The following is a 40,637-nucleotide window of genomic DNA, read 5'->3' on the forward strand; positions in this document are numbered from 1 at the left end:
CGACCACCGACAGCAGGCCGAGCCTCCACGGCCCGTAGTTCGTGGCGAGCACCCAGATGTCGGGCGTGATGAGCGTGAGCGCGCCGGCTGCCGCCGTCACCGCGATGAGTTGGCTGAGGCGCAGCGCGAGCGTCAGCGGACGGTTGGCTCGCACGAGCCCGAGCAGCACCCCGACGTTGCCGCCGAGCACGCGCGCCGCGAACTGCACCGGGTTCTCGTCGTCGCGCCCCTCGACGTCCTCGGCCCGCTGGCGGGCACGGCGGTCGATGTCGTCGCTCGTGTCGTCGCCGTCGAAGTGGAGCAGCTCCTCGACGAGACGCACGCACGCGGCGCGCACCTTCGTCGCCACCTGCCCGACACCGAGGGCCGGCACGACGACGAGCCCGACGCCATGGACGGGCGACAGCTGCGTCTGCACGACACGGCGCCCGTCTTTGAGCGGCAGATCGGTGAGGACGAGCACGAGATCCCAGTTCTCGTCGAGCATCCGATCACGTGCCGTCTCGATGAGGTCGAGGGGCGTGACGGGCGGTTCGGCGAGACGATCTTCGACGACGACGAGGTTCCACTCGACCTGCGGGTACTTCGCCGCGAGCGCCTCCGTCACGTCGGACGCGAGCGTCGCGCTCGTCAGCGCTGCGGGTGAGACGACGAGCCCGACGTCGAGGACAGGGCGATCCGACGGGTCCGACGGCGCGGTGTCCGGTCCGGAAACGTCTCCCCCGGAGGCCATCCCGGCCGGGCGTTCTCCCGCCGATCGGAGGGGCAACTCGTGTGTCGCGTCGTCATCATGCACGTACCCATGATGCGCCATCAGCGCGCCGCGCTCATCCTTGCCGCCGGGACGCCGGGGTGCGACGTGCCGCCCTGCCGCCTCGGCGCGCGCCACATCACGCCACGACGATCGGGTACGCGCTCGACGTGGCGATCGACGATTCTGCCGACCGCATGACGGAATACGTGCGCCGCGCATGTCATTGAACCGAGCATGAAGGCAATGACGTACTCCCGCTACGGCGATGACAGTGTTCTCGAACTGCGCGACCTCGACACCCCGCGCGTCGGCCCCGGTGAGGTGCTCGTGCGCGTCAAGGCGGCGAGCGTCAACCCCGTCGACTGGAAGGTCATGTCGGGCGGGCTCGACCCGCTCATGATGACGGTCTTCCCCGCCGTTCCGGGCTGGGACGTCGCGGGCGTCGTCGAGGCCGTCGGGCTCGACACGCCCGAGTTCCACGTCGGCGACGAGATCATGGCGTACGCCCGCAAGGACGTCGTGGCCGGTGGCACGTTCGCCGAACTCGTCTCCGTGCCGGTGCGTACCGCGGCCCGCAAGCCCGCGTCGATGACGTTCGAGGAGGCCGCCTCGCTGCCCCTCGCCGGGCTGACGGCGTACCAGACGCTGACGCGTCTCAACCTCAACGCCAACGACACGCTGCTCGTGCACGGTGCGTCCGGCGGCGTCGGGTCGTACGCGGTGCAGATCGCGAAGCACATCGGGGCGCGTGTCATCGGCACCGCGTCCGAGCGCAACCACGAGTACGTGCGCGGCCTCGGGGCGGACGACGTCGTCGAATACGGTGACGGCCTGGTCGAGCGTGTGCGCGCCATCGCACCCGACGGCGTGACGGTGAGCGCCGACTACGTCGGTGACGTCGAGGAGCAGACGATGCAGCTGCTCACCCCGGCCGGGCGGCACGTGTCGGTCGCCGACCCGAGCGTCGCGCTCAATGGCGGGCTCTATGCGTGGGTGCGCCCGAGCGCCGAGGATCTCGCGAAGCTCGCGCAACTCGTCGACGACGGCGCGCTGCGCGTCGACATCGCCGCGACCTACCCGCTCGAGCGGCTCGCCGATGCCTTCGCCCAGAGCCGCGAGGGCCACACGCGCGGCAAGATCGTCGTCACCCCCTGACGCATCTCGTCCAGCCGACGAGTTCCGCCGACCGTGTGGCGGGCTCGTCGGCTCGATGGTGAACCTGCTGATGTCGCACCCCGAATTCCCGGCCACTTCGCACCCCCTACCGCCTGGTAGCGGCCTAGCGTTGAAGCATGAGAACTCGGGGGATCGTCAGCATCACGTTCATCGCCGGCCTCGCAGCCCTGACGGCGTGTTCGTGGGACGACGGGTCTAACCCGGCGTCGTCCACGGCGACAGCGTCCACCTCGGCGTCGACCACGCCGTCATCGACCTCGTCGCAACCCACCACGTCGACGGCGGCGTCCTCGAGCGCGCCGACTTCCACGCCGGCCCCGACGTCGAGCACCGCCGCCCCCACGACGCCTGCGTCGTCGACGGTGGCGCCGCAGCCGACATCCCCGTCGGCGACGCGCAGTTCGCCGACGTACAGCGCGACCTCCGAGCGCCCGCCTGCGCCGGGTGATCCCACGCCGAGCACCGTGAGTGGTGTGACGTTCGGGCGCAAGCAAGTTCTCACGCCGGGCAGCCCGGTCATCGCCGATGGCATCGGCAAGGTCAAGCCGTCGACGTTCGCCATCACGTCGCACCACACGATGTACGTGACGGACGTCGTGTGGAGCAGCTGGGGCGACCAGGTGGCACGTGCCACGGGCATCGCCGAGAACGGCGAGAACTCCGATTCGATGGTCGACCTGCCGCGGCAGAAGGCGTACATCACGGCCAAGCTCGGCACGTGCCGCGGGCGGCCCGCGTACACGAAGGTGGCGTGGAACTTCACGTCGTTCGAGAAGAACGAGACGAACCTGCAGGGGTGGTACAACATCTGCGACCTCGCGTCGAACTGAGTGCCGGCGCCGCATGGAAGACCGCGCGGCTTGGACGACCGAGCTGACTGCTCGCCCCGGTGGAATGTCGGACTCGGTGTCGAGATCCTCGCCCCGCAGGGGTGCGGAGAGCTCGAACACACCGTTGATGTCGCCACGGCCGCGTGCCCTGCACGCGCGCGGGTCCCGGACGTCGAGGACCGCAGACTCACCCTCCGACGAGGTTCGCGGCTGCGTGTTTGTCGTCGGCGTCGCACCTTCGTAGACTCGTGACGATGGTGGAGGACGAGCCGTTCTGGCATGACGACGAGCACGATGACCTGCTGGCTGAGGAAGAAGCCAACCGGTCTCGTCGTCGCGCGTTCATCGGGGTGGTGACGGCGTCGATCATCGGTGCCGGCGCGTTGGTCGGTGCCACCATGTTCGCGAAGAACTACGGCAGCAACAGCGACTCCGAGCTCCCGGCCTCGGTGGCGTCGAGCGCATCGGCCACGCCGTCGAATTCATCGTCTGTTTCGTCGAGTTCATCGAGCTCGAGTTCGTCGTCCTCCTCGAGCACGTCGACGACCTCGTCGAACCGGCCGACCGCGGAGGCCACGACGGTGGCACCGACCACGGCGCCCACTCGCACCGCGCCGACGACGCGCGCGCCCCGCACGACGACGACGCGCGCGCCCCGCACGACGACGACGCGCGCGCCTCGCACGACGACGAAGCCGAAGACGACCTCGTCCAAACCGAAGCCGACGTCGACGAAGCCGACGACGAAGTCGACGACCACGGCGCCGTCGACCACCACGACGATGAAACCCACCACGACGTCCGCACCGCCGCCGACGACGCAGGCCCCGACGACGCCTACGCCCACGCAGCCCCCGGCGACGACGCCGCCTGCTCCCGAGCCGACCAATACGCTCGGCACCGGAGGCCCCGAGGCTCCGAAGACGGCCGCCGCGAGCGGGTCAGCACCCTGATCTCAAATCTGGAAGCACGCTGAGCTGTCGTCAGCAACCTCCTCATTCGCTCAACAACCGGCCGGTGTCGTCGCGGGCGTTGAGGATGAGGATCTGGATGCCGTCGATGACGCCGTAGGCGACCATGAACACGCTGAGCATCGTGCAGCCGGGCACGAAGATGCCACTGCTGAACACCGCGAGGTGGATGCCGCCGCGGCGTGAGTCACCGGCGTAGAACCGGCCAAGGCCCGCCCAGCCACCGACGATCTGCAGGAGCCCCGCTGTCGTCTTCTTGCGCGGTGAATGCTGCGGCACGGATGCGGGCTGCGTCGGCCATGCGCGGGGTTGCCATGGGCCGGGTTGCCAACTTCCCTGATGCCACCCCGCCGCGGTCCACTCCCCAGGAGCCCACGGCCCAGCCGACCAGGCTTGCGGGGGGACGGTTCCGGGCGTCCACGGCCCTGAGGCCCATGCGTCCGACGACCATGCGCCCGAAGGCCAGGCGCCGGGCATTGGCTGATCGTGGTTCCACCCGCTGTCGTGGTGGCCCCGAGCGTCAGGCGCGAAGCTCTGAGTCGGGGGCATGTGGGGTGCGTCGATGGGCGGGCCGTAGCTGTCGACGCGCGGGTGAGCTGGTGGGAGCGGGTACGGCAACGAGGTGGGCTGCGGTTCGGGTGCGGGAAACATGACGTCAGTCTTGCGACGCCACGACCGGCCGCGCGCTCGTCATCCACAGCCGTCACCGTCCACAGGCGACGCTGCGGCTGGAACAGTTGCACAGCGCCCGTCATCTTCGCCGACAACGCCCGAGGCGCCCCACCCTGTTCGGGTGAGGCGCCTCTGCGGTGGCTGGTGTTCGTCAGTCGCGCAGGGCGCTGATGACGCTCGTGATGAGCATGAGCAGGCCCGCGATGATGCACAAGGTCAATCCCCACCCTGTTCCGGCACTGAACTGAACACTCGCCCCGGCCTGATTCTTGATCTCGTCGAGCTGGTCGCTCAGGTCAAAGAAATCGTAGATGGCGACGCCAGCGGCTAGGGCGCTGAGCGCTGCGCCGGCCCACATGGCAGGCTTGGGGATCTTACCGATAGCGCGAAGCACGCCGAGGATGAGCACGATGACGGCCGGGATCATGACAAACCACCCGTCGGAGACGTCGACGTTCTCCTGGGCCCTGGCTGAGTCCGGGATATTGCTGGATTTGGATCCGATGCCGTTCCATGATGCGTGGAAATCCCCGAATGCTGCTGCGTCAATCTTGAACCACACCCAGGCGCCGAATACACCGATGATGGCGAGGAGCGAGGCGGCAACGAGGCCCCAGCCGAGCGTCTTGCCGATGCCGGGGCGGGGCTTGTCGGCCGTCGCGCCGTTCTGGGGCGCGTACTGGTTCTGCGTCACCGTCTGGCCCTGGTTGTACTGCTGGCCGGGGTTGTAGGCGGCGCCCTGCTGGTTGGTGTTGGCGTATCCAGCCTGCGCGCCGGAAGCGTAGCCCTGCGGCGAGGAGTTGTAGCCGCCGTTCTGCTGGGCGGGCTGACCCTGGCCGTTCTGGCCGTAGGGCGCGCCCTGCGGAGCCGAGTTCCACTGGCCGCCCTGGCCGTTGGGCGTGGAGTTCTGCGGCGCGGAGCCGTAACCCGAGCCGTACTGGCCCGAGGGGTTCGAGCCCTGCTGCCCGCCCGACGTCTGGTAGGTGCCGCCCTGCGGATCGGAGCCGGGAACCGGCGGGTACTGGCCGGGGCCGCCGGCGGCCTGGCCGTACCCGTTCGAGCCCTGCGCGTTCGAGGCGTTGTGCGGCATCGCGCGGGTCTCGCCCTCGTTGGCAGCGAACTGTCCGCCGAGCCCGCCTGCCTGGTGCTGACCCTGCTGACCCTGGCTCTGCCAGGTCGACTGGCCCTCGCCGGCCTGCTCGCGCGAACCGGCCGACGCCATCTGCGTCGGCTGCTCGTTCAGGTCGTCGTTCGAGTTGGACATCGCGGTTTTCCTCCCGTGCCACGGACGTTTGATCAACACATTAGAGGAACCTGGGAGTTCATCGGTTCCAACTGGCGGGTAACGCTGTGTCGTGGGCGTGTCGGTCGCCCGTCAAGGCTGTGGGCATCGAGAGCGTCCAATGTGCGTTTCGATGGGCTCGGTGCGCTTGAGGCGCCCTCCCGCGGTCGTTGGCATGGATCGTCCGCAGGCTTGCCGAGCGAGCACACAGACCCGTCCGGCGAGCGCGCGCCTCCGCCGGGCCCTTCGAGTGGCGGCGATGACGGCGCCAGCTCAGCGTTCGTGGGCCTCGTCGATGCGTTCGAGGATGGCGGCGGCGAGGGGTTCGGGGTGGAGGTCGCTGATCCAGTGGCCGGTGTTCTCGAGTTCGACGAGGCGGTAGGGGGCGTCGACGTAGGCGTGGGTGAGGTGGGCGGCAGTGCGGCCGAAGGCGAAGTCGTCCGCGCCCCAGACGTACGTCGTCGGGATGGTGCAAGGGCCGAGGTCGGCGGCGTCGCGGGGGCGGTAGGCGCGGTAGTAGTTGAGGGCGGCATCGAGGGCGCCGGGTTCGGCGAGGAGGCGGGCGTGTTCGTCGAACGTCGCGCGGGGCAGGTCGTGGCAGCCTTCGCGTAGCTGGCGCCAGTCGTCGGCCATGAGGTGTTCGGCAGCGTCGGGTTCGCGGAACGTCTTGATGTACTGCATGGCATCGCGCTGGGATTCGTCGGTGGCGATGGCGTCGAGCATGGCCTTGGGGTGGGCGGTGCTGACGGCGGTGTACGTCGCGAAACGTTCGGGGTGGCGGATGGCGGCGAACCACCCGATCGTGCCGCCCCAGTCGTGCCCGACGAGGTGCGCGCGCTCGATGTCGAGGGCGTCGAGCAGGCCGATGACGTCGGCAACGAGTTCGTCGATCGCGTAGTTCTCAGCGCCCTGGGGGCGTGCGGCGGACGAGTATCCGCGCAGGTTCGGGGCGATGACGCGGTGGCCGGCGTCGGCGAGTTGCGCTGCGACGGAACGCCATTGGGCGTTCGACTCGGGGAAGCCATGCAGCAGCATCACCGGCGCGCCGTCATCGGGGCCAGCGGTGGCGACGTCGAACGTCAGGTCGGCGACGGTGACGGCGCGGGCATGGCCCCAGGGGGCGGTTGGCGGGGTCGAAGCACTCATGGTTCGACGCTACTCGTCGGGTGGTGGCTCAGTTCAGCTTGCGGCCGTAGGGGTCGCGCACGGAGCCGGTCAGCATGAGGATGGCGTCGATGAACGCCCAGATGCTGACACCGACAAGGATCGGGAAGCCGACGAGGATGAGCGTGCCGAACAGGCCGATGAGGCCGAGGGCGAGTTGGATGCCGCCGGTTCGCGTGTCGCCGATGTAGAAGAGGCCGACGCCGAAGTAGCCGAAGAAGAGCTGCAGCAGGCCGGCGGCGATCTTGGACTTGTCGGAGAGCGGTTCGCCCGTCATCGGGTCGATCAGGCCCGACGCGTAGGGCATCTGGCCGGGTGCGACGCTGGGCTGCACGGGGCCCTGCCACGACCCGTAGGCCTGGGGGTGTTGGCCTGGGAACCGCTGGGCGGTCGGCCCCTGCCATGCACCGTTGCCCTGCTGGCCGTATCCCGGCGCGCCGCTCGGGCCTTGACCGTAGCCGCCCTGCCACGACGGTCCCTGGCCGTACCCGGGCGAACCCTGACCGGAGGGCGCGCTCGACGGGTACGGCGAGTACGGGTACGGCTGGTCGGCGCCCGCGGCCCATCCGCCGTGAGTCGCGCCGGCCGAGTCGATGTAGGGCGCGTCGGCCCGGTAGCCGTCGTCGCCGGCCGGGGAGCTGCCGTGGTGGCCGTTTCCCGCCGCTGCGTAGCCGTCAGGGCGCGCCCCAAAAGGCCCTGATGCGTGGGGCATGGCCCGCGTGTCGTCGTGACGATGGGTGCCGCCGTAACCCGGGTCGTTGCTCATGGCCCAACTCTGGCACGTCGGGGCGGGTGCAGGTGCTTGGCGGCGTCAACGCACCTCGAACGTCACGTCATCGGGCAGACCGCTCACGCTGACATCCCCCGCCGCGTCGACGGCGAGGCAGAACGTCTCCGCCGCGAAGCGCAAACCCTCGAGTCGTGTCGCTCCGAAAGGTGCGCCCGTCGCCGGACGAACCGTCAGACGGCGAGCCGACACGTCGACCTCCAGCCCAAGAACGGCGATGATGATGGCGGCGGCAGAGGCAGCCGACCAGGCCTGAGGACGGCAGGAGGCCGGGTAGGGCGGTCGTTCAGTGGCGGAAAGTTCGGTGTCGGCGCCGCGATGGCGTTTGTCATCTTCCTCATCATCGTCGTTCTCACGTGGTTGCAGCGGCGCATCATGGATGAGGACAAGCCACTATTCCGTCGCCGTCGCCGCCTGAATGGAGGGCTCTGACGTCCACCCCGGCCAGTTCGGCGATCACCGAGACGGCGACGCCCCATGCGACAAGGCGCCGCAAATTGCCGGCCCGCACGATCGTCATGTAGGTCGTGTTGACCATCACCGCGCGCATTTACCTGTACCCGTTCGTCATTCAGGTAGCGACGTTGTTCAAGACGGACGCGGAGGCGAGCGCGCACCCGCTGGCCCTCATCCCGAGCCCGATCTGCTTCCTGCAGTGGAAGACGATCTTTGGTTCGGGTGACAATTCGCTGCCGATCACGCGGTGGCCCGGCAACTCGATGCTCGTGACGGTGTGTGTCACGGCGGGGCGAGTCTTCTTCGACTCGCTGGCCGGGTATGCGTTGTCACGGCTGCACTTAGGGGCCGCAAGGCAGTGTTCAGCGCGTTGCTCGCCGTGATGTCCGTGCCTGGTGTGGCGCTGCTCATCCCGAAGTTCCCCATGGTGAAATACCTCGGCATCTACGACACGTAAAGCGTGATGGCCTTGCCGCTCATGGTCGACGCCGCCAGCGTGTTCCTCAGGAAGCAGTTTTTCGACACGGTGCCCGTCAGCATCGAGGAGGCGGCTCGGATGGACGGTGCGCCGACGTTGCAGACGTTCTGGTAAGTGGTGTTGCCGATGGCGCGCCCGGCGCTCATCACTCTGACGATCCTGTCGTTCCAGGGGTCGTGGGACGAGTTCGGTCACGTCCACGTGACGACGAGCTCACCCGAGCACAAGACGCTCGTCACCGGCCTGGCCGACCTGACGGCCGGTGGGTTGGGGGCGGGTACGCAGTACCCGTTGAAGATGGCTACGGCCCTCATCACGACCATCCCCGTCGCCGTGCTGTTCTTCGCGTTCAGAAGCACCTCATGCGCGGCGAACGATGGAGCGGTGAAGGGTCGACTCTGCCCTGACTGCTCACAACGGCAGGTCCCGATGCCCCGGGGGCGGGCGTTGTTGATTGGGGGAGCGGCCGGGTCGGACGACGACACGTGGAAGAATCAGTCACGCGACCAGCAGAACGCCCGATGATGCACCTTCAGCAGCATCACCCATACCTGCTGTATCCTCAACAGGACTCGTCATAGTCTTATATCCCAGCTGCGCTAACAATAGCCGACTGATAGCAAAGGACGACAACCGTGGCACTAAAGAAATCTGATCTTTACAGATCGCTATGGAAATCGTGCGATGAGCTGCGCGGCGGCATGGACGCCAGTCAGTACAAGGATTACATCCTGACGCTACTGTTCCTGAAATACGTCTCCGATAAGGCCAAGGTAGACAAGAACAGCCTCATCGAGGTGCCCGCGGGCGGATCGTTCGACGACATGCTCGCCGCCAAGGGCGACGCTGAGATCGGCGACAAATTCAACAAGATCATCGGCAAGCTCGCCGAAACCAACGACCTGCGCAACGTCATCGACCAGGCCGACTTCAACGCTCCCGAAAAGCTCGGCAATGGCAAGGAGATGGTCGACCGGCTGTCCAAGCTGGTGACGATCTTCGCCGACCTCGACTTCCGCGGTTCGCGCGCCGAGGGCGACGACCTACTCGGTGACGCCTACGAGTACCTGATGCGCCACTTCGCCACCGAGTCGGGCAAGAGCAAGGGGCAGTTCTACACGCCAGCTGAGGTGTCGCGCATCCTCGCCAAGGTTGTCGGTATCAACAAGGAGACCAAGCAGGACGAGACCGTCTACGACCCGGCCTGTGGTTCGGGCTCACTGCTGCTCAAGGCCGCGGCTGAAGCACCGCGCGGCATGACTATCTACGGCCAAGAGAAGGACAACGCCACGTGGGCGCTGTCCAAGATGAACATGATTCTGCACGGCAACGAGATTGCCGACATCCAGAAGGGTGACACACTCACCAGCCCGCAGTTCACGCACGGCAATCAACTCGACACCTTCGACTACATCGTCATGAACCCGCCGTTCTCGGTGAAGTCATGGCGCAACGGGCTTGATCTTGAGTACGGACGATTTGAGTACGGCACTCCCCCAGAAAAGAACGGTGACTACGCCTTCCTCCTACACGCCCTTACCTCGCTGAAGTCACGTGGCAAGGCGGCGATCATCCTGCCGCACGGCGTCTTGTTCCGCGGTAACGCCGAGGCCACCATCCGCACCAAGCTCCTCAAACAGGGCTTCATCAAGGGCATTATTGGACTGCCGGCCAACCTGTTCTACGGCACTGGTATCCCTGCGTGCATCGTCGTGCTCGACAAGGAGAACGCCCAGGCCCGATCCGGCGTGTTCATGATCGACGCGTCCAAGGGCTTCATCAAGGACGGCAACAAGAACCGCCTGCGCGACCGTGACATCCACAAGATCGTCGATGTGTTCAACAAACAGACCGAGATCGACCGATTCTCGCGCATGGTTCCGATGGCCGAGATCGCCGATCCCAAGAACTACTACAACCTCAACATCCCGCGCTACATCGACTCGTCCGAACCCGAAGACCTGCAGGACCTGAACGCTCACATCCACGGCGGCATCCCGAACCACGACCTCGACCTGCTCAGCGCCTACTGGGACGCCTTCCCATCGCTGCGCGACCAGCTGTTTGTCGCCAACCGTCCCGGCTACTCCGACCTCAAGCTTGAGGTCGCCCAAGTGCAGCAGACCATCCTCGACTCGGCCGAGTTCAAGAACTTCAAGGACAAGGCGCGCGGCCACGTCGTGCAGTGGTTCGAGGCACACCGCGACGCGCTCGACACCATCGACGCCGTCACGGTGCCGAACGACCTGATCACCACTCTCGGCGATGACCTGCTCAAGCGGTTCAAGCCGGTGGCGCTGCTCGACGAGTACGCCGTGTACCAGCAACTCATGAGCTACTGGCACGACACGATGCACGACGACGTGTCACTGATCATGAGCGACGGGTGGCTCGACGCCGCCAAGCCGCGGCTGGCGATCACCGACAAGGAGCGGAAGCTCGCCGAGGAGCCTGACCTGACCATCGGCACCGGCAAGAACGCCAAGAAGTACAAGATGGATCTCGTGCCGCCAACACTGATCGTGGCGCGCTACTTCGCCGACGACCAGGTGAGGGTCGACACACTCAACGCCGACCTCGAATCGGTATCGGTCGCCGCAACCGAGCACGCCGAGGAACATGGCATCGACGACGCGTTGCTGGCCGAAGCCACCAACGACAAAGGCGCGTACACCAAGCAGCTCCTCACCGCCGTCGCGAAGGACGCGAAGGCCTCCCACGATGCCGAGACGCTGGCCTGCGCCAACGCAGCGCTGAAGCTCGTCAACGCCGAAGCTGCGGCTAAGAAGGCAGCCAAGGACGCCCAGGTGGCGCTCGACGTCGCCACACTTCAGAAGTACGGCGGCCTCGCCGAGACAGATGTCAAGAGACTGGTGCTCGACGACAAGTGGCAGAAGACGATCGTTCGCCGCGTGGCTGGTGAGGCTGATGCCCTCACGATCGATCTTGTTGCGCGTATTCAGCAGCTCGGTGAGCGGTACGCGGAGACTGTCGGAGATCTGGATGCCGAACTTGACAAGCTCGAAGCGAGAGTTGCGATTCATCTAAGTGCGATGGGGATTGTTCAGTGAGCACTCAAGTCGTCGAGTGGGGTGAGACTGCTCTCCTCGATCTCGTAGCCATCACTAGCGGTCAGGTCGATCCTCGAATTGCACCTTACAGAGGCCTTCCACTTATTGCACCTGATCACCTCGAGGCTAGGACTGGACGGCTAATCAAGAAGGAATCGGCTGGCGCGCAGGGTGCGATCAGTGGCAAATACCTCGTGAAGCCAGGGGATGTGATCTACAGCAAGATCCGACCGTACCTTCAGAAGGCATACAGGTGTGACTTTAAGGCACTCTGCAGCGCCGACATGTACCCACTCACCCCTCGCCGTGGGACAGACTCGTCTTTTATTATGCACACAATTCTCGGGCGCGACTTCACGAACTTTGCGGTAAGCGTCTCTGCCCGAAGCGGTATACCAAAGATTAATCGCGAGGAACTCGCTGAGTATCGGATGAAAGTTCCTGGCGAAGCGGAGCAGCGGGCGATCGGTCAGACGCTTGACGACGCCGACGCTCTGATCGCCACTCTCGAGCGCCTCATCGCCAAGAAGCAGGCGATCAAGCAGGGCATGATGCAGCAGCTCCTGACTGGCCGCACGCGCCTTCCCGGGTTCGCTGGAAAATGGACCCCTGTGCGACTTCGGGATGTGGGTTCCACCTATGGCGGTCTCATAGGTAAGGGCAAGAATGACTTCGGGACCGGCTCTGCCGTATTTGTGACGTTTATGGAAGTCATGGCTGGCGTTCGTCTGGTCGGTAACCGACTCGCGCGCGTCAACGTCGGAACTGCCGAGCGCCAGAACCGTGTCCTGCGCGGAGATGTGCTGTTTAACGGCTCGTCTGAGACGCCTGAAGAGGTCGCCCTGGCGGCGGTCGTCGACTTTGACACATCGCCCCAGACTTACCTCAACAGCTTCTGTTTCGGCTACCGCCTCAAAGATCGAGAGCACATTGATCCGACGTACCTTGCCTACTTCTTTCGATCGAGCCAAGGCCGAGATATTGTCTCGGTGCTTGCTCAGGGCGCCACTCGTTACAACATCGCCAAGACGAAGTTGATGCAAGTGGCACCGGTTTTGCCACCAATCGACGAACAACGGGCCATCGTCAATGTCCTCCGTGATTCAGAGATCGAGGTCGACGCGTTGGATCTTCGGCTGCAGAAGGCGCGTGCCATCAAGACCGGCATGATGCAACAACTCCTGACCGGCCGCGTTCGCCTACCTGTGGAGACCGTGTCATGAACATCGAGTGGGCGATCAAACAGCTTGACGAATTTATAACGATGACCGTCATGCGCAACGGAAGTAGTTCTGGCGGCGGCGTCACATACATTACTTCCCAGAGCTATACCGCGTCATCAGACGTTGACATTACGAAGCGGGCCCCAGTCGTTGAGAAGATATTTGACCGTGTGATCCCGAGCTGGCGCACCGACATCGACAACTCGAAGAAGAACCGATGGACACGCCACCGTGAGGCAGCGATCCGCGCCCGTGAAGAGCTGGTCCGCGCCGAGGAAATAAAGCAGAATCTCGGAGAGAATGCTCCCGAGCTGTCAGCCGCCGAGTTGCACCCGTGGATCTGGAGCGGAGCATCATCTCTCTGGCAGTCAGGTCACTACCGTGAGGCCGTCGAGGGCGCCATCAAGAAGTTGAACGCCGAGACACAGAACAAAGTGGGACGCCGCGACGTGAGCGAGGCCGACCTGTTCAAGCAGGCGTTCTCGATGGACGACGCCAAGCCCGGCAAGGCGCGGCTCCGCCGAATGAAAGATGACGGCAGTGACACATACAAGTCTGTCCAGCGGGGCGCGATGACCTTCGCGGAAGGCGTGTTTGCGGGCATCCGTAATCCACTGACGCATGAGTCCGACCAGGAACTGTCAGAGCAAGAAGCGCTGGAGTATCTGGCTGCTTTGAGTGTTCTGGCACGGTGGGTCGACCAGTCCCAGACGGAGGCACCAGCATGAGTGACGTCGGCCAGATCGAGCGCAAGACGCAGGACCGCGTCGTCAAGCTGTTCGCCGAGCAACTCGGCTACGAATACGGCGGCAACTGGGAGTACCGCCAGGGCAACTCGAACATCGAGGAGGTTCTACTCACTCAGAACCTCAAGGCGCGCGGCTACTCCGACCTCCTGATCTCTCGGGCCATCGACCAACTCAAGAAGGCCACAGCGGTCAGCGCCGGCCATGACCTCTACGAAGCCAACCGCGAGGTCTACGAACTGCTGCGTTATGGCGTTAAGGTGAAGCCGAGCGTCAGCGACCCAACGGTTACGGTCTGGCTGATCGACTGGAACGATCCGAACGCCAATCACTTCGTCGTCGCCGAGGAAGTCACGGTGCTCGGCCAGCACACCAAGCGGCCCGACGTCGTGCTCTACGTCAACGGCATCGCCTTCGCCACCATCGAGCTCAAGCGCTCGTACGTCGGTGTCTCCGAAGGCATTCGGCAGACACTCGGCAACCAGGATAAGCAGTTCATCCGGCCGTTCTTTTCGACAGTGCAGATGGTCTTCGCTGGCAACGACGTTGAGGGTCTGCGCTACGGGGTCATCGACACGCCCGAGAAGTACTGGCTGGCGTGGAAGGAGCCGTCCGACGTCGCTGGTCCGCTTGACCGCGCGCTGCTGCAACTCTGCAACAAGGCTCGCTTCCTCGAACTGATCCACGACTTCACCGTCTTCGACGCTGGCGTTCGCAAGACGGCTCGGCACAACCAGTTCTTCGGCGTGACGGCCGCTCAGGAGCGAATCGCCAAACGTGAGGGCGGCATCATCTGGCACACCCAGGGTTCGGGCAAGAGCCTGACGATGGTGTGGCTGGCCAAGTGGATCCGTGAACAGGACGGAGCCAACCGCGTCCTTCTGATCACCGACCGCACGGAACTCGACGAGCAGATTGAGGGCGTGTTCAAGGGTGTCAACGAGCAGATTTATCGCACCAAGAGCGGCGCCGACCTGATCGACACGCTCAACAAGACCCAGGAGTGGCTCATCTGCTCACTCGTTCACAAGTTCCGCGCCGCTGCCAATGACAAGAACCAGGACGAGGCGGCGGGTGACTTCATCAAGGAACTGAGCGCCTCGATCCCGAAGGACTTCTCGGCCAAGGGCAACCTGTTCGTCTTCGTCGACGAAGCCCACCGCACTCAGTCCGGCAAGATGCACACCGCCATGAAGCAGCTGCTCCCGGGTGCCATGTTCATCGGCTTCACCGGTACGCCGCTACTCAAGGCCGACAAGGCCACCAGCATCGAGACGTTCGGCTCGTTCATCCACACCTACAAGTTCGACGAAGCGGTCGAGGACGGCGTCGTGCTCGATCTGCGCTACGAAGCCCGCAACATCGACCAGCACCTGACCAGCCCGAAGAAGATCGACCAGTGGTTTGACATCAAGACCAAGGGCATGACCGACCTCAGCAAAGCCGAACTCAAGAAGCGCTGGGGCACGATGCAGAAGGTCGTCTCTAGCGAGCCGCGAGCCAAGCAGATCGTCAACGACATCTTGCTCGACATGGAAACCAAGCCCCGCCTGATGAACGGGCGCGGCAACGCCATGCTGGTCGGAGCCAGCATCTACCAAGCGTGCAAGTTCTACGACCTGTTCGTGGCCAGTGGCTTCAAGGGCAAGTGCGCCATCGTCACCAGCTACGCTCCCAACGCCAGCGACATCTCCAAGGAAGACTCCGGCGAGGGTAAGACCGAGAAGATCCGCCAGTACGACACCTACCGCAAGATGCTGGCTGACTACTTCGACCAGCCCGAAGACGTCGCCGTCACCCGAGTCGAGGAGTTCGAGAAGGCGGTCAAGAAGCAGTTCGTCGAGAACCCAGGCCAGATGCGCCTGCTGATCGTGGTCGACAAGCTGCTCACCGGCTTCGATGCACCGAGCGCCACCTACCTCTACATCGACAAGAAGATGCGCGACCACGGGCTGTTCCAAGCCATCTGCCGCGTCAACCGACTCGACGGCGACGACAAGGACTACGGCTACATCGTCGACTACCAAGACCTGTTCAACTCACTCGAAGATGCGATCACCGACTACACCTCGGGTGCGCTCGACGGGTACGAGAAGAAGGACATCGAGGGTCTGCTCTCTGACCGTGTTGAGAAAGCGCGCCAAGATCTGGACGAGGCGCTGGAAGCTGTGCGGGCGCTCGTCGAGCCGGTGCCGAATCCGAAGAACACGGTCGACTACTTGCGCTACTTCGCGACCGTCGACGCCGACGGCGAGCTCCTGAAGAACAACGAGCAGAAGCGCGTCGCCTTCTACAAAGCCGTCACTGCCGTCACTCGCTGCTACGCCAACCTCGCCAACGAGATGACCGAAGCCGGCTACACCGACGCCGAGGCTGCGGCCATCAAGCACGAGGTTGCCCACTTCGTTGACGTCAGGGCTGAGGTCAAGCTCGGCGCTGGCGAGGATGTCGACTTCAAGCAGTACGAAGCCGGCATGCGCCACCTCCTCGACACCTACATCCAAGCCGACGACTCCGAGGTGGTGTCCGAGTTCGACAACGTCGGACTGGTCGACCTCATCGTCAAGCTCGGTGCTGGAGCGATCGACACGCTGCCAACGGGCATCAAGAAGGATCCCGAGGCCGTCGCCGAAACGATCACCAACAACATGCGCAAAGTCATCATCGACGAGCACGCCACCAACCCGGCGTACTACGACAAGATGAGCGCCCTGCTCGACTCGATCATCGAGGCTCGCCGCAAGGCCGCAATCGACTACAAGCAGTACCTCGCGTCACTGCTCGATGCCGCGAAGCAACTCGGCAGCAAGGGATCTGACCAGGCATACCCGGAGTGGGTACACAACGGAGCGCAGCGAGCCCTGATCGACTTCAGCTTCCCAGACAAGGCCCTGGCGATTGATGTCGATACTGCGGTTAGGACGTCGAAGCCACACAACTGGGTCGGCAACGCTATGAAGGAAAAGATCGTGCGCCGCGCCGTTGCCCGAGTGCTGCCTGACGGATTTGACCGCCTGGATGAGCTGTTCGATCTTGTAAAGGCGCGTGATGAATACCGCTAACGCCTACCTGACCGTCCGAGGGATCGACATTGACGTCATCTACAAGGACATCAAGAACCTGCACATCGGCGTTTACCCGCCGCTTGGTCGAGTCCGTGTGGCCGCGCCCACTCGACTTGACGACAACGCTGTACGGCTAGCCGTCATACAGCGGTTGCCGTGGATCAAGCAACAGCGCCAGCAGTTCAAGGACGCGGAGCGGCAATCCGAGCGCGAGATGGTCGCCGGAGAGTCTCACTACGTCTGGGGCAACCGGTATCGACTTAAGACCATCGAGCGCCCCGGAGGCACTCATTTTGAGATCGACGGCGACCGTCTCGTGCTCTATATCCCGCCGGGGCGTGACAGCGCCCAACGCCGCACTGCCCTCGATCGGTGGTACCGCGAACAGCTACGCCACGTGCTACCCGACGTGATTGCCACGTGGGAGGACAAACTTGGCCTGTCGGTGCCGAAGTGGTCGATCCGACGGATGAAGACGAAGTGGGGCTCGTGCAACCGGGAAACCCGGCACATCTGGTTCAACACTGAGCTCGCCAAGAAGCACCCCGACTGTGTGGAGTACATCGTCGTCCACGAGATGACCCACTACCTCGAACGGGGACACGGCGAACGGTTCACGAAACTGATGGATCGAGAACTGCCCGATTGGCGGAGCCGCCGCGAACGACTGAACCGCGAACCGTTGGCCGAGGACACCCGGGGTCGTAAGGACGAGGCCTGATGGCAAGCCAGGTCATGAAGGCTCTGCACGGGTAACCTCGGGCCCATGCCCCAGTGCAAGCCTTGTAAGAAAGACCTCCCCCACGGTTTCGAGCCGGCCTCGAGCTCAGCCTGGATACTTCGCCGTGCCAGCACCGGCGAAGGCTTCCTGTGGCAGGGCCAAACTCACGACGACCCTGAGGGGCAGCTGTGGCACTGCACGGCCGATGGGTGGGCGAGCGAACCTCGTCCGAGTGCGATACCCGACAAAGTGAGCGTGTTCGACGTCCCGGCGAACGTCGCGATGTGGGTGTGCGGATTCCCCGAGGACGAGGTGCTGAACCGGCTCCGCACGGCTGGCGACGGAGAGCCCGATGAGCACGACTGGGCCTTCTCCACCAAGCAGTTCGAGTCGCAGGACGACGAGTTCTCTGGCGCCTGGGAGGCGCCGGCACGCCGGTATGTATGTGTCGACGGCAGGCGAGTCCAGTTCGCCGAACCCAGCGGGGCCCCTTTCCTCACACAGAATGACGCTCCCGTGGGCGTCACACTCGCCACGTTCCACTGGGGAAGCGAAGACGGCATGATGAGCGGCGCATCCAGCTGGACCCTCACCCAGGTCAGCCCCACCCGCGCCATCGCGAGCGCCGACGGTGACGCCACCGCCCCGCCCGTCGAGATGGCCCTCACCTCCGAGCGCCTCGCCGAAGTGGTCGCGCGCTGGCTGGCTGACGTCGAAGGTGGCGCGACCGGAGTGCCGTTGGCCGCAGCGATCGAGCTCGAACCCTTCGACCCCGCCGGGCAGTTGCCCGACGCCGAACGTCGCTCGTGGGAGAGCCTACTGGCCGATCTGCGCTCCGGGTACGGCACCACGCTCGAGTGCACCATCGCCCTCGACGGCGACGATCGAGAACACCTACGCAACATCCTCGCCGAGGATGACGAGTACCGCGCGATTCGCGACGCCCTGGCGGACCCGGCGAAGCACGATGAATGGCTGCGGGCACAACTTCAGCAAGACGATCCCTACGACCTGGACGACTGATCTGCGACCGTCAGCGTTTCTGCCGGCGTTCTCTCCTCGGCGCCCCTGGGCCGTAGTCGAGTTGCGGGTCGCGCCGCGCTGACCGCACGATCTCCTCGAGGTCGGCGTCGCCGGGGTCCTCCCAGTACGCCGCATGGCCCATGGCCGCGATCGTGCCCAGCCTCTGAGCCGGGTAGAGGACGCCGTCACGTTCGACGATGCGGGCCATGCCGCTGCCCAGACCCACGACATAGCGCCCGTCGCCCATGTTCGCCGTCAGCTCGAAGGCGTAGAAGTCCCCCGCGAGCCATGGACAGCCCTGGGCGCCGTCGCAGTCGAGTTGCCCGCACTCTCCGCAGCGGCGCACCAAGCCCGACGCAATGCGACGCGCCTCCCCTGCGTCGAACTCATCGACCCGCGTGACGGCGCGGACCCACGACACATCGCTGTCAGAGACCACGTCCGCCGCGTGGAGTTGCACGAGGTCCCCGATCACGACGGGAGCGCCGGCGTCGGACGTCCATGGCTCGTGGCTCCACACCCAGACGGCGTCACCACTCGGCACGCGCAGTTGGAGGAAGCCGTCGATGACCGACAGCACCTCCGCCTGGGCAGAATTGCTCGACGCATGCACCGACCGCATCCGTGGCGGGCCCATCTCGTGCCCGCCCCCGACCCAGCACTCGTGGTCGGGGCCGTATCCATTGATCCTCGCGATGTCCACTCGTCGGCCTCTCGTCTCTCCTGGCGCGCGGGGCGCCACCCGTCAGCCCGGGTTGCTCTGCGTTCCTGACGTGTCTGCCAGCTCCGCCACCGCATCGAACGCCAGGGCGCGGGCAGCGGGCGTGTAATCCTGCCCCGATCGTCGCAAGCGCCAGTTCTGTTCGACGTGCTCGAGCATGCGCATCATGGGCCACACGCACGGGCCGATGTCGCGCCAACTCGGCGGTGAGCCGTCGGGCATGCGCCATCCCACGTCCGCGATGAGTTCGCGGATCATCTCGTACGTGTGCTCCTGCGGAAAAGCTGAGGCGACGAGCAGCGCGTAGAGCGTTCGCGCGCAGGCCTCGAACTCGTCGGCTTTCGCCGGCACCAGCGCGGCAGCGAGGTCGCGCCACAACTGCTCCAACTCGCCCGCAGCGATCGCCTTGGCGACCACCTGGCCACGCTTCGTCAGCACGAACTCACCGCGATAGTGACGCGCGTAGCCCATCGTCTTCAACGACTCACGCAGCGCCGTCACCGGCACGACATCCATCTCTCGACGGCTACTGCCGTGCGTCCAGATGCCTAGCGCGTCGACGATCCTGCCGACGGTGTCAGGCTTCAGGTAGCCCGCCTGCGTCAACGGCAACGGGCCCTCCGCGAGCATGCCGATGAGCGTCACCCACGAGCGCAACGCGTCGGCGCGCTCTGCGTCCGTCGGTTCGACATGCTCCTTGCGGGCCCGCGACACCGAACCGAGCAACACCACCTGCGCACGCGGCGACGCCCGCCGCAACGTCTGGCCGAGCATCGACGACGGATCCACCGCCCCCTCTTCGGCGATCCTCTGCAGAGCCTCGTTCTCCTTCGACAGCACGACGATCGCGGCGTTCGCCTCGTCGACCGAGAAGCGCGCCGGATCCCAGCCCGGCGGCACCCACTCGGCGTATTCCGGTGACAAGTTGCGCGCCTTGTGCCCCTGGACGAGCTCGTTGTACTGCCACGGTCCGCCCGAATCCTCCAACGGGCACGCGTTGCGACCGGCGACGCACTCCGCGAGCGGGCCGTCAGCGTCAGGTGTACCGCTCGTCGCGAGCTCGACGACCTTCTCGACCTTGATCGTGTGCACCCAGTCGTCACCGAAGTCATACACGTAGAACACGCGATCGCCCGGAGCGCGCAACACCTGATCGAGAACGACCTCGGTCTCGACGCCGGACGCCTCGTCGAGGTCATCACCCATCTCTACGTCTGCCACGCTCGCGAGGAACGGCCCACGCCAGACATCTTTCTTCGGCCCGAGCGTGAACCGGTGCAGATGCGCGTCCGCCCATCCGAGCGTCGCCTGGATGACGTCGTGGAACTGCGCCATCGTCACGTCGCTACGCACCTCGATACGGCGCCAAACAGCCGGCTTCACCTCGTCGACGTCGACGCGGACGGTGAGGAGCCGCACGCCGTCGCGTGCGGGCGGCAGCGTCACCTGCGGCCGCGGCGGCGGTGGCGTGAAGAACCGGCGCGCAACGCCTTCCGTCGAGCCTGCGGGCACGCCCGCTGCGGGAAGGCCGAACGCCGCACCGGGCGCGCTGGCAGCGCCTGACGCCGGCTGCCCGCCGTCGGCTTGCGGCGGCAACCCGAGCTCACGGGCGACGTCAGGCCAGTTCTCCTCGTCGTTCAACTGCTCACGAAACGACTGGATGAACGCCTCGACCGACGGGTCGTCAAAATCAGCCATGCCCCATCGTGTCATCGCGGCCCCGGTTCGATGGGACAGCCGTCGCGACCTTCGCCACCCCGGTCACTCTCAACGAGAACCGAGGCTCCGCGATCAGCACATGACCCGGCGCTCCGAACGGGTCAGACACCGATAAGGGCGTTCTTCCCGATAGCCCGCTCAGCAGGGAGCGACCTGGCACGATGAGGCGAATGGAATACTTCAACCCGCCTCCTGGCTGGCCCCCGACGCCCCACGCCTGGCGACCGTCCCAAGGTTGGCAGCCGGACCCTCGCTGGCCAGACGCCCCCGCAGACTGGCCCTTTTGGGTCGACGAATCCCGACGCCCTGTCGCTGGACCCGAGGGCCTGTATGGCGCGGAATCATCTCCCTCGTGGCGCGATGCCCGTGAACGAATCGGCGGCGCCCTCCGCTCCCTCGACGCCAATACGGCAGAAGCCAGACGCGCGGCGGCGAGCACGGCGGCGGAAGCCACGCGAACGGCCCGAAACACGGCCGCGAACCTGCGCCAGCGCTACGAGAACCGGGGCGCAGACGACCAGGCCCCAACTGTTCCAGAGCCAACGCAGCCCGTGACGCAAACCCGGGCTCACAACCTGCCGCAGTCGATCCCACGCTCCTGGCCCCGTCAGACACCAAGTGGGGCTACGGTGGCGGCCTCGTCGACGGCGTCAACCGCCAACCGAACGGGCCTTCTGAAAAAGGTCGGAATGGGAGGCGCTGGTCTCGTCCTTGTCTCATTGCTCGTCGCGCAGTGCAATGGCGGCTCAGGCGCCAGTTCGAATCCGTCAGTCTCCGCGTCATCGGCTACGACAACCGCCACTCAGTCGAGCGTGGCGCCATCTCGGACAACCCCCACGACGAGCACCGCCGCCAGCACGGCGAGCACGGCCGAGACCAGCCAGGAACGAGATACCTCGGACAGCACGCGTTCCCGAACAACACCCGTCACCCCGCGGGCCGCGACAACGCGATCAACAGCACCGACTCGCAACGAAACGCCCGCGACCAGCGAGCCCATTGCACCCGTGGTGCCGCAAAGGACGGACGAGCCCGACACCCCAGACGCCGAACCCACTGGCTCCGCCAGCTACAGCAACTGTAGGCAGGTCAAGGCAGCAGGGGCTGCTCCGCTCTACGCCGGCCAACCTGGGTACAGCCGCAAGCTCGATCGTGATGGAGACGGAGTCGCCTGCGAGAAGTGATCCTCATCCGAGAAATCGCAAACCCGTGAGCGTTCGCCAGACTGAGGATAGAGGTGCATGCCGTAACGCTGACGCGGGCGCTACTCGGCGAGCGAGCCGTACCTCAACACGTGATCGTCGGCGCCGCCCGAACACTCGGGCAGGTGCAGTTCGATGAGTTTCGCGAGCGTCAGCACGTAGTGGCGCGCGCAGAAGAGTTGCGCGTCGCCGCCGCCTGCGTGCTCGGCGAACACGACGTAGTGCGTCGGGGTCTCGGTGCACACGCACTCGTTCCACGTGCAGCGGGTGCTATCGCCGTCGTCGAACTCGTCGAACCCGGTGTCGCCCAAGTCGAGTTCGTGAGTCACGTTCGTCATGCCAGCTCCTTCATCGTCGCCTCGACGGCGTTGACGCCGCGCGCCAACTCGTCACGCGTCAGTTCCTCGTCGGTGTTGAACCAGCGCGCCCACTTCAACCGGAAATCCTGCTCGGCACGCCTGCGCGCGACGCTCGTCCCGGCCTCTTCGGCGCGGAAGACGAAGCTCGCTCCGTCCGCATCCGTCGACACCGTGACGAACGAATCCAGCACGGGCACAGCGATACCCGACACCATGCCTTGTGCGCGCACGGCGATCCACCGGCGAGACGCGGGTACATCGTCAGCGAACTCGTCGGCGACGAACGGCGCCACCTCACCCCATGCGAGCGCCCGCTCGACGGCGAACGCTGACACCTGACCGCCCCCTTCGGAGTAACCCCACACGTACGCCGAGCCGACACCGCCGTCCGCCGTCGTGAACCACGTCTGCGCCGACTCGACGTCGGGCTTCACCGCGAGCCACTTCACGACGATCTGCGATGGATCGTCGTCGGACGTCTCGTGGTACTGGTGCAACAGGCCGTCCTCATCCTGCGCACGCTTGGCCTCGAGCCAGCCAGCCGCGTCGAACGCGACGATCTCGAACGGCACGAGCGGCTTCGGCGAGAGCCGTGCCACCCACTCGCGAATCGCCGCAACACTGTCGAAGACCGACAGCAGCGCTGTCTGCTCGCCCATCGCGACGACGTCAGCCTCCGCGCGCTCGAGTTGCGAGTCGACGTCGTCGCCCGCCCACTCATCGCTGCGCGGCTCCGACGCCATGAGCGCATCACGACGCTGCAGCCACGCGAACCATGCGACGAGAGGCTGTGCATCGTCGCCGGTCTCGAACGTCAGGTCGTCGCGGAACCTGACGACCGCCCCTGCGTCATGGCACACGAACGTCGGCTCGCCGGCCGGTCCGCCGTCGACGGATGCGAGGCACAGCTCGTACGTGACGAGTTCGCGCTCCTCGTCGTAGGCATCGAGACGCCACAGCCCCGGCAGCTCCACCGCGTCCGCGTCGTCGTCTTGACTGGTGACGGCGATGAGATCCGACGGCGTCACCCGCGCCCACTGCGGCTGCTCACCCTGCGGCCACCAAGCCTGCTGCGGCCCGGCCTCCTGCACCCGACGCGCCTCACCCCACGTCACACTCACGCCATCCACCCCTCGTCGCTCGATGACCGACTCATTCGGCCCGCTCACAACGTAGCCCCCAGCGGTGACAACCCCCACACCATCGCGATGGAGGGCTCTTGATCGGGGCGCAGCAGACCTCGTCATCAGCGGCCAGCGCCGAACCGCAAAACACGAACACCCCCGCGCCTCGCCGCGCTCCCGCCGGGCCCCGCTAGGTGGGCGCGGTAAGTATGAGTTCGGTTGTAAGATCAGCCCCCACAACCCCGATGAAGAGCTGTGGACCGTTGCAGCGCGACGCTCTTGCCTTGAACTCATGATCCGCCGCGCACTATGAGTTCAGCTTTGAGCCCCTCAGTCAGGCACCTCGACGAACGTCGTCACCGTCGTGACGGCTGGTCGGCGCGGCGTCGAGCTGAATCCGAAACCGGGCTCAGGGGTGACGTCCGCGAGCGCCCCGACGTCATCGCCCGCCCACGTGCCGCGCACGGCCGTGACGGCGCGCAGATCCTGCGCGAGATAGAACTCGCGACGCCCGTTTCCGGCCGTCCCCGCCGTGCGAACCCCCGGCATGAGCACGCGCGCGAACGGGTCGATCGCGCGTGCCGTGCCCGGGTGAACGAGCGCCCCACGAATCGGCCACAGCGGCCACGCGAGCGCGAGACGACGACCGAACGTCAGGCTCAGATCCAACTCACCGGCCATGATGTTCCACGTGAAACCAGCCCCCGTGGCGCCGTCGATCGCGACGTCGACGACCGTCACGTCGTCGAACTGATAGGTCGCACAGACGTATTCGGCCACCTCGTCGTTCGGGGCGAGCAGCTCCCGTCGCCCGTCGGGGTGCGCCACCATGGCGTCCGCGAACGATCCCAACGGCGAGCGCGACCACCGTCCGACGACGAAACGTCGACCCGACGTCGTCCCCACGCCGGCGATGTGCCCGTCGAACCTGTCGCGTCGCATGCGTCCACCATCACTCATGCCCCCCATCGTCCCTGTTCCGCCGCGCCACGTCACCCACCCCGACGTCGGGCACCCGCGATGTCGACGAAACGCCCAGGCAAGCGTGGGTGATCTCACGACGCTGCTGGTCGCAGCCCCCCAGCGCGCCGGGGGATAATTCGAGGGCACCCCCACCGACGAAACCGACGAAAGAGGCTTGATGTCGACGTCCCCCGCACCACGAGGTACCTACCGCGCGGAGGACGGCACGCCCGTCGAGTTCGCCGACGCCCTGAAGGTCTGGACGCGCATCGCCTACGAGCGTCTGCAGCAGGTCGCGACGCACTACAACGGCCTCATCACCTACAAGGAGCTCGCGCAGCACGTGCAGCGCGAATCGGGCATCCACACCTCGTCGACGCCGGCGAACATGGTCGGCAAGATCCTCGAACTGTGCGCCGTGCAGGCCGCCACCGCCGGCGATCCGCCGCTGACGTCGCTGTGCCTCAAGACCGACGGCACCGTCGGCACCGCCTACTGGCGCACGCCCATCGCCGAGGGCCTGACGATGCCCGAACTCGTCGGCGAACCCGACGTCGAAGCGGACGCCGCCGAACACCGCCTCATGTGCTACCGCGCCTACGCCACCGACCTGCCCGAGAGCGGCGGCGTCGCACGCATCCCCGAGCAGGTCATCGTGCGCCGCGAACGCGCCGACCGCGCCGCCGAACGCACCCGCGCCGCCAAGCGCGAGGACGAACCGCAGCCCGTCTGCCCATCATGCTTCACGCAGCTGCCCGCCAGCGGCGTGTGCTGGCAGTGCGACTGAAGCGACATCAGGACGCGTGAACGTCCCGTCGACGGATGTCGGCGGGGCATCGTCCACCCGGGGCGGTAGGTGCCTCGGACTCAGACGTGTGTGAGTCAGGCGTGCTCGTGCTGGCGCTTGCCGCGGAAGTGCCTGACGACGAAGAAGGCGATGATGCCGACGAGCAAGGCGATGCCGATCCAGTTCGCGTAACGCTCGACCGACTTGTACTGGCTGCCGGCGATGTAGCCGATGAGGACGAACGCCGTCGCCCAGATCGACCCGCCGAGCGCGTTCCAGAACACGAACTTCACGTACGGCAACCCGCTCATGCCCGCGGCACCGGGGATGAGGGCGCGCAGCGCGGCAGTGAAACGCCCGAAGAACACCGATTTGCCGCCGTGACGGCGCAGCGCGTCCTTCGCGCTCTCCATCTTGCGCTTGTCGAGCAGACGGTCAGGCAGCTTGCTCAGGATCTGCTCACCCCAACGCTTGCCGACCTCGTAGCCGATCGAGTCGCCGATGACGGCCCCCGCGATCGACGCCACGAGCACCGCCCACACGGGCAACTTCCCCTGATTCGCGACGACCCCCGCGAGCACGACGCCGATCTCACCCGGCACGACCACACCGACGAACGCCGACGCCTCGAGCGCAGGGAAGAGGAACGCGCACACGAGGACGAGCCACGGCGGCAGGTTGAGGATGAACTCGAAGATGCTCGACACGAGGGCACAGCGTACGGCTCCACACTGCAAGCCGCCCGCGAGCGCCGCGCTGCCGCATCGGCCACGCATCGTCCGCGCGGCGACGTCGCGCCCGGCGCCCACCCCGCCATCTGCGCCGCAGTTGCACGCGAACACCGTTGCGCGACAGGCTGGAAACAACCAGGTGGCATCAGCCACGACCCCGCGCGAAGGAGCAGGTCATGACAGCGAACACGTACGACGTCAAGGACAAGGTCGTCATCGTGACGGGCGCCGGCACCGGCATCGGCGCCGCCATCACCGATGCGTTCCTCGACAACGGCGCCACCGTCGTCGTCGCCGGGCGCCGCAAGGAGAAGCTCGACGAGGTCATCGCCGGGCGCGACAACGCCCTCGCCGTGCAGACCGACGTGTCGAAGCACGACGACGTCGCCGCCCTCGTCAAGACGGCCGTCGACACGTACGGCCACCTCGACGTCGTTATCAACAACGCCGGCCAGCACGTCGGCGGTGACGTCACCGAGACGAGCGACGAAGACTTCGCCGCCGCCTACGGCACAAACGTCGACGGCTTCTTCTACATGCTCAAGGAAGCGCTGCCCGAACTGGCGAAGACGAACGGTTCGATCACCGTCGTCACGAGCGTCAGCGGCATCGGCGGCGACTGGGGCCAGCCCGTCTACAACTCGACGAAGTACGCGCTCAGCGGCCTCATCCAGAGCGCCGCCCTCGACTGGGGCGCCAAGGGCGTGCGCATCAACGGCATCGCGCCCGCCTTCACCAAGACGCCGATGACGGCGGACATGGCCGATAGCGACGACGACCTGCAGCCCTTCGTCGACCGCCTCGCGCTCGGCCGCGTCGGTGTGCCCGAGGATCTCGCCGGTATCGCGCTGTTCCTGTCGACCAAGGACGCTCAGTACATCACCGGCCAGATCATCCCCGTCGACGGCGGCACGACCGCTTCCAACGGCCAGCCGCGCCGCTGACGCATCGGCGGCTCTCCCCGAGCGAATGACGGGGAGAGCCGCTGCGGTTCACGGCTCTTCGCTTGCTTGCGTGGTTGGTCTCGGCAGCTCGTCGGCTCGTCGACGCCGGGTTCATCGGCGTTCGAGACGACCGCGTGTGGGTACTCGTCGGAGCGCATGCCGCCCCTTCTCGAGGCGAGCCAGCACGAACGTCGCGTGCACCGTGGGTACTGCACACGCCGAACCACCACGCGGCGCCCACGTGTGATGTGCTCATGGTGAACCCACAGGCAGCACGCTGACCCCGGGAGACACCATGGCCCGTACCCGCTCACTCGCCCTCGCGTCGTTCGGTGCGCTGACGCTCGCCCTGGCGGCATGCGGCGGCTCCGGCGACACGACCGCCGACTCCACGCCACCCAGCGCGACGAGCACCTCGCCCTCACCGAGTTCCTCGACGTCAGCCCCCTCGAGCACCTCGACGCCAGCTGCCGCTACGTCGACATCGTCGTCCGCGACATCGTCGTCCTCAGCAGCTACCAGCGCGAGCGCGTCGTCAGGTCCCTCGGAACCGTCCGCGACGTCGCCCTCCCCGGCCGGTTCTTCGTCACGAGCATCGAACACCCCACGATCGTCGGCCCCGGCCACCGTCGCTGGTGTCCCCACCGTCAGCACGACCGTCTGGCCCGACGCATCGTGGAACGTGCCGACCCTCGACAACGACGGCTGCAGCATGGGCTTCGATTCGTCCTCACCCAGCGCCGATGTGAGCCCCTACTCCAAGACCGGCAAGTCCTTCACGTGCGGGGCGATCGCCGCCGGTCTCATCGCGTGCCAGAAGGAGAAGGCGACCGGAAACGTGCTGTGCCTGCACAGCCTCGAACAGAAGATGGCGGTTCGGTTCCCGTCGAACGTGTCGAAGATCCGGCCGCGCGACCCCGGCGAGCAGCCGACTCCAATGCAGGTGAAGCTCGCCAACGGGGCCACGTGTTCTGCAGCGTCGCACGACCAGACGACGCACTACCAAGACCGTCGCAGCTGGCTTTACTGCGACAACGCCGGCGACGCAGTGCTGTTGCTGCCCAAGGATTTCGACCCTACGAAGGGTGCTGGGCAGAAATACTTCGACAAGACCAACGCGACGTGGACGGCGCAGTACAGCGTCAACAACATGGCCCCGAAGACGGTGGCCGTGACGAAGGTCGTCTACGCACCGTGACCGCGGTGCGACGTCATGGGCGGTGCTGACGCGCGCGCCGACCGCGGCGCCCGCGCTGCCCCCGGCAAGCACCGGCAGAAGACCGACGAAGAAGGCGCACACGAGGGCGTTGATTCCAATTTGCGCGGGCCATGCGATCACTGGATCCCACCTCGCAGGGTGAGTAGAACTACTCACGGCCGAGGCATGATCGAGACGTCTGCATCACGCGCATGGAAGGACAAGTGACGTGGCGAAGAACCAGGACAAGCGTGGCTCGAACGACGACCCGGGCCCGTCGGTCAAGGACGACGAGATGTACGAGGCGCTGCGGCGCGAGGGCAACAGCAAGGAGAAGTCGGCCCGCATCGCCAACGCGGCCGCGAACTCGTCACGCAGCACCGTCGGACGCAAGGGCGGCGAGCACGGCAGCTACGACGACTGGACCGTCGACGAACTGCGTGAGCGCGCCCGCGAGCTCGAGGTCGAAGGCCGCAGCACGATGACGAAGGACGAACTCATCGAGGCCCTGCGCGACGGGTGACGCCCGGCGCTCAGACGGCGGTTTCGACTGGACGCCCACCGTCTCGGCTGCCTCTCGGCGGATCGCCCACCTCGGCGCGCCGTTCGGGCAGCCGAGCGCGAGACCTCGCTCTCACATGTCATGAGGCACTCAGCGGGCGTTCTGGCGGCGTGCCTAGGCTGGGGACAAATCCGTTGTTCTCCAAGCGAATCGGGGTCAGCATGAGCACCATCACGACGAAGATCGCCGACACGCTGGGCAAGCTGCCGGATCAGACGGCCGCCTTCCTCGCGGACGGTTACATGTTCCAGAGCCGCGTCCGCGAGGCGCGCGGGCGCGACGCCGGCGACGGGCGTCCGCTCGGTCTGCGCATGCTCGGCAAACCAGCCCTCCTCGTGCGCGGGCGCGAAGGCGTCGAGCTGTTCTACGACACGACCCGCATGAAGCGTGACGGCGCGATGCCGCTGCCCATCCGCGGCCCTCTGTTCGGCAAGGGCGCCGTCCACGGCCTCGACGACGACGAGCACCGTCACCGCAAGGCCATGTTCGTGCGCATCGCGTACGACGACGCTCAGGTGCGCCGTCTCATGCCGTACCTCGAGGACGAGATGCGCAAGACGCTGGAGCGCTGGGTCGAGGCACCCGGCACGGTGTACGACGGCAGCGTCATCACATACGGACGGGCCGCGCTGCGCTGGGCCGGCATCCCCGGTGACGACGCCGAGCTCGACGTCTGGGCCGAGCGCCTCGGCCAGATCGTCGACGGGTTCGGCAAGAAGAGCCCCGCCCACGTCGAGGCGTGGCTCAACCGCCGCCGCTGCGACGCGTGGGCCGCCGACCTCGTCGCGCGCACGCGTCGCGGTGAGATCACGCCCGCCGAGGGCACCGCGCTCGCTGAGGTCGCCAAGCAGACCCACCTCGACGGCTCCCTGCTCGACGAGCACACGGCCGGAGTCGAACTGCAGAACGCCACTCGACCGACGATTGCGGTCGCGCGTTTCGCCGCCTTCGCGGCGCGTGCGCTCGTCGAGCATCCCGAGTACCGCGAGCGCATCGCGGGCGAGGTGGTTTCACGTGGAACGTTGCTCGGGAATCCGACGGCCGTCGCGTTCGCGCAGGAGGTGCGTCGCACGTCGCCGTTCGTCCCGATGCTGCCGGCGTTCGCGCGCGACACGTTCGAATGGGGCGGGCAGAAGATCCGCAAGGGCCAGCGCGTGCTCATCGACGTGCTCGGCACGAACACCGACCCCAGCGGCTGGGAGCGCGCAGACAGCTTCGAGCCGGAGCGCTTCCTCGGGGTCGAGGACGCCGAGCAGATCGAGAACTTCATCCCGCAGGGCGGCGGCGACGTCGCGACCGGGCACCGCTGCCCCGGCGAGAAGATCGCCGTGACCGCACTGTCGGTGACGATCTCCGGTCTGTGCACGCCCGGTGTCGAGATCGACCCCAAGGGTCTCGACTTTTCCTGGACGCAGCTGCCCACGATGCCGGGCAACGGCGCCCGGGTGCGCGTCACCCGTCAGGCCTGACAGGACGAGCAGATCCTCCGAATCGGACGCCGGGCCGGGCCGCCGCAGCGCGACTCGGCGCGGCGTTCGGCGTCTTGCCGACGGTGGGGGTTTCGCCGACGCCGGGCGGCAGCCGTCAGCCCCTGGCCGGCTGCGGTGCGCCGGGGTAACGCCAATTGAAGACGACGTTGCCGGAGCCGTCGACGCACTTCGCCGGCGCGGCACCCTGCGTCACCATGATGTCCGGATTGTGCGAGCACGTGTAGGCGTCGACGCGCGCCTCGCTGCCCTTGGCTGACGCGGGCGTCGCCTCGTACTTCTGCATGGCCGAGCGCGCTTCGACGCACGTCACGCCGTGCCGGTCATAGATACGTGAGGACCCCGCGTAGCAGTCCGTGGCGTCGGGCCTCGACATCTTCTCCGGCGGCAACGAGGAGGCGGAGCCGCCCAGGTCGATCGAGGCGCGGCCGATGGGCTTGTCGGCCGAACCGGATGCGGCCGACGGCGCCGACCCGCTCGGCGTCGCGTCGGCGGCGTCACTCTTCGTCGAATCGGTGGCCTTCGACACGGCGTCCTCGACGGCGCCGCACCCGGTCAGCATGACGGTGAGCGCCGCGGCCAGCGCGACGCCTCCCCTGCGCATGTGGTTCATTTTTCTTTCCCTCCCCGTGGCTTGATCGGGAGATATCGTCGCAAAGACTGGCGTACACGGCCAATGTCGCCGTCGGCGTTTCCCCTGCGTTTCACGTGAAACATCGCTCATACTTCGCTGAGAACGCCGTGCCACGACGACCGAAGGAGGCCCCGTGCCTGAGGGCGACACCGTCATGTGGGCTGCGGCGCGCCTCAACCGCGCCCTGCTCGGGCAACGCCTGACGCGCACCGATCTGCGCACGCCGCGGCTCGCGACGGTTGATCTCTCGGGGCGCGAGTGCCTGCCCGTCGTCACGCACGGCAAGCACATGCTGCATCGGCTCGAGGGTGGCGTGACGATCCACTCCCACTTCAAGATGGAGGGCCGCTGGAGCCTGCTGCCAGCCCCGTCGACCCTCCAGGGACGCGCCGCTGCCGGCGCCGAGGCCGACGTCCGACGCGCCGTCACCGCCCACACGACGCGGGCGCTGCTCTACACCCCGCGGACGCTCGCCGTCGGCTCGAAGCTCGGGGTGCTCGACGTCCTCGAGACCGCGCGCGAGTGCGACGTCGTCGGGCACCTCGGGCCCGATCTGCTCGCCGATGACTGGGACGGCGGCGGGCGCGGGCGGGCGCTGGACAACCTGCGCGCACAGCCCGAACGCCCGGTCGGTGAGGCGTTGCTCGACCAGCGGCTCGTCGCCGGTCTCGGCACATTCTGGATCAGCGAGATGCTGTGGGTGCACCGCATCCTGCCGTGGACGCAACTCGCCGCGATGCCGGACGGGGTGCTCGAGGCGGTGCTCGACGACGCGCGACGCCTCATGCTCGTCAGCGGACGCACCGGGGTGCAATCGTCGACGGGTGACGCCCGCGCGGGGCAGGACCGCTACGTCCACGCCCGGTCGGGGATGGCGTGCCTGCGCTGCAACGACACGATCCGCGTCGCGATGGCCGGCGACCCCGGGCGCGAGCGGACCCTGTTCAGCTGCCCGACGTGCCAGGGCGGTCTGGCACCGAACGACGACGGCCGGCCACAGGGCGTGCTGCGCGAGCGCAAGAAGACGGGCAAACGCTACAAGGGATGACGGTGCAACGTGGGGGTGCGGCATCCACCCTCACGGGTCATTGCCGACGGTGCTCGCGCACGGGTAGCGTCCTGAACAAGCCAGTGCTGCACCACTGTTCGCCACATTTTCCGGATCGCCCGACGTGCCAGGAGGCCCGCGATGACCGACAAGAAAACCGATCAGTACACGTTCACCAACCCCGTCACGCAGTACCCCTCGAACAACTTTCCCAAGCAGGAGCTGACGTGGCCCGGGCTCGACGCGAAGCTGACGCCGAAGGCCGATCACGGCGAGGACACCTACCGCGGCACCGGCCGTCTCCAGGGGCGCAAGGCCCTCGTCACGGGGGCAGACTCCGGCATCGGGCGCGCCGTCGCCATCGCCTACGCGCGTGAGGGCGCCGACGTCGCGCTCAGCTACCACCCGCGCGAGGAGAAGGACGCCGCCGAGGTCGCGAAGTTCGTCGAGGACGCCGGGCGTCAGGCCCACCTGCTGCCGGGCGACATCAGCGAGGAGGGGACCGCGCGTCAACTCGTGCGTGACGCCGTCGACAAGCTCGGTGGGCTCGACATCCTCGTCAACAATGCCGGCTTCCAGCAGGCGCAGGCCGACATCGCCGACATCACGAGCGAGCAGTTCGACCAGACGCTCAAGACGAACGTCTACGCAATGTTCTGGATCACTCAGGAGGCGCTGCCGCACATGCCGGCCGGCTCCACCATCATCAACACGACCTCGATCCAGGCCTACGGCCCGAGCGAGCACCTGCTCGACTACGCGACGACGAAGGCCGCGATCAACACGTTCAGCAAGGCTCTGGCTGCGCAGCAGGGGCCGAAGGGCATCCGCGTCAACGCCGTCGCACCGGGCCCGTTCTGGACGCCGCTGCAGGTCTCCGGCGGGCAGTTCCAGGAGAACATCCCCGAGTTCGGCCAGAACACGCCCCTCGGGCGCGCAGGCCAGCCCGCAGAGCTCGCAGGTGCGTACGTATACCTCGCGAGCGCCGAGTCGGGATACGTCTCCGGCGAGACGCTCAACGTCAACGGCGGCATGGTCAGCCCGTGACCGCGGCGGCCCTTCTCTGAGCTCGTTCGTCGCGGCGCCCCCTCACGTCAGGGGGCGCCGCGATGGCGTGAGAACCGCGTCGTTCCGGGGTTGTCGGTGCTCACTCGTACCGTGAAGTCATCGCCGCAGGAGACGGCGACGCGCCGCTCACGAGGTGGCGCGCGACCAGCAACGGGAAGTGGCTCACATGCCTGCACCGAGCGTTGTCCCCCCGCCCGCGCGGCGCGGTTTCGCCGTCGTCGACGTGGAAACGAGCGGGCTCGACCCGCTGCGGCACCGCGTCATCGAGGTGGCGGTGACGCAGCTGACGCCGTCAGGAGGCCTGGAGCGCGAGTGGAGTTCGCTCGTGCGAGCCCGCGGTGGCACCGGGCCCGTCCATATCCACGGGCTGAGCGATGACGACGTGCGCGACGCACCCGGTTTCGCCGACCTCGTCGACGAACTGAGCGAACTGCTCGATGGGCGCATCCTCGTCGCCCACAACGCGGCGTTCGACTGGGCGTTCCTCGCTGCGGAGGCGCGCCGCGCCGGGCGTGAGCTGCCCGTCAGCGAACGCCTGTGCACATGGCATCTCGCGCGGGGGCTCGAGCTACCGACCGACAACCTGCGTCTCGGCACGCTCGCCGAGTACTGGGGCATCCCCGTCGAGAACGCGCACCGCGCAGGTGACGACGTGCGCGTGCTCGTCGAGGTGCTGCGACGCTGTCTCGACGAGGCGGGGCGCCGCGCTGCGCCGCTGCCGCTCGAGGAGTGCGCCGCGCTGCCGCGATGGTGGCGCACGCAGATCCGGTGGCAGCGGTTGCGTCGGCGGCTGCGAAAACGGCGGGCCGGGCGGCGTCGATCGGCGCGCTGACTAGACTCGGGGCATGTCTGACGCTGATCGCGAGGTCGCCCTCGTCGCCTCCGACATGGTGGTGCTCACCCTGCGCGACGACGAACTGCACGTCGCGCTCATCCGGCGGGCCGCCGCGACGGAGCGAGGCAAGTGGGCGCTGCCGGGCGGTTTCATGCGTCGCGGCGAGTCGGCGGAGCAGGCCGCCTATCGCGAGCTGCGTGAAGAGGTCGGCATCGCGGAGCGCGACGTCGTGCTCGAGCAGTTGCGCACGTACACCGAGGTCGAGCGCGACCCGCGGCCGGAACGCGTCATCGGCGTCGCGTGGACGGTGTTCGGCGCGCGCCTTCCCGACCTCGAAGCGGCGTCCGACGCGCTCGAAGCGGTGTGGGTACCGGTCGACGAAGCGCTCGGGATGCCGCTCGCGTTCGACCACCAGCGTATCCTCGCCGACGGCGTCGAACGCGCCCGCTCCAAACTCGAATACACCTCTGTCGCAACGGCTTTCCTCGACGACGAGTTCACGATGTCGCAGCTTCGCCACGTCTACCAAGCCGTGTGGGGCGGCTCGCTCGAACCTGCGAACTTCCACCGCAAGGTGTTGAGCGTCGACGGGTTCGTCGAGGAGACGGGCGACAGCCGCGTCGGGCGCGGGCGCCCCGCCAAGCTCTACCGCCGCGGCAGCGCCCAGACGATCTACCCGCCACTGACCCGCGCGTCGGTGCGCGAGGCGCGGGCGCGCAGCTGATCATGCGCCCGGCGCGGGGCGCAGCTGATCAGTCGCTACGACGCGCGACGAGAACGATGTCGGCCTGGTGGTGGGCACCGGCACCCTCGGTGACGTGGCGCTCCGACTCGAACTGCTCGATCTGCCACCCCTGACCGAGGCGGCCGATCACGTCGGCGATCGTGACGTAGGAGTCCGGGTCGAAGCCGTGCTCGAGCGCGCGATCGCGATCGACGTGTGCGTGGGCCACGACGATCAATGCGCCACGGGGGCGGACGAGGTCGCGAAGCGAGCGCTCGATCGACTGATCTTCGGTGCGCAGTAGAGCGGGATAGAAAACACTGACGAGATCGAGACCTTCGGGCGCCAAGGTCGCGTCGAGCAGCCCCGCGCACACCCACGTAATACGGGAGGCGACGTCATCTCCGCTTACTTCGGCTGCCGCGCGCCCCCGTTCCAGCGCAGGTGCTGCAACGTCGAGGGCCGTCACCTGCCACCCTTGCTCAGCGAGGTGGATGGCGTCAGCGCCCTCACCGCAGCCGACGTCGAGCGCTCGACCCGGGGATAAGTCGGCCAGCTGCTCCGTCAGCACCGCGACGAGCGCGTCGTTCGGGTTGCCTCTCCAGACCTGCTCGCCCTTCTAGACGTCGTGCCAGTTCATGTCATGCCCAGCAGGGCCGCTCGTCGCCGCGTCCGGCGTCGTTTCAGAGTGCATGTCACCATGCTCGCCGCCACTGCGTGATCGGGCAATCTCTACGCGTCTATAAAATGCGCTAGCCACCCTGAGACAACGCCCGCACCGCATGGCCGATGCCTCCCGACGACCTCCGTGTGTGCAAATGGACCCGCGTGCATTTGCACGCACGGAGCAACCGATTCGTCCGCGACAAGACGCAGGTCGTACGGTTTTCTCGATGATCTCGCTGATTCCTGACTACCTCGCGGCGACGCTCGAGGCCTGCCCGCCCGACGCCCATGCCCGGAATGCCGACTACATTCCGGAACTGGCCCGCGTCGACTCGTCACTGTTCGCCCTCGCAATCGCCACCGTCGACGGCATGATCTACAGCGCCGGTGACGCCGAGGCGGAGTTCACCATTCAGTCGGTCAGCAAACCGTTCGTCTACGCGATGGCGATCGAGGATCGCGGCCTCGACGAGGTGCAGCGTCGCATCGGCGTCGAACCGAGCGGTGAGGCGTTCAACGAGATCAGCCTCGAGGCGGGCAGCAAGCGCCCTCTCAACCCCATGATCAACGCCGGCGCCATCACGGCGCACTCTCTCGTCGCCTCCCCCGATGACGACGAGTCGGCGCGCGTGCGACGCATCGTCGCCGGTCTGTCGGCCTTCGCCGGGCGCGAGCTGAGCATCGACAGGACCGTCGCCGAATCGGAATGGCACGACGCGCACCGCAACCTCGCCATCGGGCACATGCTGCGCAGCTACGACATGCTGACGGACGACCCGGACGTCGTCGTCCACGGCTACGTCGAGCAGTGCGCCGTGCGCGTGACGACGCGTGACCTCGCCGTCATGGCGACGACGCTCGCCAACGGCGGCCTCCACCCGGTGACCGGTGAGCAGGTCGTCAGCTCGCGCACGGCCCGCCAGGTGCTGTCCGTCATGCTGAGCTGCGGCATGTACAACGCCGCCGGTGACTGGCTGACGGCCGTCGGCATCCCCGCCAAGAGCGGCGTCGGGGGCGGCATCATCGGCGCGCTGCCCGGGCAGGTGGGGCTCGCGACGTTCTCGCCGCCGCTCGACGAGCACGGCCACTCGGCCCGAGGGGTGCAGGTCTTCGAGCGACTCAGCGAAGACATGGACATGCACCTCATGGACGTCCCGCCGCCTGCCCGCTCGGTCGTCCGACACTCCCACGTCGTTCCGCTCGGGCGAGGTTCGCGCGGCGTCGACGCGCACGTCTACGACCTGCAGGGCGACATCCGGTTCGCCGGCGCGGAGCGCGTCGTCCGGCTCATCAGCGACGAGCCGCCGACGACGAAGACCGTCGTGTTCGACCTCGTCGACGTCCACGCGCTCGACGAGACCGCGGCCCGCATGATCCTCGAGACGGTGCGGCGCCTCGCGGCTGACGGGCATGAGGTCTGGTTCGCCGGCCTCGATGACGCACCCCTCACCCATGGGCGGCTCGACGACGAAGGGTTCGACCTCGGGCGCGGGGTGCACGTGCGCATGGGCCGCGACCTCGACGATGTCGCCGAACAGATCATGAGGGCCTGAACCTCGCCGTTTCACGTGAAACAGGCACGAGGCTGTCGAGCGCTCGTCGTTCGAGGCTGTGCGCGTGTTTGGTGAGGTTCTTGGTAGACCCGACAACTCCCGGCCGCGTGCATGCCGCTGCCGGGCCGTCGCGCCGTCAGACCTAGGGTGGGACGCATGTCCGAAAGCGATGCACGGCCCTTGCCACCAGGCCTCACCCCGGTGAGCCCTCGGCTGACGTCGGCGCGCCTGCTGACGCTCGCCATCGCGGCGGTCGTCGCCGGTGCCGGCGTCGCGGCCACGATGTTCTTCGCGCCACGCTGGGTGACGGTTGCCCTCGCCGTCGCGCTGATCGTCGCCGTCGTGTGGGTGGGCCTCGTCATCGCGCGTCAGGTCAGGCACATCGGGTACGCCACGCGCGACGACGACCTGCTCATCGTCAGGGGCGTCATGTTCCGTACGACGACGGTCGTGCCGTACGGGCGCATGCAGTACGTCGAGGTCTCGAGTGGACCGATCGCGCGGATGTTCGATCTTGCCACGCTCGAACTGCACACCGCGTCCGCGTCTTCCGACGCCACCATCCCCGGCATGCCACGCCACGACGCGGAGGCACTGCGCGATCGTCTCGCGGCGCTCGGCGAAGCGCACCTCGCGGGGTTGTGACGATGGCCGATACCCACACGCCCGACGACTCGGCCGCCACCCCCGGGCCGCCCGACGACACGCTCGCCGACGGAGCATGGCATCGCGTTCACCCGTTGACGCCAGTCATGAAGAGCGGCGCGTTTCTGCTCGTCGTCCTCGGTATCGGCATCTCCCGCGCCGAGGACATGCTGAAGGATGCTCTCAACGGCGCGGCCGGTGGCTCCTCGTCGTCGAGCAATGCCGAGACATACGCGGCGAGCCGCTGGCTCGTCGCGCTCGCCATTCTCGTGGGCGTGCTTGCCGTGCTGCTGCTCGCCAACTGGATCATGTGGCGCAAGAACGAGTTTCGCGTCGACGCCGACAGCTTGCAGGTGCGCAAGGGCGTCGTCGGCAAGGCGCACCGCAAGGCGCGTCTCGATCGCGTGCAGGCCATCGACCTCACCCAGCCGCTACTTCCCCGACTGCTCGGCCTCGCCCAGCTCAAGTTCGACGTCGCGGGCGGCAGCGATTCCAACCTGACGATCGAATACCTGCGGCGTGCCGACGCCGAGAAACTGCGCGCCACGATGCTCGAACGGGTGCGAGTTTCACGTGAAACCTCCCACGAGAGCGACGGTGCGTCACGGACATCCACCAACCTCGGCGCTGGTGGCCAGGAGGCTGCCACCAACCCCGGCGATGCACCCGAGGGCGGGGCGCCCACGACCCGCCAGGCCGCGCGCGTCCGGGAGGACGCCGCCACGGCGAGGGCATCGCGGCCCGGTGCATCGTTGGGAAGTCGACTCGTTCACGGTGTCATCCCGGGCGTCGTCGACGACCTGAGTGGCACGCTCACCGAAGCCCTCGCGCCGTATCGCGTACGAGTCGCAGCGGACGCGGAGGGCGCCATCGTCAGGGTGCCCCCGCACCGCGTCTTCACCGCCCAGGCGCTGACGGGTGGTGCGCTCGTCGCGGAGGCGGGTTTCGTCGTCCTGCTCGTCCTGTTCGGTGTCGGCGTCAGTACGGGGCACGCGTCGGAGGCGTTCTCGATCGCGCTGACGGTGCTGTTCGTCATGTTCGGCGCGGTGAATGCGGCCGTCCGCGCGTTCCTGCGCGACTCGAACTTCTCCGTGGCGCTCACGTCCGACGGGATCGTCGTCACGCACGGCCTCACCTCGACGACGCGTCGCGTCATTCCGGTCGACCGCATCCAGGCCGTCGAACTCACACAACCCGTGCTGTGGCGCCGGTTCGGGTGGTGGCGCGTGCGGATGAACCTCGCGAGTTCCTCCGCCCTCGGTGACGACGCCGACACCATCCTGCTGCCGGTCGGATCCGTCGATGACGCAATGATGCTCATGGGGCTCGTCCTGCCGGAGCCGGGCACGCCGCCGGATGTGACCGGTCGCGACCTCATGCTCGAGGCGATGATGGCGGAGCGCACGACGTCGACATCAGCCGCCGCAGCGATGTTCACCGGGCCCGGCCGGCGAGCGCGGCTGCTCGATCCGTTGTCGTCGCGGCGCGAGGCGTGGGCGCGCACGGCGACGATGACCGTCATCCGCGAGGGCCGCATGAAGCGCCGAGTCGTCTGCGTGCCACATGCGCGGGTGCAGTCGATGGCGCTCGCGCAGGGTCCTCTGCAGCGGTGGCTGGGCTTGGGCACCGTCGAGTTGCATTCGACGAGTGGGCCGACTCGCCCGCGGCTCGTGCATCAGGACGCCGAGGTCGCGCAGCGTTTTCTCTTCGATCACGCCGAGGTGACGCGGCGTGCGCGCGCGGCGCTCGACGCCCCCGACCCGCAGCGGGTCGGCGTCTGACGAGACTGCCCCGCCGGATGCGTCCGGCGGGGCAGTTGTCTCGGGCGAGCGTCGGGTGCGATCAACGATGATCAGGCGTTCTTGCGTAGGCGGTAGACGAGGGTAGATCCGCCGAGAGCGAGCGCGGCCCCTCCGACTGACGAGGCCGCGATGCTGGTCGTGTGGTCGTTCTTCGCGGGGGCCGCGGTCTGCGCGAAGGCGCCGGCAGAGCCTGACTTGAACATCAAGGTCAGGGCTCACAGATCGACCGCCAGCGCCACAGCGCCCACCCAAGCGATTTCAAGGCCGAAAACCCCTCGGAAAACACCAATCCCGGCCTGAGATTTCTCTCAGACCGGGATTCGTGAACTGTAGCCACAGTGATTCGTGAACTACCCCGCGTGCGCGAGGGGGGATTTGAACCCCCACGCCCTTTCGGACACTGGCACCTGAAGCCAGCGCGTCTGCCGTTCCGCCACTCGCGCGAGTGCTCACCTATCATTCCCTACTTTGGGCGAGTTCACCAAATCGGCGCGGCGCCGGTGCCCCGCCACCACGCAACCATCCGCCCTCCCAGGCACGCGGACGCGCGCTGCATCCAGCGCAGGCAAGAGTGCGCCCGTTACGATCAAAACCCCGGCGAACCGTTGGGCGCACGTCCCCGCTCAGGGGTGAGGTACGAGACTGGAGGCACCCATGGGTCTGTTCGACAAGCTCGAGAGCAAACTCGAACAAGGCGTCAACGGCGCTTTCGCGCGCGCGTTCAAGAGCGAGGTCCAGCCCGTCGAGATCGCGTCTGGAATCCGCCGCGCCATGGATGACCGCGCGGCGTCAGTCGGCAAGGGCAAGCGACCCATCGTCCCCAACCTGTTCACGATCGAGTTGTCGCCGACCGACTACGACCGCCTCTCCGAGTGGGGCGAAGAACTCGACGACGAACTCATCGCGAGCGCCCAGGAGCACGCCGACGAGCAGCGCTACATGCCCGGCGGCCCCCTGACGATCGTGCTCACCGAATCCGACGACCTCGAGACGGGCGTCTTCCGCCTACGCCCCGCAACGGCCAAGGCCGCGGATGCCCTCGCCCACCAGCGCAACAACCCGCGCCCGCAGCGCGAGACGCACCACGACGACACGAGCCACGACGCCGCGGCGCAGCCCACGGGCGCGATCCACGACGCCCACCTGGACACCCGCGATGCGTCCGATGCCTACGACGCTCACTCCGGCACGCACGCCGGCGTCGCGGGTGCCAGCGCCGCGAGCGCCGTCGGATCGACGACGTCACCGCACCCGACCGGCCGCACGTTCGGTACGCGCATCAAGGACTACCTGCTCGGCAGCCCGCAGCCCACCACCGACTCGTCGCGCGGCCACGCCGACGGCCCCCCGTCCGCAGCGTCCGAGTACGAGCGCAACGATGAACGCGGCTACCTCGACCGCGAGGCGCACGTCAGCGCCCCGCCAGTACAAGACTCATACGCTGCC

43 protein-coding genes, 1 tRNA gene and 1 pseudogene are annotated in these 40,637 nt (G+C 67.0%); 25 read left to right on the forward strand and 20 right to left on the reverse strand.

The genetic code is table 11. From position 1 onward, the window contains the following. Positions 1–796, reverse strand: a pseudogene (locus AX669_RS03430) (hypothetical protein); the annotation flags it as partial. A gap of 192 nt (positions 797–988) precedes the next feature. On the opposite strand from AX669_RS03430, the gene AX669_RS03435 reads away from it, so the two are divergent. Beyond that, positions 989–1,909: an NADP-dependent oxidoreductase gene (locus tag AX669_RS03435; protein ID WP_062256620.1), complete on the forward strand. Its 921-nt coding sequence runs from the start codon at positions 989–991 to the stop codon at positions 1,907–1,909. Between the two features lie 124 nt (positions 1,910–2,033). Here the strand turns inward: AX669_RS03435 and AX669_RS03440 are convergent, their stop codons facing one another. After that, entirely contained in the window at positions 2,034–2,384 is a 351-nt protein-coding gene (locus AX669_RS03440) for a hypothetical protein (protein WP_131940258.1), read from the reverse strand. A 10-nt stretch (positions 2,385–2,394) separates the two neighbouring features. On the opposite strand from AX669_RS03440, the gene AX669_RS03445 reads away from it, so the two are divergent. After that, positions 2,395–2,760 carry a hypothetical protein gene (locus AX669_RS03445; RefSeq protein ID WP_131940256.1) on the forward strand — a complete coding sequence of 122 codons (366 nt, stop codon included), beginning with the start codon at positions 2,395–2,397 and terminating at the stop codon, positions 2,758–2,760. Positions 2,761–3,172: 412 nt separating this feature from the next. Here AX669_RS03445 and AX669_RS03450 read toward each other — a convergent pair whose 3' ends face one another. The 6 genes from AX669_RS03450 to AX669_RS13245 form a co-directional block, all read right to left on the reverse strand. Then, positions 3,173–3,661 (reverse strand): hypothetical protein, encoded by a 489-nt coding sequence (locus AX669_RS03450; RefSeq protein WP_156444905.1) that lies wholly within the window; start codon positions 3,659–3,661, stop codon positions 3,173–3,175. A 94-nt stretch (positions 3,662–3,755) separates the two neighbouring features. Further along, positions 3,756–4,010 (reverse strand): NINE protein, encoded by a 255-nt coding sequence (locus tag AX669_RS13555; protein ID WP_006943521.1) that lies wholly within the window; start codon positions 4,008–4,010, stop codon positions 3,756–3,758. Between the two features lie 544 nt (positions 4,011–4,554). Continuing rightward, the gene (locus AX669_RS03460; RefSeq protein ID WP_062256628.1) at positions 4,555–5,667 is read right to left on the reverse strand and encodes a hypothetical protein; all 1,113 of its coding nucleotides are present in this window, start codon (positions 5,665–5,667) and stop codon (positions 4,555–4,557) included. Between the two features lie 291 nt (positions 5,668–5,958). Continuing rightward, positions 5,959–6,831, reverse strand: coding sequence for an alpha/beta fold hydrolase (locus AX669_RS03465; RefSeq protein WP_062256630.1), 873 nt, complete (start codon positions 6,829–6,831; stop codon positions 5,959–5,961). A 28-nt stretch (positions 6,832–6,859) separates the two neighbouring features. Then, the gene (locus AX669_RS13560; protein WP_197418843.1) at positions 6,860–7,615 is read right to left on the reverse strand and encodes a TM2 domain-containing protein; all 756 of its coding nucleotides are present in this window, start codon (positions 7,613–7,615) and stop codon (positions 6,860–6,862) included. Positions 7,616–7,660: 45 nt separating this feature from the next. After that, positions 7,661–7,828, reverse strand: a complete 168-nt coding sequence (locus AX669_RS13245) for a hypothetical protein (protein ID WP_156444907.1) — start codon at positions 7,826–7,828, stop codon at positions 7,661–7,663. A gap of 335 nt (positions 7,829–8,163) precedes the next feature. Between AX669_RS13245 and AX669_RS13815 the strand changes: the two genes are divergently transcribed. The 9 genes from AX669_RS13815 (at position 8,164) to AX669_RS03505 (ending at position 18,419) form a co-directional block, all read left to right on the forward strand. Continuing rightward, positions 8,164–8,475 (forward strand): hypothetical protein, encoded by a 312-nt coding sequence (locus AX669_RS13815; RefSeq protein WP_231729389.1) that lies wholly within the window; start codon positions 8,164–8,166, stop codon positions 8,473–8,475. A gap of 80 nt (positions 8,476–8,555) precedes the next feature. Beyond that, a complete protein-coding gene (locus AX669_RS14035) occupies positions 8,556–8,684 on the forward strand; it encodes a hypothetical protein (RefSeq protein WP_255356513.1) in 129 nt (42 codons plus the stop codon). Then, positions 8,685–9,095, forward strand: a complete 411-nt coding sequence (locus AX669_RS13820; protein WP_231729390.1) for a hypothetical protein — start codon at positions 8,685–8,687, stop codon at positions 9,093–9,095. Between the two features lie 110 nt (positions 9,096–9,205). Further along, entirely contained in the window at positions 9,206–11,641 is a 2,436-nt protein-coding gene (locus AX669_RS03480) for a type I restriction-modification system subunit M (protein ID WP_082740550.1), read from the forward strand. Between the two features lie 209 nt (positions 11,642–11,850). Then, on the forward strand, positions 11,851–12,864 hold the full coding sequence (locus AX669_RS03485) for a restriction endonuclease subunit S (protein ID WP_062256635.1): 1,014 nt from the start codon (positions 11,851–11,853) through the stop codon (positions 12,862–12,864). Continuing rightward, positions 12,861–13,592: a TIGR02391 family protein gene (locus AX669_RS03490; protein ID WP_062256636.1), complete on the forward strand. Its 732-nt coding sequence runs from the start codon at positions 12,861–12,863 to the stop codon at positions 13,590–13,592. Before AX669_RS03485 ends, AX669_RS03490 begins: the two co-directional genes overlap by 4 nt. Beyond that, positions 13,589–16,672: a type I restriction endonuclease subunit R gene (locus AX669_RS03495; RefSeq protein WP_062256637.1), complete on the forward strand. Its 3,084-nt coding sequence runs from the start codon at positions 13,589–13,591 to the stop codon at positions 16,670–16,672. The genes AX669_RS03490 and AX669_RS03495 overlap by 4 nt, the downstream gene beginning before the upstream one ends. After that, positions 16,659–17,396, forward strand: coding sequence for a M48 family metallopeptidase (locus AX669_RS03500; protein WP_062256639.1), 738 nt, complete (start codon positions 16,659–16,661; stop codon positions 17,394–17,396). Before AX669_RS03495 ends, AX669_RS03500 begins: the two co-directional genes overlap by 14 nt. 255 nt (positions 17,397–17,651) lie before the next feature. Beyond that, positions 17,652–18,419: a hypothetical protein gene (locus AX669_RS03505; RefSeq protein ID WP_156444908.1), complete on the forward strand. Its 768-nt coding sequence runs from the start codon at positions 17,652–17,654 to the stop codon at positions 18,417–18,419. A gap of 10 nt (positions 18,420–18,429) precedes the next feature. Here AX669_RS03505 and AX669_RS03510 read toward each other — a convergent pair whose 3' ends face one another. The 3 genes from AX669_RS03510 to AX669_RS03520 all read right to left on the reverse strand — a co-directional run bounded on the left by AX669_RS03510 (position 18,430) and on the right by AX669_RS03520 (position 21,859). Then, positions 18,430–19,122 (reverse strand): hypothetical protein, encoded by a 693-nt coding sequence (locus AX669_RS03510; RefSeq protein WP_062256643.1) that lies wholly within the window; start codon positions 19,120–19,122, stop codon positions 18,430–18,432. 42 nt (positions 19,123–19,164) lie between these two features. Next, entirely contained in the window at positions 19,165–20,838 is a 1,674-nt protein-coding gene (locus tag AX669_RS03515) for a plasmid pRiA4b ORF-3 family protein (RefSeq protein WP_062256645.1), read from the reverse strand. An 823-nt stretch (positions 20,839–21,661) separates the two neighbouring features. Further along, a complete protein-coding gene (locus tag AX669_RS03520; RefSeq protein ID WP_038566383.1) occupies positions 21,662–21,859 on the reverse strand; it encodes a hypothetical protein in 198 nt (65 codons plus the stop codon). A 10-nt stretch (positions 21,860–21,869) separates the two neighbouring features. Here AX669_RS03520 and AX669_RS12930 point away from each other — a divergent pair, with 10 nt between their 5' ends. Then, complete coding sequence (locus tag AX669_RS12930; protein WP_231729393.1) at positions 21,870–22,043, forward strand: excalibur calcium-binding domain-containing protein; 174 nt, start codon at positions 21,870–21,872, stop codon at positions 22,041–22,043. A gap of 80 nt (positions 22,044–22,123) precedes the next feature. Here the strand turns inward: AX669_RS12930 and AX669_RS03525 are convergent, their stop codons facing one another. The 3 genes from AX669_RS03525 to AX669_RS03535 form a co-directional block, all read right to left on the reverse strand. After that, positions 22,124–22,399, reverse strand: a complete 276-nt coding sequence (locus AX669_RS03525) for a hypothetical protein (protein ID WP_006944769.1) — start codon at positions 22,397–22,399, stop codon at positions 22,124–22,126. Next, positions 22,396–23,541 carry a hypothetical protein gene (locus AX669_RS03530; RefSeq protein WP_156444909.1) on the reverse strand — a complete coding sequence of 382 codons (1,146 nt, stop codon included), beginning with the start codon at positions 23,539–23,541 and terminating at the stop codon, positions 22,396–22,398. Before AX669_RS03530 ends, AX669_RS03525 begins: the two co-directional genes overlap by 4 nt. Before the next feature lie 333 nt (positions 23,542–23,874). After that, positions 23,875–24,504, reverse strand: a complete 630-nt coding sequence (locus tag AX669_RS03535; protein ID WP_231729391.1) for a hypothetical protein — start codon at positions 24,502–24,504, stop codon at positions 23,875–23,877. Between the two features lie 181 nt (positions 24,505–24,685). Here AX669_RS03535 and AX669_RS03540 point away from each other — a divergent pair, with 181 nt between their 5' ends. Continuing rightward, on the forward strand, positions 24,686–25,294 hold the full coding sequence (locus AX669_RS03540) for a hypothetical protein (RefSeq protein ID WP_006944651.1): 609 nt from the start codon (positions 24,686–24,688) through the stop codon (positions 25,292–25,294). A 95-nt stretch (positions 25,295–25,389) separates the two neighbouring features. On the opposite strand, the gene AX669_RS03545 is transcribed toward AX669_RS03540, so the two are convergent. After that, entirely contained in the window at positions 25,390–26,001 is a 612-nt protein-coding gene (locus tag AX669_RS03545; protein ID WP_231729392.1) for a DedA family protein, read from the reverse strand. 200 nt (positions 26,002–26,201) lie between these two features. Here AX669_RS03545 and AX669_RS03550 point away from each other — a divergent pair, with 200 nt between their 5' ends. Continuing rightward, positions 26,202–26,969: an SDR family NAD(P)-dependent oxidoreductase gene (locus AX669_RS03550; RefSeq protein WP_062256652.1), complete on the forward strand. Its 768-nt coding sequence runs from the start codon at positions 26,202–26,204 to the stop codon at positions 26,967–26,969. 252 nt (positions 26,970–27,221) lie between these two features. Here AX669_RS03550 and AX669_RS03555 read toward each other — a convergent pair whose 3' ends face one another. Next, a complete protein-coding gene (locus tag AX669_RS03555) occupies positions 27,222–27,572 on the reverse strand; it encodes a hypothetical protein (protein WP_197418844.1) in 351 nt (116 codons plus the stop codon). A gap of 79 nt (positions 27,573–27,651) precedes the next feature. Here AX669_RS03555 and AX669_RS03560 point away from each other — a divergent pair, with 79 nt between their 5' ends. The 3 genes from AX669_RS03560 to AX669_RS03570 all read left to right on the forward strand — a co-directional run bounded on the left by AX669_RS03560 (position 27,652) and on the right by AX669_RS03570 (position 30,198). Further along, positions 27,652–28,167 (forward strand): hypothetical protein, encoded by a 516-nt coding sequence (locus AX669_RS03560; RefSeq protein ID WP_197418845.1) that lies wholly within the window; start codon positions 27,652–27,654, stop codon positions 28,165–28,167. Between the two features lie 295 nt (positions 28,168–28,462). Beyond that, positions 28,463–28,690, forward strand: a complete 228-nt coding sequence (locus tag AX669_RS03565; protein WP_062256670.1) for a Rho termination factor N-terminal domain-containing protein — start codon at positions 28,463–28,465, stop codon at positions 28,688–28,690. Between the two features lie 200 nt (positions 28,691–28,890). Beyond that, complete coding sequence (locus AX669_RS03570) at positions 28,891–30,198, forward strand: cytochrome P450 (RefSeq protein ID WP_062256658.1); 1,308 nt, start codon at positions 28,891–28,893, stop codon at positions 30,196–30,198. A gap of 115 nt (positions 30,199–30,313) precedes the next feature. Here the strand turns inward: AX669_RS03570 and AX669_RS03575 are convergent, their stop codons facing one another. Further along, on the reverse strand, positions 30,314–30,829 hold the full coding sequence (locus AX669_RS03575) for a hypothetical protein (protein WP_062256660.1): 516 nt from the start codon (positions 30,827–30,829) through the stop codon (positions 30,314–30,316). A 154-nt stretch (positions 30,830–30,983) separates the two neighbouring features. Between AX669_RS03575 and AX669_RS03580 the strand changes: the two genes are divergently transcribed. From AX669_RS03580 to AX669_RS03595, 4 genes are all read left to right on the forward strand, one after another. Beyond that, positions 30,984–31,898, forward strand: coding sequence for a DNA-formamidopyrimidine glycosylase family protein (locus AX669_RS03580; protein ID WP_006944653.1), 915 nt, complete (start codon positions 30,984–30,986; stop codon positions 31,896–31,898). Positions 31,899–32,039: 141 nt separating this feature from the next. Next, positions 32,040–32,945: a glucose 1-dehydrogenase gene (locus AX669_RS03585; RefSeq protein WP_006944700.1), complete on the forward strand. Its 906-nt coding sequence runs from the start codon at positions 32,040–32,042 to the stop codon at positions 32,943–32,945. Between the two features lie 187 nt (positions 32,946–33,132). Then, positions 33,133–33,798 carry an exonuclease domain-containing protein gene (locus AX669_RS03590; RefSeq protein ID WP_062256661.1) on the forward strand — a complete coding sequence of 222 codons (666 nt, stop codon included), beginning with the start codon at positions 33,133–33,135 and terminating at the stop codon, positions 33,796–33,798. A gap of 13 nt (positions 33,799–33,811) precedes the next feature. Then, a complete protein-coding gene (locus AX669_RS03595; RefSeq protein ID WP_062256663.1) occupies positions 33,812–34,525 on the forward strand; it encodes an NUDIX domain-containing protein in 714 nt (237 codons plus the stop codon). Between the two features lie 28 nt (positions 34,526–34,553). On the opposite strand, the gene AX669_RS12935 is transcribed toward AX669_RS03595, so the two are convergent. Next, positions 34,554–35,096 carry a bifunctional 2-polyprenyl-6-hydroxyphenol methylase/3-demethylubiquinol 3-O-methyltransferase UbiG gene (locus AX669_RS12935; RefSeq protein ID WP_082740556.1) on the reverse strand — a complete coding sequence of 181 codons (543 nt, stop codon included), beginning with the start codon at positions 35,094–35,096 and terminating at the stop codon, positions 34,554–34,556. Between the two features lie 322 nt (positions 35,097–35,418). On the opposite strand from AX669_RS12935, the gene AX669_RS03605 reads away from it, so the two are divergent. The 3 genes from AX669_RS03605 (at position 35,419) to AX669_RS03615 (ending at position 39,170) form a co-directional block, all read left to right on the forward strand. Then, the gene (locus AX669_RS03605; RefSeq protein ID WP_082740558.1) at positions 35,419–36,744 is read left to right on the forward strand and encodes a glutaminase; all 1,326 of its coding nucleotides are present in this window, start codon (positions 35,419–35,421) and stop codon (positions 36,742–36,744) included. Positions 36,745–36,900: 156 nt separating this feature from the next. Continuing rightward, entirely contained in the window at positions 36,901–37,389 is a 489-nt protein-coding gene (locus AX669_RS03610) for a PH domain-containing protein (protein ID WP_062256667.1), read from the forward strand. Between the two features lie 2 nt (positions 37,390–37,391). Beyond that, positions 37,392–39,170, forward strand: coding sequence for a PH domain-containing protein (locus tag AX669_RS03615; RefSeq protein WP_062256668.1), 1,779 nt, complete (start codon positions 37,392–37,394; stop codon positions 39,168–39,170). Between the two features lie 71 nt (positions 39,171–39,241). On the opposite strand, the gene AX669_RS13250 is transcribed toward AX669_RS03615, so the two are convergent. After that, complete coding sequence (locus AX669_RS13250; RefSeq protein ID WP_156444911.1) at positions 39,242–39,394, reverse strand: hypothetical protein; 153 nt, start codon at positions 39,392–39,394, stop codon at positions 39,242–39,244. A gap of 157 nt (positions 39,395–39,551) precedes the next feature. Next, positions 39,552–39,634, reverse strand: a tRNA-Leu gene (locus tag AX669_RS03620). 211 nt (positions 39,635–39,845) lie between these two features. On the opposite strand from AX669_RS03620, the gene AX669_RS03625 reads away from it, so the two are divergent. After that, positions 39,846–40,637, forward strand: a 792-nt coding sequence (locus tag AX669_RS03625; RefSeq protein ID WP_156444912.1) for a DUF3662 domain-containing protein, incomplete at its 3' end; no start/stop codon positions are given.

Origin of the sequence: Dermacoccus sp. CCH2-D9 (assembly GCF_001556795.1) — a bacterium.
GTDB classification, from domain to species: domain Bacteria; phylum Actinomycetota; class Actinomycetes; order Actinomycetales; family Dermatophilaceae; genus Dermacoccus; species Dermacoccus nishinomiyaensis.

What these genes read in the sequence shown, in the direction of transcription:
- AX669_RS03465 (WP_062256630.1), bottom strand. Translation starts at nt 6,831, where the DNA reads ATGAGTGCTTCGACCCCGCCAACCGCCCCCTGGGGCCATGCCCGCGCC.
- AX669_RS03500 (WP_062256639.1), top strand. Translation starts at nt 16,659, where the DNA reads ATGAATACCGCTAACGCCTACCTGACCGTCCGAGGGATCGACATTGAC.
- AX669_RS03515 (WP_062256645.1), bottom strand. Translation starts at nt 20,838, where the DNA reads ATGGCTGATTTTGACGACCCGTCGGTCGAGGCGTTCATCCAGTCGTTT.
- AX669_RS14035 (WP_255356513.1), top strand. Translation starts at nt 8,556, where the DNA reads ATGGCCTTGCCGCTCATGGTCGACGCCGCCAGCGTGTTCCTCAGGAAG.
- AX669_RS03535 (WP_231729391.1), bottom strand. Translation starts at nt 24,504, where the DNA reads ATGAGTGATGGTGGACGCATGCGACGCGACAGGTTCGACGGGCACATC.
- AX669_RS03495 (WP_062256637.1), top strand. Translation starts at nt 13,589, where the DNA reads ATGAGTGACGTCGGCCAGATCGAGCGCAAGACGCAGGACCGCGTCGTC.
- AX669_RS03615 (WP_062256668.1), top strand. Translation starts at nt 37,392, where the DNA reads ATGGCCGATACCCACACGCCCGACGACTCGGCCGCCACCCCCGGGCCG.
- AX669_RS03565 (WP_062256670.1), top strand. Translation starts at nt 28,463, where the DNA reads ATGTACGAGGCGCTGCGGCGCGAGGGCAACAGCAAGGAGAAGTCGGCC.
- AX669_RS03490 (WP_062256636.1), top strand. Translation starts at nt 12,861, where the DNA reads ATGAACATCGAGTGGGCGATCAAACAGCTTGACGAATTTATAACGATG.
- AX669_RS03435 (WP_062256620.1), top strand. Translation starts at nt 989, where the DNA reads ATGAAGGCAATGACGTACTCCCGCTACGGCGATGACAGTGTTCTCGAA.
- AX669_RS03550 (WP_062256652.1), top strand. Translation starts at nt 26,202, where the DNA reads ATGACAGCGAACACGTACGACGTCAAGGACAAGGTCGTCATCGTGACG.
- AX669_RS13560 (WP_197418843.1), bottom strand. Translation starts at nt 7,615, where the DNA reads ATGAGCAACGACCCGGGTTACGGCGGCACCCATCGTCACGACGACACG.
- AX669_RS03595 (WP_062256663.1), top strand. Translation starts at nt 33,812, where the DNA reads ATGTCTGACGCTGATCGCGAGGTCGCCCTCGTCGCCTCCGACATGGTG.
- AX669_RS03590 (WP_062256661.1), top strand. Translation starts at nt 33,133, where the DNA reads ATGCCTGCACCGAGCGTTGTCCCCCCGCCCGCGCGGCGCGGTTTCGCC.
- AX669_RS03570 (WP_062256658.1), top strand. Translation starts at nt 28,891, where the DNA reads ATGAGCACCATCACGACGAAGATCGCCGACACGCTGGGCAAGCTGCCG.
- AX669_RS13250 (WP_156444911.1), bottom strand. Translation starts at nt 39,394, where the DNA reads ATGTTCAAGTCAGGCTCTGCCGGCGCCTTCGCGCAGACCGCGGCCCCC.
- AX669_RS03460 (WP_062256628.1), bottom strand. Translation starts at nt 5,667, where the DNA reads ATGTCCAACTCGAACGACGACCTGAACGAGCAGCCGACGCAGATGGCG.
- AX669_RS03540 (WP_006944651.1), top strand. Translation starts at nt 24,686, where the DNA reads ATGTCGACGTCCCCCGCACCACGAGGTACCTACCGCGCGGAGGACGGC.
- AX669_RS03520 (WP_038566383.1), bottom strand. Translation starts at nt 21,859, where the DNA reads ATGGGCTCGCTGGTCGCGGGCGTTTCGTTGCGAGTCGGTGCTGTTGAT.
- AX669_RS03525 (WP_006944769.1), bottom strand. Translation starts at nt 22,399, where the DNA reads ATGACGAACGTGACTCACGAACTCGACTTGGGCGACACCGGGTTCGAC.
- AX669_RS03575 (WP_062256660.1), bottom strand. Translation starts at nt 30,829, where the DNA reads ATGAACCACATGCGCAGGGGAGGCGTCGCGCTGGCCGCGGCGCTCACC.
- AX669_RS03610 (WP_062256667.1), top strand. Translation starts at nt 36,901, where the DNA reads ATGTCCGAAAGCGATGCACGGCCCTTGCCACCAGGCCTCACCCCGGTG.
- AX669_RS03585 (WP_006944700.1), top strand. Translation starts at nt 32,040, where the DNA reads ATGACCGACAAGAAAACCGATCAGTACACGTTCACCAACCCCGTCACG.
- AX669_RS03605 (WP_082740558.1), top strand. Translation starts at nt 35,419, where the DNA reads ATGATCTCGCTGATTCCTGACTACCTCGCGGCGACGCTCGAGGCCTGC.